45 protein-coding genes and 1 pseudogene (1 of these 46 running past the window's edge) are annotated in these 57,671 nt (G+C 50.7%); 23 read left to right on the forward strand and 23 right to left on the reverse strand.

What is annotated here, in order from left to right; all coding sequences use genetic code 11:
• Positions 1 to 114: 114 nt before the first annotated feature.
• Positions 115 to 1,245, reverse strand: coding sequence for a glutamine-hydrolyzing carbamoyl-phosphate synthase small subunit (gene carA / locus HMPREF2551_RS02010; protein ID WP_070656162.1), 1,131 nt, complete (start codon positions 1,243 to 1,245; stop codon positions 115 to 117).
• Between the two features lie 482 nt (positions 1,246 to 1,727).
• Here carA and pilC point away from each other — a divergent pair, with 482 nt between their 5' ends.
• Positions 1,728 to 5,195 carry a PilC family type IV pilus tip adhesin gene (gene pilC / locus HMPREF2551_RS02015; protein ID WP_070836941.1) on the forward strand — a complete coding sequence of 1,156 codons (3,468 nt, stop codon included), beginning with the start codon at positions 1,728 to 1,730 and terminating at the stop codon, positions 5,193 to 5,195.
• Between the two features lie 272 nt (positions 5,196 to 5,467).
• Here pilC and HMPREF2551_RS02020 read toward each other — a convergent pair whose 3' ends face one another.
• The 3 genes from HMPREF2551_RS02020 to tal all read right to left on the reverse strand — a co-directional run bounded on the left by HMPREF2551_RS02020 (position 5,468) and on the right by tal (position 8,539).
• Positions 5,468 to 6,202, reverse strand: a complete 735-nt coding sequence (locus HMPREF2551_RS02020) for a LytR/AlgR family response regulator transcription factor (protein ID WP_070836942.1) — start codon at positions 6,200 to 6,202, stop codon at positions 5,468 to 5,470.
• Positions 6,203 to 6,441: 239 nt separating this feature from the next.
• The gene (gluQRS, locus tag HMPREF2551_RS02025; RefSeq protein WP_070836943.1) at positions 6,442 to 7,329 is read right to left on the reverse strand and encodes a tRNA glutamyl-Q(34) synthetase GluQRS; all 888 of its coding nucleotides are present in this window, start codon (positions 7,327 to 7,329) and stop codon (positions 6,442 to 6,444) included.
• A 154-nt stretch (positions 7,330 to 7,483) separates the two neighbouring features.
• Positions 7,484 to 8,539, reverse strand: coding sequence for a transaldolase (gene tal, locus HMPREF2551_RS02030; protein WP_070836944.1), 1,056 nt, complete (start codon positions 8,537 to 8,539; stop codon positions 7,484 to 7,486).
• Between the two features lie 134 nt (positions 8,540 to 8,673).
• Between tal and HMPREF2551_RS02035 the strand changes: the two genes are divergently transcribed.
• From HMPREF2551_RS02035 to raiA, 7 genes are all read left to right on the forward strand, one after another.
• Positions 8,674 to 9,648 (forward strand): KpsF/GutQ family sugar-phosphate isomerase, encoded by a 975-nt coding sequence (locus tag HMPREF2551_RS02035; protein ID WP_070836945.1) that lies wholly within the window; start codon positions 8,674 to 8,676, stop codon positions 9,646 to 9,648.
• 66 nt (positions 9,649 to 9,714) lie between these two features.
• The gene (locus HMPREF2551_RS02040; protein WP_070836946.1) at positions 9,715 to 10,251 is read left to right on the forward strand and encodes a KdsC family phosphatase; all 537 of its coding nucleotides are present in this window, start codon (positions 9,715 to 9,717) and stop codon (positions 10,249 to 10,251) included.
• Positions 10,248 to 10,829: an LPS export ABC transporter periplasmic protein LptC gene (gene lptC / locus HMPREF2551_RS02045; protein WP_003748335.1), complete on the forward strand. Its 582-nt coding sequence runs from the start codon at positions 10,248 to 10,250 to the stop codon at positions 10,827 to 10,829. The genes HMPREF2551_RS02040 and lptC overlap by 4 nt, the downstream gene beginning before the upstream one ends.
• Entirely contained in the window at positions 10,810 to 11,340 is a 531-nt protein-coding gene (gene lptA / locus HMPREF2551_RS02050; RefSeq protein WP_049328829.1) for a lipopolysaccharide transport periplasmic protein LptA, read from the forward strand. Before lptC ends, lptA begins: the two co-directional genes overlap by 20 nt.
• 70 nt (positions 11,341 to 11,410) lie before the next feature.
• Complete coding sequence (gene lptB, locus HMPREF2551_RS02055) at positions 11,411 to 12,145, forward strand: LPS export ABC transporter ATP-binding protein (RefSeq protein WP_003679854.1); 735 nt, start codon at positions 11,411 to 11,413, stop codon at positions 12,143 to 12,145.
• Positions 12,146 to 12,310: 165 nt separating this feature from the next.
• Positions 12,311 to 13,666 (forward strand): RNA polymerase factor sigma-54, encoded by a 1,356-nt coding sequence (gene rpoN / locus HMPREF2551_RS02060; protein ID WP_070836947.1) that lies wholly within the window; start codon positions 12,311 to 12,313, stop codon positions 13,664 to 13,666.
• A 49-nt stretch (positions 13,667 to 13,715) separates the two neighbouring features.
• Positions 13,716 to 14,030 carry a ribosome hibernation-promoting factor, HPF/YfiA family gene (raiA, locus tag HMPREF2551_RS02065; RefSeq protein WP_004518850.1) on the forward strand — a complete coding sequence of 105 codons (315 nt, stop codon included), beginning with the start codon at positions 13,716 to 13,718 and terminating at the stop codon, positions 14,028 to 14,030.
• Positions 14,031 to 14,104: 74 nt separating this feature from the next.
• On the opposite strand, the gene HMPREF2551_RS02070 is transcribed toward raiA, so the two are convergent.
• Both HMPREF2551_RS02070 and pgi read right to left on the reverse strand, forming a co-directional pair.
• A complete protein-coding gene (locus HMPREF2551_RS02070) occupies positions 14,105 to 15,382 on the reverse strand; it encodes an AmpG family muropeptide MFS transporter (RefSeq protein WP_283122398.1) in 1,278 nt (425 codons plus the stop codon).
• Between the two features lie 204 nt (positions 15,383 to 15,586).
• Complete coding sequence (gene pgi, locus HMPREF2551_RS02080) at positions 15,587 to 17,227, reverse strand: glucose-6-phosphate isomerase (protein ID WP_070836950.1); 1,641 nt, start codon at positions 17,225 to 17,227, stop codon at positions 15,587 to 15,589.
• 257 nt (positions 17,228 to 17,484) lie between these two features.
• On the opposite strand from pgi, the gene HMPREF2551_RS02085 reads away from it, so the two are divergent.
• From HMPREF2551_RS02085 to HMPREF2551_RS02115, 7 genes are all read left to right on the forward strand, one after another.
• Positions 17,485 to 18,528, forward strand: a complete 1,044-nt coding sequence (locus HMPREF2551_RS02085) for a LacI family DNA-binding transcriptional regulator (RefSeq protein ID WP_070836951.1) — start codon at positions 17,485 to 17,487, stop codon at positions 18,526 to 18,528.
• Positions 18,529 to 18,722: 194 nt separating this feature from the next.
• Positions 18,723 to 20,045, forward strand: a complete 1,323-nt coding sequence (locus HMPREF2551_RS02090; protein WP_049348776.1) for an MFS transporter — start codon at positions 18,723 to 18,725, stop codon at positions 20,043 to 20,045.
• A gap of 208 nt (positions 20,046 to 20,253) precedes the next feature.
• On the forward strand, positions 20,254 to 22,557 hold the full coding sequence (gene parC / locus HMPREF2551_RS02095) for a DNA topoisomerase IV subunit A (RefSeq protein WP_070836952.1): 2,304 nt from the start codon (positions 20,254 to 20,256) through the stop codon (positions 22,555 to 22,557).
• A 70-nt stretch (positions 22,558 to 22,627) separates the two neighbouring features.
• Positions 22,628 to 24,214 (forward strand): two-component system sensor histidine kinase NtrB, encoded by a 1,587-nt coding sequence (locus HMPREF2551_RS02100; RefSeq protein WP_049322539.1) that lies wholly within the window; start codon positions 22,628 to 22,630, stop codon positions 24,212 to 24,214.
• The gene (locus tag HMPREF2551_RS02105; RefSeq protein ID WP_049348773.1) at positions 24,207 to 25,832 is read left to right on the forward strand and encodes a sigma-54-dependent transcriptional regulator; all 1,626 of its coding nucleotides are present in this window, start codon (positions 24,207 to 24,209) and stop codon (positions 25,830 to 25,832) included. The genes HMPREF2551_RS02100 and HMPREF2551_RS02105 overlap by 8 nt, the downstream gene beginning before the upstream one ends.
• Positions 25,833 to 25,880: 48 nt before the next feature.
• Positions 25,881 to 26,633 (forward strand): class I SAM-dependent methyltransferase, encoded by a 753-nt coding sequence (locus tag HMPREF2551_RS02110; protein WP_070836953.1) that lies wholly within the window; start codon positions 25,881 to 25,883, stop codon positions 26,631 to 26,633.
• Positions 26,634 to 26,735: 102 nt separating this feature from the next.
• Complete coding sequence (locus HMPREF2551_RS02115; protein ID WP_070836954.1) at positions 26,736 to 27,419, forward strand: 2,3-diphosphoglycerate-dependent phosphoglycerate mutase; 684 nt, start codon at positions 26,736 to 26,738, stop codon at positions 27,417 to 27,419.
• Positions 27,420 to 27,554: 135 nt separating this feature from the next.
• Here HMPREF2551_RS02115 and HMPREF2551_RS02120 read toward each other — a convergent pair whose 3' ends face one another.
• Complete coding sequence (locus HMPREF2551_RS02120; protein ID WP_070836955.1) at positions 27,555 to 28,346, reverse strand: DsbC family protein; 792 nt, start codon at positions 28,344 to 28,346, stop codon at positions 27,555 to 27,557.
• A gap of 135 nt (positions 28,347 to 28,481) precedes the next feature.
• On the opposite strand from HMPREF2551_RS02120, the gene HMPREF2551_RS02125 reads away from it, so the two are divergent.
• Complete coding sequence (locus HMPREF2551_RS02125; protein WP_070836956.1) at positions 28,482 to 30,671, forward strand: primosomal protein N'; 2,190 nt, start codon at positions 28,482 to 28,484, stop codon at positions 30,669 to 30,671.
• Positions 30,672 to 30,751: 80 nt separating this feature from the next.
• On the opposite strand, the gene HMPREF2551_RS02130 is transcribed toward HMPREF2551_RS02125, so the two are convergent.
• The 3 genes from HMPREF2551_RS02130 to HMPREF2551_RS02140 all read right to left on the reverse strand — a co-directional run bounded on the left by HMPREF2551_RS02130 (position 30,752) and on the right by HMPREF2551_RS02140 (position 32,915).
• A complete protein-coding gene (locus HMPREF2551_RS02130) occupies positions 30,752 to 31,426 on the reverse strand; it encodes a hypothetical protein (protein ID WP_070823750.1) in 675 nt (224 codons plus the stop codon).
• 332 nt (positions 31,427 to 31,758) lie between these two features.
• Entirely contained in the window at positions 31,759 to 32,097 is a 339-nt protein-coding gene (gene erpA, locus HMPREF2551_RS02135; RefSeq protein ID WP_003680162.1) for an iron-sulfur cluster insertion protein ErpA, read from the reverse strand.
• A 131-nt stretch (positions 32,098 to 32,228) separates the two neighbouring features.
• Entirely contained in the window at positions 32,229 to 32,915 is a 687-nt protein-coding gene (locus HMPREF2551_RS02140) for a S24 family peptidase (protein WP_003680158.1), read from the reverse strand.
• A 261-nt stretch (positions 32,916 to 33,176) separates the two neighbouring features.
• Here HMPREF2551_RS02140 and HMPREF2551_RS02145 point away from each other — a divergent pair, with 261 nt between their 5' ends.
• Complete coding sequence (locus HMPREF2551_RS02145) at positions 33,177 to 33,452, forward strand: hypothetical protein (protein ID WP_003748371.1); 276 nt, start codon at positions 33,177 to 33,179, stop codon at positions 33,450 to 33,452.
• A 93-nt stretch (positions 33,453 to 33,545) separates the two neighbouring features.
• On the opposite strand, the gene argC is transcribed toward HMPREF2551_RS02145, so the two are convergent.
• The 4 genes and pseudogenes from argC to HMPREF2551_RS02165 all read right to left on the reverse strand — a co-directional run bounded on the left by argC (position 33,546) and on the right by HMPREF2551_RS02165 (position 41,499).
• A complete protein-coding gene (argC, locus tag HMPREF2551_RS02150) occupies positions 33,546 to 34,592 on the reverse strand; it encodes an N-acetyl-gamma-glutamyl-phosphate reductase (protein WP_070836957.1) in 1,047 nt (348 codons plus the stop codon).
• Between the two features lie 383 nt (positions 34,593 to 34,975).
• Complete coding sequence (locus HMPREF2551_RS02155) at positions 34,976 to 36,679, reverse strand: ABC transporter ATP-binding protein/permease (protein WP_070836958.1); 1,704 nt, start codon at positions 36,677 to 36,679, stop codon at positions 34,976 to 34,978.
• A gap of 129 nt (positions 36,680 to 36,808) precedes the next feature.
• Positions 36,809 to 38,864, reverse strand: a pseudogene (locus HMPREF2551_RS02160) (TonB-dependent siderophore receptor).
• A gap of 430 nt (positions 38,865 to 39,294) precedes the next feature.
• Positions 39,295 to 41,499 carry a TonB-dependent siderophore receptor gene (locus tag HMPREF2551_RS02165; RefSeq protein WP_070836959.1) on the reverse strand — a complete coding sequence of 735 codons (2,205 nt, stop codon included), beginning with the start codon at positions 41,497 to 41,499 and terminating at the stop codon, positions 39,295 to 39,297.
• 318 nt (positions 41,500 to 41,817) lie between these two features.
• On the opposite strand from HMPREF2551_RS02165, the gene serB reads away from it, so the two are divergent.
• Entirely contained in the window at positions 41,818 to 42,648 is an 831-nt protein-coding gene (gene serB / locus HMPREF2551_RS02170; protein WP_070836981.1) for a phosphoserine phosphatase SerB, read from the forward strand.
• Between the two features lie 60 nt (positions 42,649 to 42,708).
• On the opposite strand, the gene lpxH is transcribed toward serB, so the two are convergent.
• From lpxH to rpsT, 6 genes are all read right to left on the reverse strand, one after another.
• Positions 42,709 to 43,416 (reverse strand): UDP-2,3-diacylglucosamine diphosphatase, encoded by a 708-nt coding sequence (gene lpxH, locus HMPREF2551_RS02175; protein ID WP_070836960.1) that lies wholly within the window; start codon positions 43,414 to 43,416, stop codon positions 42,709 to 42,711.
• A gap of 159 nt (positions 43,417 to 43,575) precedes the next feature.
• Positions 43,576 to 44,961, reverse strand: a complete 1,386-nt coding sequence (locus tag HMPREF2551_RS02180) for a PIG-L deacetylase family protein (RefSeq protein ID WP_070836961.1) — start codon at positions 44,959 to 44,961, stop codon at positions 43,576 to 43,578.
• 239 nt (positions 44,962 to 45,200) lie between these two features.
• Positions 45,201 to 47,009, reverse strand: coding sequence for an aspartate--tRNA ligase (gene aspS, locus HMPREF2551_RS02185; RefSeq protein WP_070836962.1), 1,809 nt, complete (start codon positions 47,007 to 47,009; stop codon positions 45,201 to 45,203).
• A gap of 63 nt (positions 47,010 to 47,072) precedes the next feature.
• A complete protein-coding gene (locus HMPREF2551_RS02190) occupies positions 47,073 to 47,774 on the reverse strand; it encodes a DUF502 domain-containing protein (RefSeq protein WP_036492048.1) in 702 nt (233 codons plus the stop codon).
• A 152-nt stretch (positions 47,775 to 47,926) separates the two neighbouring features.
• Entirely contained in the window at positions 47,927 to 49,066 is a 1,140-nt protein-coding gene (locus tag HMPREF2551_RS02195; protein WP_049348761.1) for a phospholipase A, read from the reverse strand.
• Between the two features lie 169 nt (positions 49,067 to 49,235).
• Positions 49,236 to 49,499 (reverse strand): 30S ribosomal protein S20, encoded by a 264-nt coding sequence (rpsT, locus tag HMPREF2551_RS02200; protein WP_002212556.1) that lies wholly within the window; start codon positions 49,497 to 49,499, stop codon positions 49,236 to 49,238.
• Between the two features lie 308 nt (positions 49,500 to 49,807).
• Here rpsT and HMPREF2551_RS02205 point away from each other — a divergent pair, with 308 nt between their 5' ends.
• Complete coding sequence (locus HMPREF2551_RS02205) at positions 49,808 to 50,950, forward strand: extracellular solute-binding protein (RefSeq protein WP_036492029.1); 1,143 nt, start codon at positions 49,808 to 49,810, stop codon at positions 50,948 to 50,950.
• Positions 50,951 to 51,025: 75 nt separating this feature from the next.
• Here the strand turns inward: HMPREF2551_RS02205 and HMPREF2551_RS02210 are convergent, their stop codons facing one another.
• Positions 51,026 to 51,457 (reverse strand): EamA family transporter, encoded by a 432-nt coding sequence (locus tag HMPREF2551_RS02210; protein WP_070825635.1) that lies wholly within the window; start codon positions 51,455 to 51,457, stop codon positions 51,026 to 51,028.
• Positions 51,458 to 51,633: 176 nt separating this feature from the next.
• On the opposite strand from HMPREF2551_RS02210, the gene HMPREF2551_RS02215 reads away from it, so the two are divergent.
• Positions 51,634 to 53,310: a formate--tetrahydrofolate ligase gene (locus HMPREF2551_RS02215; protein WP_036492026.1), complete on the forward strand. Its 1,677-nt coding sequence runs from the start codon at positions 51,634 to 51,636 to the stop codon at positions 53,308 to 53,310.
• 65 nt (positions 53,311 to 53,375) lie between these two features.
• Here the strand turns inward: HMPREF2551_RS02215 and HMPREF2551_RS02220 are convergent, their stop codons facing one another.
• The gene (locus tag HMPREF2551_RS02220; protein WP_003748400.1) at positions 53,376 to 54,305 is read right to left on the reverse strand and encodes a glycosyltransferase family 2 protein; all 930 of its coding nucleotides are present in this window, start codon (positions 54,303 to 54,305) and stop codon (positions 53,376 to 53,378) included.
• 126 nt (positions 54,306 to 54,431) lie between these two features.
• A complete protein-coding gene (gene fba / locus HMPREF2551_RS02225; RefSeq protein ID WP_070836963.1) occupies positions 54,432 to 55,496 on the reverse strand; it encodes a class II fructose-bisphosphate aldolase in 1,065 nt (354 codons plus the stop codon).
• A 150-nt stretch (positions 55,497 to 55,646) separates the two neighbouring features.
• On the opposite strand from fba, the gene HMPREF2551_RS02230 reads away from it, so the two are divergent.
• From HMPREF2551_RS02230 to HMPREF2551_RS02240, 3 genes are all read left to right on the forward strand, one after another.
• Complete coding sequence (locus tag HMPREF2551_RS02230) at positions 55,647 to 56,075, forward strand: acyl-CoA thioesterase (protein WP_070836964.1); 429 nt, start codon at positions 55,647 to 55,649, stop codon at positions 56,073 to 56,075.
• Position 56,076: 1 nt separating this feature from the next.
• Positions 56,077 to 56,973, forward strand: a complete 897-nt coding sequence (locus HMPREF2551_RS02235) for a tyrosine recombinase XerC (protein ID WP_070836965.1) — start codon at positions 56,077 to 56,079, stop codon at positions 56,971 to 56,973.
• A 349-nt stretch (positions 56,974 to 57,322) separates the two neighbouring features.
• On the forward strand, positions 57,323 to 57,671 hold the beginning of the coding sequence (locus tag HMPREF2551_RS02240) for an energy transducer TonB (RefSeq protein WP_070836966.1). It continues 584 nt past the right edge of the window; the window shows 349 of its 933 coding nt (coding positions 1-349); it begins with the start codon at positions 57,323 to 57,325; its stop codon lies off the right edge, out of view.

Genomic DNA, 57,671 nt, shown 5'->3' on the forward strand with positions numbered 1-57,671 from the left:
GATTGGGTTTTCAGGCTGTACAGATGTTGAGAGGGGGCTGAATTTATATTTTTGAAGTTTGGTTTTCAGACGGCCTGTTGTCGAGTTGAGTGTGGCCGTCTGAAAAAATCAGCTTTATTGTTTTGCTGCTTTGATATTGTCAATGAATTTGTCGAATAGATAGCCGACGTCTTGCGGGCCCGGGCTGGCTTCGGGGTGGCCTTGGAAGCAGAATACAGGTTTGTCTGTCAGTTCGATGCCTTGCAAGGTGTTGTCGAACAAGGATTTGTGGGTAATGCGTGCGTTGGTGGGCAGAGTGTCGGCATCGACGGCGAAACCGTGGTTTTGGCTGGTGATGACGACTTTGCCGCTGTCTAAATCTTGTACAGGGTGGTTGGCACCGTGATGGCTGAAGCGCATTTTCAGGGTTTTGGCGCCGATGGCGAGGCTGATCAGTTGGTGTCCTAAGCAAATGCCGAAAATCGGTTTGCCGCTTTCCATCAGTTTTTGTACGGCTTTGATGGCGTAGCCGCAAGGCTCGGGGTCGCCGGGGCCGTTGGATAGGAATACGCCGTCAGGATTGAGTGCCAAGACGTCTTCCGCGCTGGTTTGTGCGGGAACGACGGTCAGGCGGCAGCCGCGTGAGGCGAGCATGCGCAGGATGTTGGTTTTGACACCGAAATCGTAGGCGACGACGTGGTAAGGCTGTTCGGAAGGTGTAACGAAACCTTTGCCCAATTCCCATTCGCCTTCGGTCCATTCGTAAGTTTCTGTGCAGGAAACTTCTTTTGCCAAGTCTTTGCCGACCATGCTGCCGAATGCGGCAATCAGTTCTTGTGCTTTTTCAACCGTAGCGTCCGCACCGGTCAAGATTGCACCGCCTTGCGCGCCTTTTTCACGCAACAGGGTGGTCAGGCGGCGGGTATCGATATCGGCGATGGCGACGGTTTTGTTGCGTACCAAATAGTCGTGCAGGCTTTCGGATGCGCGGAAGTTGCTGTGCAAGAGCGGCAAGTCGCGGATAATCAAACCGGCGACGTAAACGCAGCGGCTTTCTTCATCTTCGGCGTTGGTACCGGTGTTGCCGATGTGTGGATAGGTAAGGGTAACGATTTGTTTGCAGTAGGAAGGGTCGGTCAGGATTTCCTGATAGCCGGTCATGGAAGTGTTGAACACGACTTCGCCGGAAGTCGAACCTTCGTAACCGATTGATGTGCCGTGAAATACGCTGCCGTCAGCGAGAACGAGAAGAGCCGGAGTGGTCATGATGGAATCCTGTTTGCCTGATGATGGTCGGTTCGAAAAAAATAGGTCAGGCCGTCTGAAAAATAAAAATTGTTTACAAAAAAGACAGCCTTCGGAAATCTCGGCTAAAAAAAAACACGCTCCGCAGCTTTGATTTTGCTGTGTAACGTGCTTTTTCAGACATAGCGGTCTATGCCGTAGAAGCAGTGTATTTTAAGTCAAAGTAATAGGAATTTCAAGCGTAGAGCAAATAATCGATAATTTAAAAATGTTTTATCTTTACGGTACAGTCCCTTGCTTTTGGAATGCTTGATGAATAAGGTTGAACTAAATATTCAGTCAGGTCGTCTGAAAGCTGAGCAGGCAGATTGTTTCATTTTTGTTGTGTTTGAAATGCAGGTGTAGGGAAATTCAGCCGAATCAAACATGAAACAGGCTGTTTATGCTAGAATCGTAACCTTATAAAAAATAAAAACAACGTCATTTTTAACTGAGATTATCCGATGAAAAAAGAACACATTATGCAAAACGCTCCATCAGGCCGCCATCGCCTCATTCATGCAAGCGTCGCTTCCGCTTTAGCACTCATCAGTATTTCCGTTCAGGCAAATACGCAGCAATTTGCCCAAACTCCTTTTTACCTGCAAAACAAAACCGACGTCAGCGGCCAGCCTAAAGTCAAACACAATATTATGTTTTTGATTGATGACTCGGGCAGTATGTTGGCTGATGCTAAGGGTGATTATCATGTCCGTGATGAGAATAAAAAAATCAATATTGCAAAATCGGCATTAAAGCAGGTTTTGGCGCAATATAAAGATCAGTTTAACTGGGGCTTGCAGACTTTACACAATAACCCTCGGTATTGGAAATGGGATGAGGAAAAAAGGAAAAAGGATAATGCTATTTACGCATATGAAGAACTGCCTAGACCCGATGATACCAAAGGTGATATGAAGGATTCTGAAGGCTTTACGGATGGTTCTGTCGGTCGAAACTGGGAATATGTCAGTAAAAAAGTAGATGAGATGTTGGCTTACCAAGCTACGCCGACAACGCGCCGTTATTATGAAGTCGTCAAAAATTTCGTCATCCCAAATATCAAATACCGTTGCCAGAAATCCTATGTTGTTGTGGTATCTGATGGTGATGCGAACTTAAGTTGTAGTAATCAGGCTTCTGGTGAGGATCCACGTAACTCTCGTAATACCAGCTTCAACTATGATCGAAATTATTACTATTCAAACTATTACCGTGCCATCGAACATAGCGCGGATACACCTGCATACCAATATTTCGGGCCGTCTGCAGCGAAGGCTTATGACGATAAATATGGAAAAGGTGAATTTTTCAACGATGGTCATGGCTTTAGTGGATACTTTGACCTGCCACTTTATCAATATGATGCCCATATCCCGCCGCATGAAAAAAAAGTGATGTGCCAATATACCGATTATAAATTCGGGTATAGCGATTATTATCGTAGGCGAATGTGGATAGGTAGTGGCGAAATCATTGTTCCTATTTGGGATAGAAACTATGGTAATGAGAAACGCGGTATGCGTTTCTTCAGTCAGACTTTAGCGGAAAAAGATATTAAAACTGCGGCAAAAGATGGTGTAGATGCTGCGGGTAAAAGTTGGGATGGCGATCCAAACGACCCTAAAGGTTTAGATTATAGTAAGCAATTGGTTCAGACTTTTACTGTGGGCTTTGGTGAGGGAATCTCTAAAGTCGGGAGAGAGTATCTGGAAAAGGGTGCCAGTCGCCCAGACTGGTATTTTAATGCCGCAAAACCTGAAAAGTTGCTCGATGCTTTCAAAACCATCGTCGATAATATTGAAAATGACAGCAAGAATACGAAATTTGAAGGCGCTTCTTCAACTGCACCAGCAACGACTAGTACAGGTATTCCCAATATGGCGGCAACGGTTTATTTGAATACCGGCTCTTGGAGCAGTCAGTTGCGGTTTTATAAATTAAACCGCGATGGTACGCCTATCAATACGACTGCGTTTGTTCAGCCATCATTTAATAATCGTCTTACTTTGGTTAATGATGGCAGTAAAACCTATTTCATCGATAGAGTTTCAGATAATGAGGCTTCAAACGCCGATTTTGGCATTTCAGACGGCAGTGCAAAAGATAAGTTGGAATGGAAAAATGCATTGCTGAAATGGACTGGCCGAGAGGGTAGTGATGAAACCACCAAAGCGGATGCGGAGACAAAGGGTTATAGCCAGTCTTATCGAATTCGTCCCACTGATCCTGCTGACGCAAGTAAAGATGAACGTAATTTGGGCGATATTTTAGATGGTTCGGTTGCGGCTATTGGCGATAAGCGCGACAACCGTCAAGAGTTTTTGGTCGCGGCTGCCAATGATGGTATGGTACATATTTTCCGTAATGGTACGTCTAGCAACCCTTATGACTTGAAACTCAGCTATATTCCGGCAGGTATGGAGCGCGAGGACGATCAAGGTCAAACGACAACTTTGGGCAAAGTTCTGAAAGATATTGCACGCGATGGTTACGGCTCCGGCACGCCACACCGTTATATGGTCAATGGTGGCTTTGTTCTTCGTCAAACACCTGATAAGCAAACCTTTATGTTTGGTGCGATGGGTCAGGGCGGACGCGGTGCGTATGCGTTGAATATTGGTGCAGTGGCTAATAGTGATCGTAGTGGTTGGAATACGACTGTGCCTCTGTTTGAAACAGAAAAAGGCTCTGGTAATAAGCTGGGTTATACCATTGGTTCGACGCAAATCGGCCGTGTTTCCATCAAGCGCGATACCACTCCGGTCAATCTCAAATCTGATGTGCGTTATGCGGGTTTCTTGGCCAGCGGCTATCGTACTGAAGATGTGAATAGTGCCGATAATGAAACGGCTTTGTATATCTATGATATGACAGGTAAAGAAGCGGGTACGCAAGATACCGGTAAAAGTGTTTCTAGTGCCGGTAATCTCTTGGCCAAAATTTCCGTACCGAATGGCAAAGGTGGCCTCTCTACTCCGACTTTGGTAGATACCGATTTTGACGGTATTGTCGATATTGCTTATGCCGGAGACCGTTACGGCAATATGTTCCGCTTTGACTTGAGAGGTGAAATACCTTCCAAATGGTCTGCACAGATGATTTTCCAAGGATCTGGTAATCAACCGATTACGTCTGCGCCTGCGGTATCGCGTCGCAGTAAAGATAAGTATGTTGTCATTTTTGGTACGGGTAGTGAGATTTACCATAGCGAGCTGGATGTGGCGACACAGAACAATGCGGTTTACGGCATCTATGACGATACTTCCAAAGAAGCTGTTTTGGCTAAAAGCGATGAGCTGACCGGTCAAACTGTCCAAGCGGACGGCGAATATATTTCTGTTACCAACAATAAGGTCAGCGAAGATCAAAAAGGTTGGAAGCTGGCGTTGGGTTCGGGTGAGCGGGTAACTGTCAAACCGACGATGATTTTGCGTACAGCGGTGGTAACTATTCGTAAATATAAGCAGGAAGTTATACATACAAATTCTTCCAGTACCGATGTTTGTCTGCCCGACAGTACGTCCACACAAACGACTGCGAAAACGATTATTCTGGGCGTCAATGCGGAAAACGGTGGCCGTTTGGGCTTGCGTGATGCGCGTATTTCCGATAAAAACCGCCAATTCATCAAACGTGAAAACAACGGTCAAGTCTATTACGCCAGCGGTATGGTGTTTGACGGCGTGGTCAACTTTACTTATCTGAACGGCTCTAAGGCCGATGATTCTCCGGTAACCGCCGATGGCGATAGCGGCGGCACGGGCACGGATAAAGAGTTGAACGCTACGCCGAGCGTGCCAAACAATAAATGTTTTGCAACCCAAGCCGAGCGCAGTCTGTTGACCAACTCTGATAAGATGCACAGTCTGAAAGTAGAAGGTCGGAAATGCGGACTCAAACGCATCAGCTGGCGTGAATTGTTCTTTTAATCGGTAAGGCTTGAGTATCGAGGCCGTCTGAATGTTTCAGACGGCCTTTTCTGTTGAGTGATAATAATTGAGAGATGTTGGATTGTTGGATAGAAAACCTTGTTTGTGGGTAAAACGGTTTGATTAAATTAAAAGCTTGGATAAGTCCAAACGGTAGGTTTTAGTCGTTTCTTTTTTATGCTTTCTGTTATTGAAATGAGAAGTTAAAAGGCCGTCTGAAAAGATATTTTCAGACGGCCTTTGATTTAAAAAGAGCGAGTCAAAGAGAACATTTAGATACTGTTTTTAATGATTTTCCGCAGGGTGGACAGTTGTCGGCGGCTGACGGGCAACGGGGTCGGAATATCGAGAATTTTTGCGCCCCATGTGGATGCGTATTCGTCGTTTTCGTCATCGTCCAATCGAATCAGGCTGTCGAGGGTGTGGCGGAAGACGAGGGCGTTGCGGTGGATGCGGATGACTTTGTCGCCCAGCAATTCTTCCCAGTAAACCAATGTTTTCGGTAATTCATAGCTTTGGCCGTCGCCGGTAAACAGATAAACGGTTTTGTGTTCCGCCATCAGGTAACGCGCCTGTTGCCAGGGGATTTCAACCATGCGCTCGCGGTTGTACACTTTGAAATGGGTGAAACTGTCTGCTTTTTCGCGGTTTTTCTCGATGATGCGGTCAAGCGCGGTTTGCAGGCGGGTCATTTTGATCGGTTTGAGCAGATAGTCTGCGGCAGCCAGCTCAAACGCGCGCAGGGCGTGTTCTTCGTAGGCTGTGGTGAAGATAATCTCCGGCTGGCGTTTGGCGGTGCGCTTGATGCGTTCGACAAACTCGAGACCGTCGATTTCCGGCATGCCGATGTCGGCAAAGACGATGTCGACTTCGTGGACGCTCAGCCACTCCAATGCTGGCATGGCATGGTGAAAGACGTTGAGCAGTACGACATTGCATTCTTCCAATAATACACGCAAGCGTTCTGCTGCTAATACTTCGTCTTCTACAATAATGGCACTTGGCATAGCGGTATTTCTTTTTGTTGTATCGTGGGAGATCTGCCGCGCTTTGTCATCCTCAATAACGCGCCAGCCGTATGTTGTTGCAATCTTGAAATTATCACTTCGCAACAATTTTAGGAAATTTTTAAAATATACATGATTTTTCGCTTCTTGGGCGTGATTTGGAATGAATCTGAAGATTACTTACATAATTTTATGAAATATTGTAATACCTAGAGTAATTTTGTTGTAATCGTGCTAATTCATTTCGTGATAATGGACGATTTTGAGATTTTGTCTATTTGCCAGTGCGCCACCGCCCAATCGAGTAATTCTTGCGGCCGGTTTACGGCGGGTGCATCGGGTAGGTTGAGGTAGGTCAGGACTTGGCGGAGGAGTTGTTCTTTTTGATTCAAATCCAAAGCCGGGGCAAGGGTTTGTTTCGACCATTTTTGCCCTTGGCTGTTGGTTAGTAGGGGAAGGTGGGCGTAGGCCGGTGTGGGAACGCCGAGGCATTGTTGCAGATAGATTTGGCGCGGCGTGGAAACGAGCAAGTCCTGACCGCGGACAATATGCGTTATGCCTTGATCGGCATCGTCGGCAACCACGGCAAGCTGATAGGCCCAATAGCCGTCGGCACGAAGCAGGACAAAATCGCCGATGTCGTGTGCCAGATTTTGTGCGTATTGTCCGACAATGCCGTCTGAAAAACCGATCACGCGATTGGGCACTTGAATGCGCCATGCCGGCGTTTTGTTTTGCGTATGGGGTCTTTGCTGAGGAACGCGGCAACGGCCGTTATACACAAATCCGTCTGAACCCTGAGTTGCCGCCGCCTGCCAGTCTTTGCGGCTGCAATAGCAGGGATACACCAGCCCGGCTGCTTTGAGGCGGTCGAGGGTGTCTTGATACAGGCCGTAACGGCGGCTTTGATAGGCGACTTCGCCGTCCCACTCAAAACCGAAAGCCTCAAGTGTGCGTAAAATATCGGCAGCGGCGCCGGGCATTTCGCGCGGGGGGTCAAGGTCTTCAATGCGAACCAGCCATTTGCCCTGATGCGCGCGCGCGTCGGCATAGGAGGCGACGGCGGTCAGCAGGGAGCCGATATGAAGCAGGCCGGTAGGGCTGGGGGCAAAACGTCCTATATACATGGCAGGGTGTTTGTGTAGGGCAGGGGCAGTATGCCTGCACAGTATTCAAATCGTGATAGAAAAGGGCGTGCCGTACACGCCCGAATTTGGGTTTCAGACGGCATGAGACTTTTTAAAATGATTTAAGTTTCAATCGGCCGTCTGTTTAATCTGCTTAAGCCAAGGGAGCCAGCAGTTTGGCGAAAGCGTCTTCAAATTGTTTCAAACCGTCTTCCTGCAAACGAGTTGCCAAAGTTTCGACATCAATGCCGAGTTTTGCGGTTTCGGTAAGTTGTGCTTGAGCTTCGTCCACACCTTCGGTCAAAGTGGCTTTGGCGGTGCCGTGGTCGATAAAGGCTTTGAGTGTCGCATCGGGAACTGTGTTGACGGTATGGGCACCAATCAGGCTGTCAACGTACAACGTGTCAGGATAGGCAGGGTTTTTCACGCCGGTAGATGCCCATAAAAGTTGTACGCGGTTGGCACCTTTTTCGGCAAGTGCGGCAAATTCGCTGCTGCCGAAGTATTGCGCCCAATCTTGATAAGCGACTTTGGCCAGTGCAATGGCGACTTTACCTTTGAGGTGGTCGGGCAGGGTGGCGTCCAATGCGGCATCGACACGGGAAATAAAGAAGCTGGCGACAACGTGGATATGGGAAACGTCGTGTCCTGCCTCCAAACGTTTGGCAATGCCGCGCGTGTAGGCCGCATAGGCTTTGAGGGTTTGGGTACGGGAGAAAAGCAGGGTCAGGTTGACGCTGATGCCGTCTGAAACGAGGGTTTCAAGCGCTTCGATGCCTTCGTCGGTTGCCGGTACTTTAATCATGGCATTTTTACGGCCGATGGCGGCGTGCAGGCGGCGCGCTTCTTCAACCGTGCCTTGTGCATCTTTGGATAATTCGGGCGAAACTTCTAGGCTGACGAAGCCGGTTTTGCCGCCGGTGGATTCGTGTTCGGCAAGGCATACGTCGCAGGCGGCTTGTACATCGGCAACCGCCATGGTTTCGTAGCGTTGTTTCGGGGTCAGGTCTTGCTGTTTGAGCGCGGCTACTTCATCGGTGTACAGGGCATCGCCTGCAAAGGCTTTTTGGAAAATGGCGGGATTGGAAGTTACGCCGCACACGCCCTGTTTGAGCATTTCGGCCAATTCGCCGCTTTGTACCAGCGAACGGGAGAGGTTGTCCAACCAGATTTGTTGTCCTAATGCTTTAACGTCCGATAAAATAGTCATCTCTGATTCCTTTTACATAATAGGTTTGTTTGTGAAGTGGCGGTAATGCTACGCCGATTCGATGAATTTGAACAGTTTACAGCCGATTAATTTGGGCAAAACAAACCTAAATTCAAGCATGAAAGGCGGCTTTGATGGTGGAAAACACACTTTATCTCGACTGGGCGCGCGATGTATTGGATACGGAAGCCGAAGGTTTGCGTGAAATTGCGGCGGCTTTGAACCATGATTTTGTCCGTGCGGCGGAAGCGTTGTTGCACTGCAAGGGCAGGGTCGTCATTACCGGCATGGGCAAGTCCGGACATATCGGCCGCAAAATGGCGGCAACCATGGCTTCGACCGGCACGCCTGCGTTTTTTGTCCACCCTGCCGAAGCGGCGCACGGCGATTTGGGCATGATTGTGGACCACGATGTCGTGGTTGCCATTTCTAATTCTGGCGAAAGCGATGAAATTGCGGCGATTATTCCGGCGTTGAAACGTAAAAATATCACTCTTATTTGTATCACTGCCCATCCGACTTCCACAATGGCGCGTCATGCCGATATCCATATTACCGCGGCGGTTTCCAAAGAAGCTTGTCCGCTCGGTCTTGCGCCGACTTCTAGTACGACCGCCGTCATGGCGTTGGGCGATGCGCTGGCGGTTGTATTGCTGCGCGCACGCGCGTTCACGCCCGACGATTTTGCTTTAAGCCATCCGGCCGGCAGCTTGGGCAAACGCCTGCTGTTGCGCGTGGCGGATATTATGCACAAAGACGAAGCCCTGCCAGCCGTTTTGTTAGGAACGCCGTTGAAAGAGGCCATTGTCCGCATGAGTGAAAAAGGTTTGGGCATGTTGGCGGTAATCGATGCCGAAGGCCGTCTGAAAGGCGTATTTACCGATGGCGACTTGCGCCGTCTGTTTCAAGAACGCGACAGCTTTGCCGGTTTGAAAGTGGACGACATCATGCACGCTTCGCCGAAAACCATCTCCGCCGACCGTCTTGCCACCGAAGCTTTGAAAGCCATGCAGAGCGGCCATGTGAACGGTTTGTTGGTGGTCGAAGAAAACGGCATGCTGATTGGCGCGCTGAATATGCACGATTTATTGATGGCACGAATTGTCTGAATCGACGGTAAAAACGTTTTCAGACGGCCTTATGCTAGAATAGGCCGTCTGAAATAAGGAAACCTTATGCAAAACCTCTCTTCCGACCTGCAACAACGCGCTTCAGGCATCAAACTGCTGATACTGGATGTGGACGGCGTTTTGACCGACGGCCGCATTTTTATCCGTGACAACGGCGAAGAAATTAAATCGTTCCACACTTTGGACGGACACGGTTTGAAAATGCTTCAGGCCAGCGGCGTGCAAACGGCGATTATTACCGGCCGCGATGCGCCTTCCGTCGGTATCCGCGTGAAGCAGCTCGGTATCAACTATTACTTCAAAGGCATTCACGACAAACGTGCCGCTTACGCCCAATTGCGCGAACAGGCCGGCGTGGAGGAGCATGAGTGCGCCTTTGTCGGCGACGATGTTGTCGATTTGCCCGTGATGGTGCGTTGCGGATTGACGGTTGCCGTCCCCGAAGCGCATTGGTTTACTTTGCAATACGCCCATTATGTAACCCGACGTTCCGGCGGCGCAGGCGCGGTGCGTGAAGTGTGCGATTTGATTATGCAGGCGCAAGGTACGCTTGAACCTGCTTTGAAAGAGTATGTACGATGAAAATCAGATGGCGTTACGGAATCGCCTTTCCGCTGGTGTTGGCCGTTTCACTCGGCGCACTGGCGGCGTGGCTCGGCCGCATCAGCGAAGTGCAGGTCGAAGAAGTCGTCCTCAATCCGAATGAGCCGCAATATTCGATGAAAGGCATCAACGGCAAACGTTTTGACCAAGAAGGCCGTCTGAAAGAAAACCTGAGCGCGGCCGATGCCGTTCAATATCCCAATAGCGCGGACGTGCATTTGGACAAACCGCATCTTTCGTTTTACCGCGACGGCAGCCTGTTGTACGAAGTCGGCAGCGACAAGGCCGTGTACAATATCCAAAACAAAAAAGTCGTTTTCGAACAAAATGTTGTCTTAAACAAAGCGGCCGATGCCAAGCGTTTGGCCGGCATCGTCAAAACCGAACGTTTGAATGTCGATACCGAGGCGCAATACGCCCATACCGACAGCCCGGTTACTTTCCAATACGGACAGTCCGGCGGTCAGGCAAACGGCATGACTTATGACCACAAAACCGGTTTGCTGAATTTCCCTTCCAAAGTGAAAGCCACAATTTATGATACAAAAAATTTGTAAAACCTTAGCCCTTGTTGCCGTTTTTGCCGCCAGCCCGGCCTTTGCCCTGCAAAGCGACAGCAAGCAGCCGATTCAAATCGAAGCCGACCAAGGCTCGCTTGACCAAAACAACCAAAGTACCACCTTTTCCGGCAACGTCATCATCAAACAAGGCACGCTCAATATCCGTGCCGGCAGCGTGACCGTTTCGCGCAACGACAAAAGCGAGCAGTTGATGAAAGCTACCGGCTCGCCCGTCAAATTCAGCCAAGAGTTGGACGGCGGCAAAGGTGTGGTCAACGGCCAAGCCAATACTGTAACGTATTCTTCCGCAGCCAGTCTGGTTACCCTGACCGGTAATGCCAAAGTACAGCGCGGCGGCGATGTGGCCGAGGGTGCGGTCATCACGTACAACACTAAAACCGAGGTTTACACCATCAACGGCAGCGCCAAATCCGGTGTGAAATCCGCCGCGAAATCCGGCCGCGTCAGCGTGGTCATCCAGCCGTCCAGCACGCAGAAAAACAAATAAGAAAACACACAAAAAGGCCGTCTGAAAAAGGTTCAGACGGCCTGAGGTCAATATCGAAAGTCAACAGAATATGAGCGCAAACAACAGCCGTCTTGTGGTTCAAAACCTGCAAAAAAGTTTCAAAAAACGCCAAGTCGTCAAAAGCTTCTCCCTTGAAATCGAAAGCGGTGAAGTCATCGGCCTGCTCGGCCCCAACGGCGCGGGTAAGACCACCAGCTTTTACATGATAGTCGGCCTGATTGCCGCCGATGCAGGCAGCGTAATGTTGGACGGCCAAGAATTGCGCCACCTGCCCATTCACGAGCGTGCCCGCCTCGGCGTCGGCTATCTGCCGCAGGAAGCCTCGATTTTCCGCAAAATGACCGTGGAACAAAATATCCGCGCCATTTTGGAAATCAGCATGAAGGACAAAAGCCGCATCGATGCCGAACTGGAAAAACTGTTGGCCGATTTGAACATCGAACGCCTGCGCAACAATCCTGCGCCGTCCTTGTCCGGTGGCGAACGCCGCCGTGTCGAAATCGCACGCGTGCTGGCCATGCAGCCGCGTTTCATTTTGTTGGACGAACCTTTTGCAGGCGTTGACCCGATTGCCGTCATCGATATTCAGAAAATCATCGAGTTCCTCAAATCACGCGGTATCGGCGTATTGATTACCGACCACAACGTGCGCGAAACCCTTAGCATCTGTGACCGCGCTTACATCATCAGCGACGGTACGGTATTGGCTTCAGGCAAGCCGGATGATTTGGTCAACAATGAACAAGTCCGTTCGGTTTACTTGGGTGAAAATTTCAAATATTGAATGCATATTTGACGGTATATGAGACCCTCATTTCAATTGAGGGCGGCTATAAATATTGGAATAATCACTAAAAATACAAATATAATACCGATAACCTAATCTTTCAGACGGCCTGCCGTATAAAGGCCGTCTGAAAAACTATCCATACATTTCGAATCAAACACTATGTCTTCACTCGTCCTTAAACTCAAACAGACCCAGCAGCTCAACCAGCGGCTGCAGCAGTCTCTGCGCATCTTGCAGATGTCGGGTCTTGAGCTTGAGCGTGAAGTGGAAGACTGGTTGTCGGACAATCCTCTGCTTGAGCGTCCGGAAACCGATGAGTTTGCCGATAGCGGGCTCAACCGTGCCGTCACCATGCCGCGTGCCGGTCAGCAGTTGGGCGGCGACGATGCCGAAGATATTTGGAGCAACATCGCCGAAGAAGAGGATTTCAAACACTATCTGCATGCCCAAGTGTGCGAGCATCCGCTTTCGCAAGTGGAGGCAGCCTATGTTCATGTCTTGATTGATTTTTTGGACGAGCAAGGCTACCTCACCGACAGCCTCGAAGAAATCATCGACCACACGCCGTTGGAATGGATGCTGGACGAAGAAGCTCTGCAAAATGCGCTGGACGTATTGCAAACCTTTGACCCGCCCGGCGTGGCGGCGGCCGATTTGACCGAGTCGCTCATGCTGCAGCTGATGCGTTTGCCGGCTTCTCCGGTCAGACAAATGGCCGCGCATTTGGTGCAAAGTTCGCTTCAAGATTTGGGCAAAAACCGCAAACAAAACGTTCTGCGTTTCCGCAAACTTTATCCCCAGGCCGACAGCGAAACCATAGAAGCCGCGCTCGATATGATTGCCGGCTTGAATCCTTATCCGGCTTACGGCTTCGCTTCTGCCACCCCTACGCCTTATATCCAGCCTGACGTTTGGGTGAGAGAGGGCAAGGACGGCTGGGAAGTCATCAGCAACGAAGCGGCCTGGCCGAAGCTGCAGCTCAATCAGGAATATTGCGACCTGATGAAATCGGCGGAAGAGGGCGCGCCGGAGTGGAAGGAAAAAATCAGCGAAGCCAAACAGCGCATTGATTCTTTGGAATTGCGCAAAAGCACAGTCCTCCGCCTTGCCGAGTATATTGTCAAAAATCAGGAAGATTTTTTCATCTTCGGCGAAATCGGCCTGTCGCCCATGCTGATGAAAGATGCTGCCGCCGAATTGGGTTTGGCGGAAAGCACCATTTCGCGCGCCGCCAATCAGAAATATTTGTCTTGCCCGCGCGGCCTGTTTGCGTTACGCTATTTCTTCACACAGGCAGTCAATGCCGACAATGAGGGCGAAGGGTTCAGCCAAGGCGCAATCAAAGCTGTCTTGAGCCAGCTGATTGAAAGCGAAGACAGCAGCAAACCTTATTCGGACGAGGCCCTCGTCAAATTATTAAAACAACGCGGCATTGAAATCGCCAGACGTACAGTGGCTAAATATAGAGAATCATTAGATATCCCGCCGGCACACAAACGAAAATTTACCGAGTAGATATATTCCGATCCGTTTTGACGGACTAACCAACCGAAGGAGCTGTATCATGAATCTGAAAATCACCGGTCTGAATTTTGATGTTACCGAAGCCATCAAAAACTACGTTTCCGACAAGTTGGCACGAATCAGCCGCCACGCCGACAACATCATTTCCGTGACCATCACGCTCTCGGTGGAAAAAGTCAGCCAAAAAGCCGAAGCCGATGTCCATCTGGCAGGCAAAGATTTGCACGTTGAAGCGATTGAACAGGATATGTACGCCGCGATTGATGTTTTGATGGACAAACTTGACCGCGCTGTTTTGAAACATAAAGAAAAAAGCGGCGATGTCCGCAGTACTGTCAAACCTGCTGCCGAATAAAGTTTTTGTATGATAAAGGCCGTCTGAACCATTCAGACGGCCTTTTGTTTTGCTAGAAGTTTTAGACTGGCAATCTAGTTACTCACTCTTTGACCATTCCATGGTGCCACTTTAAACAGCAGCAACATGCCCGGTATGCCCAGGGCAAAACACAGCCAGTAGAAATTGAAGTAACCCATCGCTTCAATCAGATAGCCTGCCGTTGCATTCATGAATGTACGCGGTACGGCAGATAGGCTTGTAAAAAGGGCTAATTGTGTGGCCGTAAATGCCGTATTGGCTTGTTGCGCCATATACGAGACAAACGCTGCTGTGCCTAAGCCGACGCCGATTGCTTCAGCCGCAATTACAACCGCTAAAAAGATTCGTTCCGATGCACCGACCTGGTCAAAATGTCCGAAGCTTGCCAGCCATGCAAAGCCTAAAATGGTGACCCACTGTATCAAACCGAATAACCACAGGGCACGATTAACCCCGAGTTTGGTGATCCAAATGCCGCCGATAACACCAAAAATTACAGCCGGCCATAAACCTGCGTTTTTTCCAATCAGACCAATATCGGTTTTAGAGAAGCCCATATCGAGATAAAACGGCTGAGCCAAAGCAGTTGCCATGCTGTCGCCCAGTTTATACAGCAAGATGAACGCCAAAATAGTCAAAGCCTGCTTCACACTTTGGCGGGTAAAGAAATCGTGAAATGGTTCGATAACGGTTTCTTTTAAGCCTTTGGTTTCAAGAGTTGAGTGATCTGGCTCGCGTGCTATGAACAAGGTCGCAAGTAAACCTGGGATCATAAACAGGGAAGTAATGATGAAGACGGTTGACCAAGGCAATCTGTCGGCCAAAATCAGACTTAATGAGGCTGGAATTAATGAAGAAATACGGTAGGCATTCACATACAGCGAGTTGCCTAATACCAATTCTTCATCTGACAGTACTTCGCGTCGGAATGCATCAATCACAATATCTTGGCTGGCGGAGAAGAATGCTGTAGCACAAGCTAAGCCTAAGATGATGGATAAATGCTCTTGCGGTCGGACAAAGGCATAGGAAGCCAAAAGCAATAGGAGTGCTATTTGGGTAATCAGCATCCAACTGCGCCGTAAACCTAAAAATGGCAGACGTACGGTGTCCAAAAGAGGTGACCAGATGAATTTCCAAGTGTAGGGGAAACCAATCAATGCAAATAGGCCGATGGTTTTCAAATCAATGTGTTCGCTACGCAGCCATGCCGGAATCAGGCTGTATAGAAAATAAAGCGGCAGCCCCGAAGTGAAGCCTGTAAAGATACAAATCAGCATACTGCGCGAGAAAATCTTGCGCCAAGTGCCGGATTGGGGTGCGGTTGTCATAGTGAAATCAATAAAAAAGAAAAGGGATATTGTAGCAAAGATGAGGGATATGGCGAATGAACTTCTGTTATCTTTATCGAATAATGAGAGGCCGTCTGAAACTGAATGGATAAAGTTTCAGACGGCCTTTTGTTGGAACAAGCCGATCAGGTTTTGAAATGTCCGTAAGACAGGCAGAGTGTTTGTTTTACGGATATTTTATTTTCAGACGGCCTTCGATGCTGCGTTGCAGTTGCGGTAGAAGGCAATCAGACCGTTGGTGGAGCTGTCGTGTGCCGGCGTGCCGCGTTCGAGTTCGGGTTCGATGGTTTTGGCCAGTTCTTTACCGTATTCCACGCCCCATTGGTCGAAGGGGTTGATACGCCAAATCACGCCCTGAACGAAGGTGCGGTGTTCGTAAGCAGCCATCAGCATGCCGAGGTTGAAAGGCGTCAGGCTGTCGATGAGCAGGCTGTTGCTCGGACGGTTGCCGGGGAACTCTTTTTGCGGTGCAAGGCGGTCGCGTTCGTCTTGGGGTAAGGCGGCCAATTCGATTTGGACTTCGTCCAGGGTCTTGCCTTTCATCAGCGCTTCGGCTTGGGCGAAGGCATTGGCAACGGTAAAGCGGTGTTGGCGGTGGTTGCCGTAGATTGTGGTCATGGGGACGATGAAATCGACGGGAATCAGACGCGTGCCTTGGTGCAGAAGCTGGAAGTAGGCGTGTTGGCAGTTGACGCCTTCGTCGCCGAAGACAATGCCGCCGGTGGTGCAGGAAACGGGTTGGCCGTCTGAAGTACGCTGTTTGCCGAGGCTTTCCATATCGAGCTGGTTGAGCCACGGAGTGAAGAGGCGCATGTTGTGGCTGTATGGGACAACGGTTTGGCCGTCTGAATGTTGGAAATTGTTGTACCAAACATTGATGAGTGCCATCAGGACGGGAATGTTGCGGCGGAATGGGGTCTCGAAGAAATGGGTATCCATCGCGTGCGCACCGGCTAGCATTTTGCGGAACGCTTTTTCGCCGACGGCAACCATCAGCGGCAGGCCGATGGGCGACCAAACGGAATAGCGGCCGCCGACCCAGTCGGACATGGCGAAGACTTTGTCGGGGGAAATGCCGAAGTTTTGGGCAGCGGCCACATCGGCAGAAATGGCGCAGAAGTGGCGGTAGATGCCGGAATCGGGCAAACCTGCATCGCGGTACCAAGTACGCGCGGCGTAGGCATTGAGCAGGGTTTCCGGTGTGCGGAACGATTTGCTGGCAATGCTGAATACGGTGGTCTCGGGGTTGAGGCCGAGAAGGGTTTGGGTCAGGTCGGCATCATCGGAGTTGCTGACAAAGTGGACGCGGATGTTTTGCCAATAGGGTTGCAGCGCCTGTGTGGCCATACGCGGGCCTAAATCGGAGCCGCCGATACCGATGTGAACCAAGTCGGTAATGGGTTTGCCGGTAATGCCTGCGTGGGTGCCGTCTAGGAGTTGGCGTGCGAATTCGAGGGTGCGGTTGAGTTCGTGATGAACTTTGGACACGATGTTTTCGCCGTCGACGTAAATGGGTTGGGCATTGGCCGGCAGGCGCAGGGCGGTGTGGAGGACGGCGCGGTGTTCGCTGGTGTTGATTTTTTCGCCGTTGATCATGGCCTGCATATATTGTGGCAAATCGGCTGCTTCGGACAGTCGGCACAATAAATCAAGGGTATTTTCATCCAGACGGTTTTTGCTGTAATCAAATAACAAACCGTGCAGAATTTCGTGCATATTGTTGAAACGTTCGGTATCTGCAGCGAAACGTTCGCGTAGGGTAACGTGTTGCGTATCGGCATGATGGGCTTCCAAGGCCTGCCATGCGTCTGAGTATGCGGTCATCTCGTTTCCTTAGTATGTAACGGTAAAATAAGCAGGATAGATAGGTATTTCCTGCTTTTTTGTAGTGGCTTGTAGTTTAACAAATTTGAACAGGTTTTGGGAGATGGCGGGGGTGGTTTTGTTTAAGAAATGTATGCAAAATGAAAAAGAAATGATTGATTATCATCAAGTTTCTGTAAAAAAAGGGGTATGACACCGATGTCTGCTGTGTTATCCTATGTAACATTATTGAAATCCTGTCGGGGCGGGTTCGTAAGATGGCTACAATTTATGATGTCGCTGCTTATGCCGGGGTGTCTCCCAAGACGGTCAGCCGGGTGATTAACGGCGATGCGCCGGTCAGCGATAAAACCCGTTCCAAAGTAGAAACAGCGATTGCCGCTTTGGGCTATATCCCGTCTTCTGCGGCGCGGATTATGCGGTCCCACCGTTCCGGCTTGGTCGGCCTGATTACCGGCGCCATTTCGCGGACGGGCGAGAATACGGGCGGACACGGCATTCCGGATATGTTCTTGATTAAGGGCATTCAGCAGCGGATTCGCGCACAAGGCAAGATTTTGATGATTGCCGACATCGACAACAAGCCGGGACAGCCCGGTCAGATGGAGCCGCTGATCCGTACCTTTATGGAACACCGTGCCGAGGGGATTTTATATGTCGCCGGTTTCCATCAGGAAGTATTGTTGCCGGAAGTGCCCAATCGTTGCCCGATGGTGTTGGTCAACTGCTTTGATTTGGCAGGTACGCCGTCGGTTTTGCCGGACGACGAGGCAGGGCAGTATGGCTTGGTGCGCCGGATTATCCAAAGCGGACACAAACGGATTGCTTATGTGACTTTGCAGCCGGGTGTGGAAGCGACGAGATTGAGATTGGCCGGATACCGCCGGGCTTTGGCGGATGCGGATATTGTCTTTGATCCGGATTTGGTGCAGACAGGGTATCCTGATTTCAGTAATGACAGCGGGTCTTTGATTTCGGCTATTTTGAAATTGCTGTCTTTGCCGATTCCGCCGACGGTAATTTGTTGCGGCAACGATGAAATGGCCGTGCGCGTGTACGGGATTTTGAGGACGCGCAGCGTACGGGTTCCCGAGCAAGTCTCCGTTGCCGGCTACGATAATCACAGTGCGATTGCGGAAACGCTGTTTCCGCCGTTGACCAGCACCGAGCTGCCTTATCTGCGCATGGGCGAAATGGCGGCGGATTTGCTGTTCCAATACATCGAACATCCGGCCGGTACGGCTCAGCCCGTCAAGGTCGTTGGGGAAACCATCTGGCGTCAGTCTGTGATGAATAAATAGTTTCAGACGGCCTAAAAATAAGCTTCAAACAACACAAACACACATCAAAACAAGATTATAAAACGGTCAAAATAAAGGCCGTCTGAAAACAGGGTTGCCTCATTAAAGAAGGCGGCCCAATACAATAAGAGCGTCATACCGCTGAAATTGGAGTTTGTTGTTTCCATAGTTTATTATCCAGGAGTAGCCTTCCTATGAAAATCTCCCCACAAGTGGCGATGACACTTCGCCAGATTATGCTGATGAACTTCGGTTTCTTCGGCATTCAATACAGCTTCGGGTTGCAGCAGACTGCGATTAACCCGATTTTCAGCTTCCTTCATGCCGACCCGAGCCAATTGCCGATTTTGAATATGGCAGGCCCGATTACCGGTTTGCTGGTGCAGCCGATGATTGGTGCAATGAGTGACCGCACTTGGGTGCCGGGATTAGGTCGCCGCCGTCCGTATTTCTTGATCGGCGCCATCGGTTGCAGCCTCTGTCTCTTTATTTATCCGCACGTTACCGCCTTGTGGGTGGCCGTATTGCTGCTGTGGCTCTTGGACATCAGCAACAACACGGCAATGGAACCTTTCCGTGCCTTTATTGCCGATACCGTTCCTGAACACCAGCAATCCACCGGTTTCTTGATGCAGTCTGTGTTTACCGGCTTGGGCATTACCCTGGCCAACGTTTCCCTCTACATCTTCCAACAAATCGGCTGGTTGCAACAAACCTCCGAAGCGGGCATTCCGTATTGGGTATTCGGTTCATTTTATATTGGTGCGGTCTGCTCCATCGGTTCGGTTTTGGTTACCGTTTTATCAACGGCCGAGCGCGAGCCTAGTCCTGAAGAAATGGCGGCCATTAAAGCCCAGCCGAGCGGTCCGGCTCATGCTGTTAAAGATATTGTCGTTGCCGTGCGCGAAATGCCGACTGCCCTGTGGCAACTGGCCTTGGTTTATCTCTTTCAATGGTACGCGCTCTTCATCTACTGGCAATATATTTCCCACAGTATCGTCCAATCCGTCTGGGACTCGACCGTTGAGAATACCGAAGCGTATAGCCAAGCGGTTGCATGGACCGGCCTGGTAAACGGTTTCTACAACGTGGTAACCTTTATCTCCGCCTTCGGCTTGATGTGGATGGCGCGCAAATACGCCGCCAAATATGTTCATGCCTTTGCTGTAACCCTTGCCGCGCTGGCCTTGCTCACCATTCCTCATATCGGCAACAAATACCTGATGTTTGCGCCGATGATTGGTTTCGGTGTCGGTTGGGCAAGTATGATGGGCGTGCCGTTTATGATTGTGGTCGGTTCTATTCCGAAAGAACGTTACGGCGTGTACATGGGTATTGTGAACATGATGATTGTGATTCCTATGCTGATTGAAACCGTATCTTTCGGCTGGGTGTACAGAACTTTCTTGGGTTCAAACCCTGCCAACGCGATGACTTTTGCCGGTGTTTCCCTGGCCATCGCCGCCGCGTTGACCTTAACCATTAAAACTGCGGCCAAACCGGCTACTGCAGAATAACGAAGTTTTGATTTAAAACCAAAATGAAAAGGCCGTCTGAAACATGAAAGGGTTTCAGACGGCCTTTTTGGTCGAAACAAATCATATTTGCCGAATTGATTCGGTAAGCCTTATTGCCGCCGAGCTACCGTTCATCACTCAAATTGGCTATGACTGCCGATTTTGCTTTACAATATCCTTCTTTAATTGATTTCGTTTTACCATCCTGATGACAGAACACATTTCCGCTCCAAGTCCATCTCCTGTCGGCGAAGACTACCTGCTGTTAGGTCAGTACGCCGAACGCGCCTATCTCGAATACGCCATGAGCGTGGTCAAAGGCCGTGCGTTACCTGAAGTTTCAGACGGCCAAAAGCCTGTACAACGACGTATTTTGTTTGCCATGCGCGATATGGGTTTGACGGCGGGCGCGAAGCCGGTGAAGTCGGCGCGCGTGGTCGGCGAGATTTTGGGTAAATACCATCCACACGGCGACAGTTCCGCCTATGAGGCGATGGTGCGCATGGCGCAGGATTTTACCTTGCGCTACCCCTTAATCGACGGCATCGGCAACTTCGGTTCGCGCGACGGCGACGGGGCGGCGGCGATGCGTTACACCGAAGCACGGCTGACGCCGATTGCGGAATTGCTGTTGTCCGAAATCAATCAGGGGACGGTGGATTTCGTGCCGAACTACGACGGCGCGTTTGACGAACCGTTGCACCTGCCAGCACGTCTGCCTATGGTCTTGCTCAACGGCGCGTCGGGCATTGCAGTGGGCATGGCGACCGAAATTCCGTCACACAATTTGAACGAAGTCACGCAGGCGGCGATTGCGCTGTTGAAAAAGCCGACGCTGGAAACCGCCGACCTGATGCAGTACATTCCCGCGCCCGATTTTGCCGGCGGCGGTCAAATCATCACGCCGGCGGACGAATTGCGCCGGATTTACGAAACCGGCAAAGGCAGCGTGCGCGTGCGTGCTCGTTACGAAATCGAGAAGCTGGCGCGTGGACAATGGCGCGTGATTGTGACCGAACTGCCGCCTAACGCCAACTCCGCCAAAATCCTTGCCGAAATCGAAGAACAGACCAACCCGAAACCGAAAGCGGGCAAAAAGCAGCTCAACCAAGACCAGCTCAACACCAAAAAGCTGATGCTGGATTTAATCGACCGCGTGCGCGACGAGTCCGACGGCGAACATCCCGTGCGTCTGGTGTTCGAGCCGAAATCCAGCCGCATTGATACCGATACCTTCATCAACACGCTGATGGCGCAAACTTCTCTGGAAGGCAATGTGTCCATGAACTTGGTGATGATGGGTTTGGACAACCGCCCCGCGCAGAAAAACCTGAAAACGATTTTGCAAGAATGGTTGGATTTCCGCGTCGTTACCGTAACACGCCGTTTGAAATTCCGTTTGAACCAAGTGGAAAAACGGCTTCACATCCTTGAAGGCCGTCTGAAAGTCTTTCTGCACATTGACGAAGTGATTAAAGTCATTCGTGAATCAGACGACCCGAAGGCCGATTTGATGGCGGCGTTCGGGCTGACCGAAATCCAAGCCGAAGACATTTTGGAAATCCGCCTGCGCCAGTTGGCGCGTTTGGAAGGGTTCAAACTCGAAAAAGAATTGAATGAATTGCGTGAGGAGCGAGGCCGTCTGAATATCCTTTTGGGCGATGAAAACGAAAAACGCAAGCTGATTATCAAAGAGATGCAGGCGGACATGAAGCAGTTTGGCGACGCGCGCCGCACGCTGGTGGAAGAGGCCGGACGCGCCGTGCTGACGCAAACCACCGCCGACGAACCCATCACGCTGATTCTGTCGGAAAAAGGCTGGATACGCAGCCGTGCCGGACACAACCTCGATTTGAGCCAAACCGCATTCAAAGAAGGCGACCGCCTCAAACAAACCCTCGAAGGCCGTACCGTTTTACCCGTCGTCATTCTCGATTCATTGGGCAGAACCTACACGCTCGATGCCGCCGAAATCCCCGGCGGACGCGGCGACGGCGTGCCGGTTTCATCGTTAATCGAGCTGCAAAACGGCGCCAAACCCGTCGCCATGCTCACCGGCCAGCCCGAACAGCATTACTTGCTTTCAGGCAGCGGTGGCTACGGCTTTATTACCAAGCTGGGCGATATGGTCGGACGTGTGAAAGCGGGCAAAGTGGTGATGACCGTGGATAGCAGTGAAACCGTCCTACCTCCGGTTACCGTCTATGCTTCTTCGCTCATCAATCCCGACAGCAAAATCGTACTGGCCAGCAGCGACCACCGTCTCTTGGCGTTTTCCATCGGCGAACTCAAAGTCATGCCCAAAGGCCGCGGTTTGCAGTTGATGTCGCTGACCGACGGCGCGTCTTTGGAACACGTTATGGTAACGACCTCTCCTGAGTTTACCGTTGTATCGGTCGGCCGGCGCGGCGCCGAGCATCAGGAAAAACTGCGGATTGCCGATATTGACGGCAAGCGCGGTAAAAAAGGCAAAGTATTGGAAATATCAGGCCGTCTGAAAAGTTTGTCTTAAGGCAAAAACCAATATATTCAAATAAATTAAATTTACTACGACATTGCATGAAAATAAAAAAGGTTCACTTATGAACAGAGCCAATCTTCAAGAGCTGGGTAATCTGAGGGAGCGGATTCCCGGCGTCATCAACATCGCCCGAATAGCCATCGTCTTGCCGCTATTGGTTTTGCACGCTTTCGGCAGCTACACGGGTGGCAATTTGATTGGCGTTTCGTTGCCGGCGGTTGAGTTTTATATCTGGATAACGCTGTATTTCTTCCTGATTATGCTTTCCGTGCTCCGCCCGGGCTGGCAGTGGCAATCCTTGGATTTGCCCAATGCCAGCGCCGTGGTCGACATCACCATGATTATGGTTTTGGTGTATATCTCCGGCGGTACGGCTTCAGGTTTCGGGATTTTGGTTTTGCCGTTTGTTGCCACGTCGTGCCTGCTCAGTTATGGCCATTATCCCATGCTGTACGCAGGCTATACGGCAATGCTGTTTATTTTGAACCTGTTTTTAGACGGCAGTATGCGTTTCGATTCGTTTAATTGGGACGCAAAATCAGTGGCGAATTCTTTAATGCTGATCGGCGCCAGCTATCTGGTGGCGATGCTGACCTCGTTTGCCGCCCGTTATCTCGAACAGGCCACAGAGTCCGCCAGCCGCCATCAACTGGCCTACCGCCGTATCAGCGGCCTGAACCATTTGGTTTTGAACCGAGTACAGGAAGCGGTGGTGGTGATTGATGCGACCCAGCGCGTGTGGCTGTTTAACAAACAGGCAAAAATCTATTTTCCCAGCCTGATTATCGATCAGCAGGAAATCGTGTTCGGCGAACTGGTGGCACGCTGGCAGCGCCAACCCGACAAACCTTTTGAAACCGATATTCATATTTTTCAACACGCCATGCACGTCCGAGCCGTTCCATTGATTCAGGAGCAAACCGAGCTTCTGATGCTGTATGTCCGCTCATTGCGTGAAGTGGCTGCGGAAGCCATGTCCACCAAGCTGACTTCGCTTGGACAGTTGACTGCCAACCTTGCCCACGAAATCCGCAACCCGATGTCCGCCATCCGTCATGCCAGCGATTTGTTGCAAGAGGGCGATGAGGCAGATCCGCTCAAGGCCAAGCTCTACAACATCATCGACAGCAATATCCAACGCATCGACAAGATGTTGGAAGACGTATCCCTGCTTAACAAACGAGACAACATCAGCCGCCAGCCGATTAATCTGATGAAATTCTGGTTGGAGTTCAAGCAGGAATTTACCTTGAACAATCCCGATGCCATCGGCTGTCTGCGAATGAATATGGACGGCAACAACCTGACCGTATTGGTTGACCCCATGCATTTGCAGCAAGTGATGTGGAACTTGTGCAACAATGCTTGGCGACACAGCCGTCAGGACGAAAACGCCATTACCGTCCTTATCCGCTCTAGCGGCAGGATGCATATTTCCATCGTAGTGGCGGACAACGGCAAAGGCGTGCCGCCCGATGTACGAAATCATCTGTTCGAGCCGTTTTACACCACCGAAAAACAAGGCACCGGTTTGGGGCTTTACGTCGCACGCGAGTTGGCACACGCCAATATGGGGCAGCTGCATTATCACCCTGAAATGAACGGGTTTGAATTGATTTTACCGAAGGAGCAAGCGCAGGATGAATAAATTGCAAGAGCCGGTTTTGATTGTCGATGATGAGGCAGACATCCGCGACCTGATGGAAATGACCCTGATGAAAATGGGTCTGCGCGTCGATACGGCGGCTGGTGTTGAAGAAGCCAAAGATAAGCTGGACAACAACGATTATTCGCTGGTGTTGACCGATATGCGTATGCCCGACGGCTCCGGCCTCGAGGTGGTTCAATACATTGACGAGTTGATGCTCGACACGCCCGTTGCCGTGATTACGGCTTTCGGCAATGCCGACCAAGCCGTTGAAGCCTTGAAAGCAGGGGCGTTTGACTATCTGCAAAAACCGATTACGCTGTCGCAACTGCGTTCATTGGTGAAATCAGCCGTATCGGTTTCAGACAATACCAACGAACCCACGCCGTCTGAAAAAGTCAAATCTCAGCCTGCGCCTGTTTCTGCCGCCCTGTATAAACCCGAACCCCAGCCGGTCAAGCCTGTTGTTACGCCTCCTAAGAGCGTACAGAGCGAATTTAACCGGCCTTTGACCGTTCCGGAAGGGCTCAATTCCTTAAAAGAGCGGTTTTCAACCGGCAACATTAATCCTGCTTTGCAAGAAGAGCCTATCCTGAAAGGCGACGACGATATGCCGCGCCTGTTGGGTACTTCGCCGCAAATGGTCGAAGTACGCCACCTGATTCGCAGATTGGCACGCAGCCTGGTTCCCGTTTATATTTCCGGCGAATCCGGTACGGGTAAAGAGCAGGCGGCGCGCACGATTCACGAGCTGTCCGACCGCGCTGACAAACCGTTTATTGCCGTTAACTGCGGCGCGATTCCTGAAAACTTGATGGAAAGCGAATTTTTCGGCTACAAAAAAGGCAGCTTTACCGGCGCGGACCAAGACCGTCTTGGCTTTTTCCAACACGCCGACGGCGGCACATTGTTTCTCGACGAAGTTGCCGATTTACCGCTTGCCATGCAGGTCAAACTCCTGCGCGCCATTCAAGAAAAAGCCGTGCGCCGTATCGGCGATGCGCGGGAAACCTTTGTGGACGTACGCATTATTTGTGCAACCCATAAAAACCTCGAAGCCTTGGTTGAAAGCGGCGCATTCCGCCAGGACTTGTATTACCGCCTCAACGTTGTCTCCCTGCACATGCCTCCTTTACGCGAAATGCGCGAAGACTTGGGCGCGCTGATTCTGTATTTGCTGTACAAACACCGCCACGGCAATCAAACCTACAAACTCAGCCCCAAAGCCCAAGAAGCCCTGCTGCATTACAGCTATCCCGGCAACTTCCGCGAGCTGGAGAATATCCTCGAACGCGCCGTTGCACTGACGGTCGGCCAAGTGATACAAGTGGACGACTTGCAGATTCAAAACGCCCCGCAGGCCAAGGCCGATCGCAGCAGCCTCTCCTTTGACGATATTGCCGAACCTGACGCGCGCGAAACCACGCTCAATCACAGCCCCATTCCGCCGTTTGATCCGCGCACCATGCAGATACAGGATTACCTCGACCAAGTGGAACGCAGCATCATCGAACAGGCCTTGCAGCAAACCCGTTACAACCGTACCCAAGCTGCCAAACTTTTGGGCATCAGCTTCCGCTCCATGCGCTACCGCATGGAACGCTTGGACATCAATTAAAACGTTCAGACGGCCCAAGTTTTCAAGGCCGTCTGAAACATAAGCCTTATGTACAAGATTTATTTTGACGAAACCGCATCTGCCGAACTGCGCAGCCTTGCCGTGCCTTTCGGGCTGACCGTTATCGACCGGCAGCCTGAAGCAGGCAGTTTCCTTATTGCTGATGAAAGCGGCATCAGTTTGTGCCGCGCCGGTGAAAAAGGCCGTGTCCGCGTTGATTTTGATGGCGGTGCCGCCCATTATCGGCGCACTAAAGGCGGCGGCGAGCTGATTGCCAAAGCCGTTAACCATACTGCGCAACCGACTGTCTGGGACGCTACCGGCGGACTGGGACGCGACAGCTTCGTGCTTGCCTCGTTGGGTTTGAATGTACACACTTTTGAACAAAATCCTGCGGTTGCCTGTCTACTTTCAGACGGCCTCAACAGAGCAGGGCAAAGTGAAGAGACACGGGAGATTGCCCGGCGAATTACTTTGCACTTTGGCAATGCCGTTGATTTGATGAAGGAATTATCTGCGCAAAATGGCAGGCCCGATGTGGTGTACCTCGACCCGATGTACCCGGAACGCCGCAAAACCGCCGCCGTGAAAAAAGAAATGGCCTATTTCCACGACTTGGTCGGCGCGGCACAAGACGAAGCCGAGTTGTTGGACGCAGCGTTGAATACCGCCAAAAAGCGCATTGTCGTCAAACGCCCGCGCTTGGGAGAGTTTCTCGACGGGCGCAAACCGGCATATCAATACACCGGCAAAAGCACGCGTTTTGACGTTTACCTTCCGACAAGGCCGTCTGAAGACTAGAAGCAAACTTGCAACATATCAAAAGAAGCCGCCGACGTTATCAGCGCGGCGGCAAAGTGTGCTATAAATACCTTTTCCCAAACTTCATTGGAGCAAACAATCATGGAATTAGTATTCATCCGTCACGGACAAAGCGAATGGAACGCGAAAAACCTTTTCACCGGCTGGCGCGACGTCAAGCTGAGCGAGCAAGGTTTGGCAGAAGCCGCCGCAGCAGGTAAAAAGCTGAAAGAAAAAGGCTATGAATTCGACATCGCCTTTACTTCCGTCCTGACCCGTGCCATCAAAACCTGCAACATCGTTTTGGAAGAATCCGACCAACTGTTTGTTCCGCAAATCAAATCATGGCGTTTGAACGAGCGCCACTACGGCCAGCTGCAAGGTTTGGATAAAAAACAAACCGCAGAAAAATACGGTGACGAGCAAGTCCACATCTGGCGCCGCAGCTACGACACCCTGCCTCCGCTGCTCGATCCTAAAGACCCGCATTCCGCCCACAACGACCGCCGCTACGCCAACCTGCCTAGCGATGTTATTCCCAATGGCGAAAACCTCAAAGTTACCCTCGAGCGCGTCCTGCCTTTCTGGGAAGACCAAATCGCTCCGGCCATCCTGAGCGGCAAACGTGTATTGGTTGCGGCACACGGCAACTCCCTGCGCGCGTTGGCCAAACACATCGAAGGCATTTCCGACGAAGACATCATGGGCTTGGAAATCCCGACCGGTCAGCCGCTGGTGTACAAATTGGACGAAAACCTGAAAGTGGTTGAGAAATTCTACCTGTAAGGTAAAGGGAAAAAGGACGTGGTGGACACGTCCTTTTTTGTATTTGTCTGTTTGAGGCCGTCTGAAAGCAATTGATGGCAGGGCGAAATGAAAAAAGGACGCGTAAAGCGTCCTTGATGGAGATTAAACCCGGTATTACTGGTTTTTCTCGATAACTTCTTTGAGGTGGGGCATAGGGCTGTAACCGCTTTGGCTGCGGCCGTTAGGGAAGACCAGGGTCGGCGTGCCGTTGAAGCCGAATTGTTCGCCCAATGAAGTGGTTTCCGCAACAGGGTTTTCGCAGTTTGCTTTGCCGCTTGGGAGTTTGCCTTTGCGCATCCAGTCGATCCATGCCTGAGTCGGATTAGGTTGACACCACAACAGCTCGGCTTTGCGCGCGGCATCAGGGTGCAGGCTCGGAATCGGCATCATGAAGGTGTAAATCGTGATGTCGGTCATTTTTTCAAATTCATGCTCCAAGCGTTTGCAGAACGGGCAGTCCGGATCGGAGAAAACGGCGACTTTCAGTTTGCCGTTGCCGCGCACTTCTTTGATGGCTTTGTCCAAAGGCAGGGAAGCGAAGTCAATTTTGTTCAAATCGGCGGCGTGTTCTTCAGTCAGGCTTTGGCGCGTGTTGACGTTGATGAGGTCGCCGACGAGCATATAGTCGCCTTTGGCATCGGTATAGATGATTTGTTTGCCGCTGACGACAACTTCGTAAATGCCTTTAATCGGTGTTTCACTGACGCTCAAAACTTTCAAATCTTGGGCGGCATAGACTTTTTCCAAACGCGCTTTCAAAGAAGCGGCAACGGATTTGTCGGCAGGCGCTTCCGCTTTGGCAGCCGGCGCAGGCGCGGCGTTGGCGTTGGATACGGCAGGTTGACCGCATGCCAACAAAGGAAGGACGGCAAACGGTGTTAAGATTTTGATTAACTTGGTTTTCATGCGAGAGACTTGCGTGTGTTAAAAGTAACGCATTGTATCAAACCTCTGTCATGCCTGCATTGTATTGAGGCTCAATTTATCGTCTGAAAATAGCTTTCGGCTGTTAAAATACGAAAAAATGATTTGATTGTTTGTATGATTTACCACCGCATCGCTGTGAACGTGCCGCTTTCAGACGGCCTTTTGACTTATTCCCATTCCGAGCCGCTTCCTCCGGGAACGCGGGTGCTTGTGCCTTTCCGCAATAAAACCGTTGTCGGGATTGTGTGGGAAGCGGATATTGCGCCCGATATGGATACGGCGCGGATTTTGAGCGTTCAGACGGCCTTTGTGGAAGAAAAGCCGTTGCCTCAAAGCTGGCGTGATTTGTTGGCATTTACGTCGCGTTATTACCACTATCCGACCGGGCAGTCGGTGTTTACCGCGCTGCCGCAGGGTTTGAAGGAAACGCACGCGGTGGAAATGCCGCAGCCGCCGTTGTTTTACGCGTTGAACGAAGCGGGCAGGGCGCAAACGCCGCCGCCGGCGCGGTTCAACAAAAAAGCGGCTTTGTGGGACGCGCTGCTGTCGGGCGGGATGACGATGGCGGCGTTGAAGCAGGTAAACGCGCAGGCGGCGAAATTGATTGAGGATTGGGCGGAGCAGGGTTGGATTGAAACGACGGAAGCGGCGAAGTCCGTTTTAAGGCCGTACCACGGGCAGGCTTCGCACTCTGAATTTGTATTAAACGCCGACCAGCAGAAGGCTTCCGATGAAATTCAGACGGCCTTTGGCAAATTCCAGCCGTTTTTGCTGTACGGCATTACCGGCAGCGGCAAGACCGAGGTGTATTTCGATGCGATGGCGAAAGTGTTGGCGCAGGGGCGGCAGGTGTTGTTTTTGTTGCCCGAAATCAACCTCACGCCGCAGCTTTTGAAACGGGTGGAAAACCGTTTTGCCGACGTGCCGACCGCCGTGTTGCACAGCCAGATGGCGGCAGGCAAGCGCACGCAGGATTATTTGCGCGCGATGTTGGGGCAGGCGAAGCTGGTCATCGGCACGCGGCTGGCGGTGTTCACGCCTTTGCCTGATGTCGGGCTGATTGTGGTCGATGAGGAACACGACGGCTCGTTCAAACAGGACAACGAATTGCGCTACCATGCCCGAGATTTGGCGGTGTGGCGGGCGAAGCAGAGCGGCTGCCCCGTCGTGTTGGGCAGCGCCACGCCCAGCTTGGAGAGCTGGCACAAGGCGCAAAGCGGCGCATACCGCCTGCTGCAACTGACCGAACGCGCCCATACCGCCGCGCAACTGCCGCAAGTGGACATCCTCAACGTAGGTCGTCTGAAACTCGACAACGGCTTCTCGCCGCAAGCCTTGCAGCTTTTGAAACAGAATTTTGAAGCAGGCGGCATGTCGTTGGTGTACCTCAACCGGCGCGGCTTCGCGCCCGCGCTGTTTTGCGGCGACTGCGGCCATACCTTCGGCTGTCCGAACTGCTCCGCCAAAATGGTGCTGCACCAACGCGCCCGCCAACTGCGCTGCCACCATTGCGACCACCGCGAACCCATCCCGTTCAAATGCCCCGACTGCGGCAACCAAGACCTGACCGCCGTCGGCCACGGCACGCAGCGCGTCGAAGAAACCCTGCGCGCCTTCCTGCCCAAGGCCGCCGTCGTCCGTGTCGACAGGGACAGCACCGCGCACAAAAACGACTGGGCGGATTTATACCGCCGCATCGCCGATAACGAAATCGACATTCTGGTCGGCACGCAGATGCTCGCCAAAGGCCATGATTTCGCGCGGCTCAACCTTGTTATCGTGTTGAACGCCGACGGTAGCCTGTACAGCGCGGACTTTCGCGCGCCGGAAAGGCTGTTCGCCGAGCTGATGCAAGTGTCCGGCAGGGCGGGGCGCGCCGACAAACCCGGCAAGGTGCTGATACAGACCCAACTGCCCGAACATCCCGTCTTCGCCGCCGTCAAAGCGCAGGACTACGCCGTGTTTGCCGAAAACGAATTGAACGAGCGGCAAATGTTTGCCATGCCGCCCTTCGGTTTCCAAACCGCCATCCGCGCCGACGCGCCGCGCGTTGCCGATGCGATGGAATTTCTCAACGCCGCCAAAGAAACCCTCGCCCCACTTTTGCCCGAAAGCGTCTCCCAGTTCGGCGCCGCTCCCATGCTGATGGTGCGACTTGCCGAACGTGAACGCGCGCAAATCTTCCTCGAATCAACATCCCGACAGGATTTGCACCGCGCCGTGAGTTTGTGGGTGCAGGTGTTGCAGCAAAACCACGACGGCAAAATCCGATGGTCGGTGGATGTGGATGTGCAAGAGGCTTGATTGGAATGATTCAATCAATATAAATATAAAAGGCCGTCTGAAAATCTGTTTTTCAGACGGCCTTAAGTTTTGAAATCAGTTTAGAAGAATTTTGCAGCGATATAGCCGAGAGCAAGCAGGCTTAAAACGGCGAATACGATGGCCATTGTAAGCAGAAACTGTGTTTTCTTCCTCGCTGCAAGTGCAGCCAGCTCTGGATTTTGGCCTAATTCTTCGCGTAATTGGGATTCCAACTCAGCGCGGATTTTCTTACGCAGCTTTTTCTCTTCCTGTTCGCGTTCATATTTGAGCTTGTGGGCAATTTCGGTTTGTTTTTTGTGTTCGAAAGAGATTTTTTCCTGCCATTCAATGCGCTTGCGCTGGATGGCCAGCTCATTTTTTTCTGTCAAATCAAAGTGGCAGGTCTTACATTCCTGTGCGTCGAGTTCGTCGATAATCGTCATGCAGACGGGGCATTGGATGGGGTCGGGGATATTGACTGCCGAAACGGGTTCTTCTTCGAGCGCTTCCAATTCCATGGCCTGACGGACAATGACGTCCAAACCCAAATAGCTGAAGTAATGCTGCGCATTTTCGCGCTCGTCTTGCGTGCATTTTTCGGCCACAATGGCTTGCGGACGCTCTGCCAAGGCTTGAATCAGGCTCTCGGCTTCGTTTTCGGGCAGGTTGTCATACAGGCAGGCATGGATGCGCTCCTTATCCGTGTTCGGCGGATAGGAAACATATACGTCGAAAAATTTTTCTTGTTTGCTCATTGATATCCCATGAATATTTCGACTGCGTCAACCAAATGGGTTGGGCCTGAGGTCTTGTTATTGTGTTTGAGCTGTTTTGGCTTGTGATGCAGGCAAAAACAGAGGCCGCAGTCTGAGGCAGACCGGATAGGGGGTGCCTTCGTGTCGTTAATCGGCTGGACAATGATTTTTTATTTATCAATATGCATGTCCAATGTTATGTCTATTGTAGAGTAAATATTCACGCCCGATATTATTATTATAAGATAAATCCAATATTGTTTAAAATAAATTCACACAAAAGGCCGTCTGAAGATACAGACGGCCTGTTTTTTATGGCAAAAACGGATTGTTTATACGGAGAAGGATGAGCCGCAACCGCAAGTTGTCTCTGCATTCGGATTGCGGATGACGAATTGAGAACCTTGCAGGCTTTCGGTGTAGTCGATTTCCGCACCAACCAGATATTGGTAGCTCATCGGGTCGACCAAGAACGTCAGGCCGTTTTTTTGGATTTCGAAATCGTCGTCGTTTTTGATTTCGTCAAAGGTAAAACCGTATTGGAAGCCGGAGCAGCCGCCACCGTTGACGAATACGCGCAATTTCAGGTCGGGATTGTTCTCTTCGGCAATCAGGTCGGCAACTTTGGTGCAGCAGCTGTCAGTAAAGATAATAGGGCTTTCGTCTGACATGATGTGATTCCTTTTATATGAATATTTTTACTATTGTCGCGCAAACCGTTGGCCAAAGCAAGTTTGTGCAGACAGGTCTGCCAGCTTACATGGAGGGTATGGCAGAAATTTCAAGCACCAGTATGTCAGATTTAGATGCTTCTGCCAAACCATTCGACTCGGCCGATGATGGCAACGTCGTCGGTCGGGTTTTTCAGGTCGATTTCAAAAGTAGGGTAGGCTTCGTTGGCGGAAATGACGTTGACGATGCCGCCGGGTATCAGTTGCAGGCGTTTGACCAAAAGGTTTTCGTTGAGGCGCAAAACATAGAGTCCGTCGCGCGGCGTGGTTTGGCCGTGGTTGATGAGGATGGTATCGCCATCATTCAGCACGCCTTCCATCGAGTCGCCTTTAACTGAGATAACAGAAAGGTTTTTGATGTCGCGCGTCACATAATTTTCTATCCAATAGCGTCGGAACGCCATGGCGAACATGGGCTGTTCATCGCCGACGAGCTGGCCGTGTCCGGCCGCTGCTTGGATGTCGTAACGCGGTACGAAGACAAATTCGTCTATATCGACAGGGTTGCCCAGTGTGTCGGTGGCCGTGGCTTTTGGGGCTTCGGAATCGGGGAAGGGGGAGCCTTCGCCGGTCAACAGCCAGTCTATGCTACAGCCTTTAAGTTGTTTGATTTTTTTTAGCGTTTCCGATTTCGGCAGGCCGCCTTCGTTCCAGATACGGCTGAATCCGGCGATGGTCATATCGATGTCGGCGGCGATTTTGGCTTGGCGGGCTTCATCTTTCCATAAGAAAGCCAGGCGGTCTTTAAAGGTATCCATGTTTATGCCTTTATGGAGGTATGTTTTTTATATGGTTTGGACGATTTGAGTGTATTTTACCTTAGTTTTTATAAAATTGTAAGAAAAAAATTACTCAGCCTAAGAAAAAGTATTGCATATTTTATTTTTTCTTAGTATTATTCGTTTTGTCTTAGATAAATCGATATTTCTAATTTTCTATTCGATTTTTCTTAGTTTGGTTTTATTTGGTTTAGTTTTTCTGACTTAAACCTGCTATGTGATTATGATGAGAGGTGTGAAATGACTCGTTCGCGTAAAAATATTTTTTGGGTGCTGCTGGCGTTGGTGCTGGGTTTTTTTGCCCTGCCTTTCGGGTCTTCGGAAGCGCATGAAGCGGATGGTAATTTGACGGCTTCGGAATGCGAACGCTTGGGCAGTTTGAGTCTGGATCAGATGGACGGCAGGCTGCTTGCCTTCGCCAAAGAATGCGATATGGTGGAGGCTACCCACGATTGGGAGCAACAGTACGGTAACTTGAATGAAGAAGAAATGCTTGCCGGCGTGGTGTATGAGTGATGTTTGCGTATGAATTAATAAAGGCCGTCTGAAAACCATTGTTTCAGACGGCCTTATGTTTGTGATGACTTTGTACCTGCAATAAGGATGTCGTTAAGGCATCAAAGGTGCATTGGTCAGGCCGGTGGTTTCGGGCAGGCCGAACATGATGTTCATATTCTGCACGGCTTGACCGGCTGCGCCTTTAACCAAGTTGTCGATGACGGAAAGCACAATCCACACGTCGTCTTGATCAGGCGCTTTTTGAACGCTGATACGGCAAATATTGGCGCCGCGCACGCTGCGGGTTTCGGGTGTTGAGCCTGAAGGCAAAATATCGACAAAAGGACTGTCGCGGTAGTATTCACGCAGTAAGGCTTCAGGATCGGTATGTTCTTGCAGGTGCAGATACAGGGTGGCGTGCATACCGCGTATCATCGGAACTAGGTGTGGCACGAAAATCAGGCCGTCTGAAACCTGGTCTTGCAGTCCGGACAGGGTTTGTCGGATTTCAGGCAGATGGCGGTGGCCGCCGATGCCGTAGGCTTTGAAGTTGTCGCCTGCTTCGCACAACAGGGCATGGGTGCTGGCTTTGCGGCCTGCGCCGGAAACACCGGATTTACAGTCGGCAATCAGCGGCGTATTGGCTTTCAGACGGCCAGCCTGAAGCAGCGGCAGTAGCGGCAGGGAAACGCAGGTGGGGTAGCAGCCCGGATTGGCCACCAGCATAGCTTTGGCGATGTCGTCTTTGTGAAGTTCGCACAAGCCGTACACTGCTTGGGAAACGAGTTGCGGCGCGGCATGGGTCATTTTGTACCATTTTTCCCATGTGGGGATGTCGCGGATGCGGAAGTCGGCAGACAGGTCAATCACGCGTACGCCTTTTTCGACAAGGGCCGGTGCTTCTTTCATGGCCACGCCGTTGGGCGTGGCGAAGAACACGAGGTCGCAACGGTCAAGTCCGGCATCTTCGGGCGTTTGGAATGCAAGGTCGTAAATACCGCGCAGGCTTGGGAAGTAGTCCGCTACTGCAATACCGGCTTCGCTTCGGCTGGTAACGGCGGTAACTTCTGCGTTGGGGTGGCTACTGAGCAGGCGCAACAATTCGACGCCTGTGTATCCGGTTGCACCGACAATACCAATTTTAATTTTTGTGGTCATGGTGTGGCTCCTTTGTAGGGGTAACAATGCGTTTGATTATATAGTAATTAATTACCGTCGGTCAGTGGTGCTTGTGCCAAGCTTTGCAATAGAGGGTTAAACAGGCCGTCTGAAATATGGAATGAATAATATTCGAGAGCGGGTTTCAGATGGCCTGAGCGTTGGGAAAACGCAGTTTGCGGTTTGATTTGTCTGTTGATTTGTGGTGGGTGTTTCGTCTTTATCCTATCCGTACGAACACAAAATAAAAATGTAAAAAAATGCCCCCGGGTTTGAGGACCGGAGGCAAGTATCCAAGGAGTAGCTCTCATCAATAAGAACTAGTTACTTGGTACTATATCCCTTGTTAGGATGGAAAGCAAGCGTTTTGCACATTTTAACGTTTAAATAATTTTTTCATTCAAATTCAGCGAACTATCAAACAAGGCTTGAATCTTGGGTTGGTGGCTGATGCCGATGACCAAAGTGTCGGGCAAATGTTGTTTGAGGGTCTGCATCAACATCAGGGCGGATTCGTCATCAAGCTGGTTGGTGGCTTCGTCGAGGAACAGGATTTGCGGTTTGTGCAGCAGTGCGCGTGCGAGGCTGAGGCGTTGCTGTTCGCCGCCGGAGAGGATGCCGTGCCATTCGTATGGGGTGTCCAAATCGTTGATCAACGTGTGCAGCCTACCCGTGGGGCTGTTTAGGCCGACTTGTTCCAAAACGGTTTGAATCAAATGGTCGTCTTGGCAGGCTGAGTAAGGGTAGATGACGGTTTGACGCAGGGTATCGGTAGGCAGGTAAGGGCGTTGCGGGAAAAACAGGCGGCTGCCTTCGAGTGAAAAACTGCCTTGATAATACGGCCATAAACCGGCCAGCACGCGCAACAGCGTGGATTTGCCGATGCCGCTTTTGCCTTCGAGCAATAGCCATTCTGGGGCATGGGCTTCAAGGTTGATGCCGGAGAGCAGGGGGGTACCGGTTTGGGTGTGGACGGTAAGGTTTTGCAGGACGGCTTTGCCGCGATGATGCGGTAAATCTGCTTGGTGTGGTTGAAGGATGGGGCTTTTGTGTTCTGCTTGTTCCAAGGCCGTCTGAAAACCGGAAAGCCGCTCGATGACTGCCGCCCATTCAATCAGGCGGCGGTAGGAGTCGGTAAACCAGCCGAAGCTGTCTTGGACGCGGGCAAACGATGTGCGCGTCTGCATCATGTCGCCGAAGGTCATGGTTTTGGCGAGGTACATGGGCAGGGTGGCGAGGATGGGGATGAAAATGCTGATGCGCACATAGGTCGCCCAGAAGGTTTCTTGGCGAAATTCGCAGTTGGTCAGTCGCTGCCAGTTGTCGCGGATGCGGAGGTAACGTTGTTTCAGACGGCCTGTTTCCGCTTCGCCGCCGTTGTAAAAGGCGATTTGTTCGGCATGGTCGCGCACGCGCAGGAGGGCGGCGCGGTAGTCGGCTTCACGGTGCTGGCGGTCGATATTGAGGTTTTTCAGTTTGCGGCCGACAAGATGGGCGATGACGGTGCTGAAGATGGAATAAATCAGGGCAACCCAGACAAGATAGCCGTAAATGGTAATGCTGTATCCGCCGATGTTGAAGGTCTGCACGCCGGACAGCGTCCACAATACGGCGACAAACGCGCTGAATTTGGCAATATTATTGATGAAGGAGCGAAAGAGGCCGATGCTTTTGTCGGCAAGCAGGTAGATGTCTTCGGCGATACGCTGGTCGGGGTTGTCGGGTTCGCCCGTTAGGCGCAGGCGGTAGTGTTTGTGGCCTTCGAGCCAGTTTGTTTGGAATTGCTCGGTCAGGTGGGTGCGCCAGCGGAAGATGAGGCGTTTTTGCAACCAGTCGCCGCAAACAATGCAGCCGATAATCATCGCCATGTAGCCGAGGTATTCGACGATGAGTGCGGGCATGGACGCGCCGTCAAATGCGGCCAGTGCGTCGTAGAAACGTTTGTCCCAAGCGGCGATCCAAACGCTGATGGTGATGGAGCAAAGGGTGAAGCCGATGAGGACGGCGAGCATCAGCCATTGGAGGCGGCCGTGCGCCCCCGACCAGAAAGGACGGGCGAGGTAAAAGAATTTTTTGAGTGTTTTCATAATGCTTGCGAATGCGTGCGAATGGCCGTCTGAAAGTGAAATTGTACTTTCAGACGGCCTTTTTATCAGCAATAGTTGGTTTATGCTTTTAAAAAATGAGCGGTCAACCCGTGCTTGCTATGTTGCTATTTACATCTTCCATTTCAGGCTGAATACGGCGTTGCGCGGTTCGCCGTAGAAGTTGCCGTAGTTTTTTGTACGGTTGCTGTTGTTTTCATAGTAGCGTTTGTCAGTCAGGTTGTTGACTGCCAGCCCCAGTTGCAAATTGTCGGTCGGACGGTATTGCAAACCGGCATTCCAAACGGTATAGCCGCCTTGGGGCAGCTTGCTGCCGGTTTTGCTTTGACTGGACAAGCCTATACCGATACTTAACTTACCGCTTGCAAACGGCGGCGTATAGCTGCTGTAAGCGCGGAGAATGTGTTTTGGGGTCCAGTTGGCAAAATCGCCCTCGGTATGGGGATGGTTTTCTGTTTTGCGGATATTGTAGGTATAGCCGGCAAACAGCTTCCAATTTGCGCCGATTGCTCCGGAAATTTCTGCATCTACACCGCGGCTACGTTCTTTTGCGGGAACGTAGTAGAAAGTCTGTTTCCTGTTGCCGCTGGCCGGAACGTTGACACGCACGCCGACGTTGGTGTTATCAGTTTGGAACAGGGAAACGGCCGTATTGAGTTTGCTCTGCATCCATTCGCCTTTCCAACCAAATTCGTAGTTTTTACCGACTTCAGGCGCGAGATAGCTGTTGTCTGCATTTGTTTTCAGAGTCGGTTTGTAGATGGATGTATAGCTTGCATAGAGGCTTTGCCCCGGCATGAAATCGTAAGTGATGCCGATGTATGGAATGAATTTGTTGTTTTTGACCGAATAGGTTTTTGCATCATTGTCCGGAGCACCTGCATAACGGGACCAGTTGTAATCGAAGTCGCGTTTCCAATGGGTATAGCGCCCGCCTGCCAACAGATGCAGTTTTTCCGTAGGATTGATGCGGGTACCTACCGCAAGGGCGTGCGTATAGAAATGGTTGTTGCTGTCCATAATGCTGTATGGTTCGGCAGCCCAGTCCGGCTGAGGGATAACGGCAGAAAATGGATCGTAGCTGCCGGTTGCCTGCATACGGGTATGGTGCAGGGTATTGCGCTCTTTCGAATAATTATGGGTCAGGAAGATGTCGTGGGTTTGACCCAAGGCTTCAAACTTGCCGCGCAGGTTGTTTTGAATATGCAGGTGTTTGCTGTCGTGCTGATAGCGGAAAGCCTGTTGGTCTTCAATACCGATGGATTGATTGGCTTTCAACCCGTTTTCGTCTGCCATTAAGAAAGCATACCTTTGGTCGGAGTGGCTGTTTCGCCAATCGATTTTGCTGTTCCATTTCCAGTTGTCGTTGAAGTAGTGGTCAAATTCTGCAAAAACCCCGTTTTTGATGAACCGCCCATGATTCCAATCCGCACCGAAATAGCTGTTGCGCGGCAGACTGCTTCCGTCTTCCCATAAAGGTAAGCCGTTGAGATTGGGGGTGTTGCGCTGGGCGATACGGTACGCACCGACAGAAACCTTGCTGTTTTCTCCGATGTCTTTTTCTAAAACGCCGTAAAGAAGGCTGTTTTGCCCTTTCACTTTATCCTGAAATGTTTTGTCATGATCAAAACTGCCGACAATACGTCCGCGGAATTGGTTTTCTGAGCTTAAAGTGCCCGAGGCATCCAATTCGATATGCCGTTTGCCGAAACGGTCGGCTAAACCATTCATATTGATTTGTTTTTTAGCCGTCGGTTTTTTGCGTACGGCATTAATCGTACCGCCGGGCGCGCTGTTGGATTGGGTCAGCCCGGCCGCACCGCGCACAACTTCAATGTGGTCCTTGGCGGACGACATTTACGCCGGTCGTTGTTTTCAACGCATCTGCCAGCGTAGTAATACCTTGATCGTTAATTTGATTTTTTGTAATAACGCTGACGGATTGCGGCGTCTCGCGCGGAGTCAATGCCAGTCCTGTGGTAGAACTCATAGCCGAAGTCGTATAGTCATTTCGATTTTCGGTACGCAGGCTGCGGTTTTTGCCGACCACATTGACCTGCTTTAATTCCACCTGTTGCACTTCTTCCGCAGCGTTAACGGCTTGGGGCAGTGCGGCAAGGCAGAGGGCAAGTGTGCTCAGTTTGAATAGTTTCTCAGAATGGTGCATTGGGAGGGGTCCTTGATAAAGAAAGGTCTGTTTGTTTTTAAATATTGGCGGCAATATCCGTTTAAATTGAGCCGTTATTTTTTATAAGCCGTTTTATTTTAAAAATAAATATAAGTCCCCGAATCATTTTATTTGATTCAATTTCGATATTGCCAAACCATCGGGTCAAAAAAAGGTTGCCGCCGGAAAGGGAGCCGTTGGCAACGAATGGAGGTGGTAATGCAATGAAAGCTAGATACAAAGGGTAGTATCAAACTAGCCATAAATAACTATATCGAAACGGTGAAAAAAATCAACAGGAATTTTTTTCGGTTAAGAAAATTTTTTTAGACTGTTTGCTTTATATCAAGATTTAAAAAAAGGTTTGATTGGAAAAGGCCGTCTGAAAACGGAAAGAATCGGTTTCAGACGGCCTTTGAATCAAGCGGGGTTAGAACTTGTAATCGACTTTGAACATGACGTTGCGCGGTTGGCCGTAAATATTGTTAATGCCCATTGTACGAATACGGTGGTTTTCATAGTAGCGGCGGTTGCCCAAATTGCTGCCGATCAAACTGAGGTTGAGATTTTTGGTCGGTGTGTAATGAACATCGGCATTCCAAAGCAGGTAGCCGCCTTGGCCTACATCCCACAAACTGTTGGTTTTGCTTTGCACGGTCATGCCGCCGCCGATGGTCCATTTGCGGTCGGCAAAGGGGATGCGGTAGCTGGTGTACAGGCGGAACATATGTTTGGGCGTATGTTTGCTGAAGTTCGTGCCGATGGGGTAACGCGCCCCTTCGCTTTCTTTATATTTGCTCATATTGAAAGCGTAGTTTGCCGATATTTTCCAATCTTCGGTGAGGTCGCCGGAGAGTTCGGCTTCAAAACCGCGGCTTTGAACTTTGCCGATGGCCTGATATGCCCATTCGCCCATAGCGTTGCGTTTATCTAAATCATACGGACGGTTTTTTTGAATGATTTGGTAGAGGGCAAACGAGCTGTTGAGCCTGCCGTTGCCAAACCAGTCGGATTTGAAGCCGATTTCGGTATTGGTACCGGTAATCGGGTTCAGGAGGTTGTTGTCCATATCTCGGTTGGTCTGCGGTTTTTTGATTTGGGTATAGTTGGCATAGATGCTGTGGTTTTTGTCGACATCGAATGTAATACCTAAGTAAGGGACAAGGCTAGATTTTCGGTATTCGGAAAGTTTGCCTGTTTTGCGGTTATCGAAGTCGTATGCCCAGTGTGTGTAACGCAATGCGCCCAAAATGTGGAGTTTGTGCCAAGGGGTAAAGAGAACGCCTGTCGATACGGCATGGTTGGTGATGGTGCGTTCGGTATCGGTATAGTTGGCGTTGCCGCTTGTCCAATCGGTGCGCGCCACGCTCTTCCAGTCGTAATCGAAAATATTGTATTCGTTAGAGGTACGGGCTTTCCATAGGTTGTAGGAGCTGTTGTTTTCCCGTGAATAAGTGTAGTTGGCAAATGCCTGCTGTTCGTTGCCTAAGGCTTGGAATTTGCCGGATACGCCGGTTTGGAAGGCAAATTGTTTGCCGGTATTGTCGTATTTTTGGATGTTGTCGGTTGCACCGGTAAAGATGCCGTTCTGTCCGATGCCGGCGAACCTGCCGCCTGTATTGGCTGCAGTGGCGAAGTTTTGGGCGGATGAAGAACGGTTGTAGTTGAGCTTGCTGCTCCATTTCCAATTGTCGTTGATTTGGTGGTCGAATTCGGCAAAGACATTGCGTTTGTACAAGCGGATTTGATTCCATTCCGCGCCCAGATAGGTATCTCTCGGAAGATTAAGGTCAAAGCCGTTGCCCATCGGTACGCCGTAAAAATCGGGTGTTTCTTCGGTGCGTTGGTACAGGCCGCCAAGTGTGGCTTTGCTGTCCTCGCCGATATCGGCATCTAAAATCCCGTACAGCATTTGACCTTTGGTTGGGTTTTTGTCTTGGAAAGTTTTATTGCGTGTCAGGCTGGAAACCAAACGGCCGCGGATGCTGTGACTGCTGTTTAAGCTGCCCGATACGTCGCCGATCAGGCCTGCTGCGCCGAAACGGTCGGCCATAAAACTTAAGGTTGCCTGCGTATTGGCGGTCGGACGTTTGCGTACGGCATTGATTGTGCCGCCGGGTTCGCTGTTGGATTGGGTCAGGCCTGTCGGTCCGCGGACAACTTCGATATGGTCGTAGATGGCCAGATTGCTCATGCTTTGAGGGTCGTTGTACGGGTTGCCGGACGAACCTGCAACGGTAGTGGATAAGCCGTCTTCTTCAATTTGATCGATGTAAAAGCCGCGCGACTGATAACGCCAACGGCCGGAATCGGGAATCACGTTGATGCCGGTTGTGGTTTTTAAGGCTTGTTCCATATTGGTCATGCCTTGGTTATCCAGCTGCGTTTTGGTAATCACGCTCACCGACTGCGGCGTTTCTTTCGGGGACAAGGCAAGGCCGGTGGTGGTGCGCATGGCTGAAGTTGTGTAGGAGTCGCGGTTTTCGGTGCGGGTGGAACGGTTTTTGCCGGTTACGTTGACGGTTTGCAGCTCGGCAGTTTGTTCGGGCCGGGGTGTTGCCGTGTTTTCTGCTAAGGCTGCATAAGGCAGGGTGGCAATAATGAGTGCTAATGTTTTAAGGGTTGGGGCGTTCATGAATGTCTTTCTATAATTGAAATTTAATTAAAATAAGAATAATTATATCTTACGATAATTTTGTTGTTTTGTAATTTAAGAACAAGATTTTGAGAGTTTTTAGCGGATTTATGTTGTTTTTATGGTTTTTGAAGGTGTTTTTGAAATTAAACTAGCTAAAGGAATCAAGTGACAGGCCGTCTGAAAATTTTCGGGGTGGTTCGGCTATAATGCTGTTTTGGTTTTTTTAAGGCCTTTGCAAAAATACGGTTTGCGTTGTTTTAAGCTGAATGTGCACCGGATATGTTTGCAAAGGTTTTGGGGCATGAGGAGAAAGAGATGAAGAAAGTTTTGGTGTTGCAACATGGGGATTTGGGCGCGTGCGACTGGTCGGCGTTTGGCGGTTTGGTGTCTGCGCCATCAGGGACGTCGGTGTTGCGTGTGCCGGTTTCGGATGATTTTGAACTGACGGACGGGATGCGTGCGGCGTTGATTGCGCAGCAGATAGATGGCGCGGTGTTGCCGGATGTGGCTTTTGCTGATTTGGGACTGATTGCCAGCGATATGGATTCGACGCTGATTACGATTGAGTGCGTGGATGAGATTGCGGCCGGTGTCGGGCTGAAGGATGAGGTGGCCAAGATTACGGAGCAGTCGATGCGCGGCGAGTTGGACTTTGAGCAGTCTTTGCGCAAGCGTGTGGCCTTGCTGGCCGGTTTGGACGAGCGCGTGTTGGAAGAGGTGTACGAGAATGTGTTGCAGCTGTCGCCGGGCGCGGAATTTTTGTTGGAAGCGTGTAAACGGAATGATGTGAAGTTTATGCTGGTGTCGGGCGGGTTTACGTTTTTTACGGAACGCCTGCAACAGCGTTTGGGCTTGGATTTCCATTTTGCGAATGTATTGGAAGTGGAAAACGGCAAGCTGACAGGCCGTCTGAAAGGGCGGATTATCGATGCGCAGGCTAAGGCGGATTTGTTGCGCGAATACCGTGAGCGTCTGGGTTTGGCTCCGTGGCAGGTGGTGGCGATGGGCGATGGTGCGAACGATATTCCGATGATACGGGAGGCGGGATTCGGCATTGCTTATCGGGCGAAACCGAAAACTGAAGCGAATGCGGATGCGTGTGTGCGCTTTGGTGGTTTGGAGCGGATACGCGGTTGGTTTGCGTAAACTGTTTGAGGTCAGGCCGTCTGAATAATCGGGAAACCGGTTTTCAGACGGCCTGATGTTTTATAAGGAGATAAAACGGTAGCCTTCGGCATCAATCTCGAGAATGGAGGCGTAATTGTCGCGCCAGTCGCCGAGTACGATGCGGGTGTAATCGGCGTTGCGGTGGATGTTTTCGCGGTGGGTATGGCCGTGAATGAGCAGGGGCGTGTGGAAGCGTTGGACGGTTTCGTGGGTAAAGGTTGGATTAACGTCCATGATGTCGGCGGTTTTGTGTTGTTTGTCCTGTTTGCTTTGCTTGCGGATTTTGGCGGCGATGTTCAGCCGGAGTGTGAGCGGCAAAAGCAGGAACAGGCGTTGCAGCCATTTTTGATGGACGGTACGGCGGAATTTTTGATAAGAATGGTCGTCGGTGCAGAGGGTGTCGCCGTGACAGAGCAGGGTGGGCGTGCCGAATAGGTCGATCACGGCGTACTCGGGTAGTAAGGTCATGCCGGTATCGCGGGCGAAGGTTTTGCCGATGAGGAAGTCGCGGTTGCCATGAATAAAATAGCAGGCAATGCCGCGCTCGGTCAGGCCGCGGATGGTTTGCTTGATGGTTTGCACCAAAGGGCTGTTTTCGTCATCGCCGATCCAAAAATCGAAAAGGTCGCCGAGGATGTACACGGCTTGGGCATGGACGGCTTTTTCTTGGATAAATTTTTGGAAGAGAGCGGTCAGTTGGGGATGGGATTCGCTCAGGTGCAAATCGGCGATGAAGTAAATCGGCATGATGATGATGTGGGGCGTATGGGAAGGGTTTTATTATAACTTGGGTTGTCACGTTTGGATTTGGGCTTGGTGCTTTTCGTTTGTAATGCGGTGATTTTGTTGTTTTGATTGGGTGTGATAAAGGCCGTCTGAAACATCTTTTCAGACGGCCTTTGCGGTTTATTGGGCTTTACCCTGATAGGTGATTTTTTTCAGCGTCTCTTCTTGGTACAGGTCGGTAATGGGGACGCTATAGAAAAATTCGTTGCTGCGGACAAAGCGGTTGACCAAGTCTTTGTCGATGTGGAGGACGTGGTGCCGCAGTTTGTTTAGGCCTTTGAATATCATGGTGCTCCAGCGCATATAGCCGTCTGAATTGGGGCGGATGTCGTTCATGGCGTCAAGGGCGAGAAGTTTGCGGTTTTGTTCCTCTTTGTCCAAAGGATGGGAATAGATGCTTTGGAAGTAAAACGGCTGTTCGGCAAGCGGCGGCAGGCTGAGGGAAGAGCCTACTTTGCCGATTGGGAAGTCGTCGCTCAGATAATGGATGGTGTGCAAAAACAGATTGCCGCGGCGGTAATCGATTTTTCTCAGGGCTTCGATGGCGGCCAGCGTTGTGTGTTGGTGGTCGGGATGCGTGTCAATATTGGGGGAAGGCGACACGATAATGTCCGGCTGGAATGTTTCTATCAGGTAGCCGAGATTGTCCACCAAGCTGTTCCAGGTTGAGCCGGGCTTGAGTTGTTGCGCCAATGGGGAAGTATTGGCATGGCGGAAAATATCGACGTCGGTCGTATCGATTTTGGTCGATTTAATCTCTTTTTCCGGATTTTGGCGCATGGCGGTTAATGTGCTGTCGAAGTAGCCCAGTTGCAGGATGTTTTCAGACGGCACGCCGGCCAAAAGGGGGACGGTCAGGCTGTTCCAAACGCGCATCCGGCCTTTTTGCAGATATTGGGCCTGAGTGTCGCAGTCGCATTGGCCGTAAAGGTTGCCATAGTGGAAGCTGCCGCCTTCGCTGGCGGTTAAAGTGCAGATCATTGAATTGGCGGCGTGTTTTTCGTACAAACCGTATGCGCTGAGTTCGGCGTCGTCGGCATGGGGTGCGAGGACAAGAATTTTTTTGCCATCAAGGTTTTCACGCGGATAAACGGAAAGTTCGATTTCTTGATCGGCCAAAGTCAGGTATTTGCCTTCCAAACGGACGGTTTTGTCGCTGTCGGAGAAGGTGTCACTCAGATTGATATAGCGCACGCCTTTTGCGCCGTATTCGAAGTATTGCTTCCATTTGCCTTTGGATGAAATGGTTTCGATAAAAGGCAAGAACAATAGTCCCATCCAGTTGGACTTGATACGGATTTTGGCAATGACGGTATCCCGTCCGCTGACAGTAGCGGGCAAGGTCAGGCTGCCGCCCTTGAGGGTTGCATGCGCGGTAGAGGGGAGGGAGGGATAGTTATAGTCTTGGTGTGTGTTATAGGCAAACTGTTTTTTATGAATAATTGAAGTAATAATAAACAACAAAATAAAAAAAGTCAGTATCAGCCCCGTCAGTATCAGAAACATTGTTGGGTTCCTTTATTGTTGTAACAGTCATGATAGTGCTTGTGGAGCTTATTTGTTTGTTTTTCTTACAAACGGTTGTTTTTTATACTCTAACGTCATTAAAGTGAACGTTTAAAATAAAACAGTTTATAAGTTGATTATATATAAACGACTAGGATACAGAAAGGCCGTCTGAAAAATTTGAAAGAAATTTCAAATTTTTCAGACGGCCTTGATATTTTAAAGGTTAAGCCGATAAATTATGCTTCTTTTGTTTCAACTGCTTTCTGACGCAGACGCAGGCTCAACTCGCGCAGCTGTTTGTCGTCGACCACATTGGGCGCATTGGTCAGCAGACATTGTGCACGTTGTGTTTTCGGGAAGGCAATCACGTCGCGGATGGACTCGGCACCGGTCATCAGGGTAACCAGACGGTCGAGGCCGAATGCAAGGCCGCCGTGAGGAGGCGCACCGAATTTCAGGTTGTCCAAGAGGAAGCCGAATTTCTCTTGTTGTTCTTCAGGGCTGATTTTCAGCGCGGCAAACACTTTCTCTTGTACGTCTGCACGGTGGATACGGATAGAGCCGCCGCCGATTTCCCAGCCGTTCAATACCATGTCGTAGGCACGGGCCAGGCAGTTTGCAGGATCGGAAACCATCAGGTCTTCATGACCTTCTTTAGGTGCGGTAAACGGATGGTGTACGGCAACGTAGCGGTCGGCTTCTTCGTCGTATTCGAACATTGGGAAATCGACAACCCACAAAGGTTTCCATTCGTCTACGAAGTAGCCGTTGTCTTTGCCGTGTTCCAAACCGACTTTGATACGCAGCGCGCCGATGGCTTCGTTCACGACTTTGGCTTTGTCTGCGCCGAAGAAGATGATGTCGCCGTTTTGCGCGCCGGTACGCTCGATGATTTCTTTCAGGGCGTTTTCAGACAGGAATTTGACGATTGGAGATTGCAGGCCGCTGTCTTCGCCGTTGGAGAGGTTGTTCACATCGTTTACTTTGATGTATGCCAGGCCTTTCGCGCCGTAGATGCCGACAAATTTGGTGTATTCGTCGATTTCTTTGCGGCTGAATTTCGCGCCGTTCGGCACGCGCAGTGCAACCACGCGACCGCCTTTCATGTCGGCTGCGCCACGGAAAACTTTAAATTCTTCCGTTTTCATCAGGTCGGTCAGCTCGGTAAATTTCAAGTTGATGCGCATGTCCGGTTTGTCAGAGCCGTAGTAGAACATGGCTTCAGAGTAAGGCATGCGTGGGAAGTCGCCCAAATCCACGCCCAATGCGTCTTTGAAGACTTGTTTGGCCATGCCTTCGGTAATGTCCATGATTTCATCCTCGTTCAAGAACGAGGTTTCCAAGTCGATTTGGGTAAATTCAGGTTGACGGTCGGCACGCAAATCTTCGTCGCGGAAACATTTGGTAATTTGGTAGTAACGGTCGAAACCGGCCACCATCAACAGTTGTTTGAACAATTGTGGAGATTGCGGCAGCGCGAAGAATTCGCCCGGATGAACGCGGCTTGGTACGAGGTAGTCGCGCGCGCCTTCCGGAGTGGAGCGGGTCAGCATCGGCGTTTCGATGTCGATGAAGCCTTGCGCGTCCAGATAACGGCGAACGCCCATGGCCACTTGATAACGCAGGCGCAGGTTGCGTTGCATGGTAGGACGGCGCAGGTCGATAACACGGTTGGTCAGGCGCACGTTTTCGCTGATGTTTTCGTCATCAATTTGGAACGGAGGCGTAGCAGCGGCGTTCAACACTTCGATTTCTTTGGCGAGAATTTCGATTTTGCCGGAAATCATTTTGTCGTTGGTCGTACCTTCGGGACGGTTGCGTACGCGGCCGGTAATGCTCAAAACGTATTCGTTGCGGGAAGAGTCGGCAGCGGCAAATGCTTCCGGAGTGTCAGGGTCAATCACGACTTGAACGATGCCTTCGCGGTCGCGCAGGTCGATAAAAATCACACCGCCGTGGTCGCGTCGGCGGTGTACCCAGCCTTTGACGGTAACGGTTTGGCCTAAGTATTGCTCGCTGATAAGGCCGCAATAGTTGGTACGCATAAAATCACCTTTTTATATTGTTCAATTTGAAAAGAAGGAAAGGCCGTCTGAAAAAAGAAGACCTTAATTGTTGTGTTCGGTATCACCGTCTTTAGACGGTTTTTGGGCGGGCAGGGATTTAACCGGTAAGTCGTCCGGCATCACCATGCCCAGCGAAATCACATATTTCAATGCCTGATCCACGCTCATGTCCAGCTCGCGCACGTCGCTTTTTTTCACCATGATGTAATAGCCGCCGGTCGGGTTGGGCGTGGTTGGGACGTAAACGGAAATATAGTCGTCATCTTGCGGCAGGCTGCCTTTGAGTTTGGCGGGGATATGGCCGGAAACAAAGGCTATCGTCCAAATGCCCGGTTGCGGAAAGGGAACCAGTACGGGGGTTTTGAACGAGCGGCTGCTGTCGGAGAGCAGAGATTCGGAAACTTTTTTAACGCTGGAGTAGATGGATTTGACGACGGGAATACGTCCTAAAAGGCTGTCCCATGCGCCGAGAATCCGTCTGCCCAATACGTTGGCGGCGAATACGCCGGTAACGAACAAGACGACTGTGGCGGCGACGATGCCCAAGCCGGGAATGTTGAACCCCCAGAAATGCTGGGGCTGCCAGCTTTCCGGTAATAGGTTGATCAGTCTGTCGGCGGCGGAGATGATATAGCTCATCGCCCAGATGGTTACGGCAATCGGCAACCAAACCAGCACGCCTGTAATCAGGTATTTCTTTAAAGCCTTGGCGATTTTTCCGCTTTCGGCTGCGGCTTCTGTCATCTTTGTTTCATTCCGGCAAGTTTTGCCCAAACTTTGCATTATACGCGTTTGGACGCTAGGAAACGAGTATTTTAAACGAATGGCTTGTTTTGTCTTATTGTTTCAGACGGCCGCCTTGATTGCAAAGGCCGTCTGAAACAATATGGGGTCATTTAGATGCCGTCCCAGTCGTTGAACATCAGGCCGAAGCCGATGCCGTTTTGTTTGTGGTTGTAGTCAATCAGGCTTTCGCCATAGCCGTGGAAACCGCGGACAACGCCTTTGAGTTTGCCTTTGAGTGGGAAGGTATAAGCAGCTTCAACGGCACCGCGTCCGCTTTTCGGATTGTAACGCAGGACGGAATAAACATTTTGTTTGTCATTGAAGCGGTATTGGACTTTTAAGTCGCCGTAACCCATGTATTTGTTGATGTCCGGATTGTCATCGTCGTCTCCTTTTTGGTCGAAGGCGCGCATCCAAACTCTAGGAATAACGGTCAGCTTGCCCCATTCCATACCGGCCATGGCGTAAACCCGGTTCCATGATCGCGATTCTGGTCGGCTTTGACCGTTGGACTGGTGAACAAAACCTGCGCCAACCATGCGCAGTTTGCCGCCGAAAGGCAGGTCTGCTTTAACGGGTTGGGTAATGAAAATTTCAGGCTCGTAGTCGGTATTGCGGAACGGGGCGGATTTGCGGCCTTGGTTGAAGATTTGCCAGTCGGATTTTTGGGTGTAGCCAAACCATACGTCGGCACGGGTTTTGAATAAATCTTCGGCAATCTTGCTTTTGAAAGAAACCTGCATTTTGGTTTCGAGGCGTTTTTGCTCGCTGAATTTTTCCTGTGTGGTTACGCCGCGGCTGGGGGATTCCGGGTAATAGTTGGGGCTACTGTTGTACCAAACGGGCATGAGGTACATAGGGTTGTGCTCGCGTACGCTCAATAGGCCGCGCGTGTCGTTTTTATCCAAATCGTACATCAGGCTTAGAGGTGTGTAGCTGTCGGCAGTTTCACTTAATACGTCGTCTGAAATATTTGGGTGGGTAGGATTGTCGAATACAATGGCCGCTTCTTTTTTCTCAATGCTCTTGCGCACGCTTTTTTCGAGGTCAACCGGTGTTTTGGCCGTTTCGGTTTGTGCTTGCGGTAGTGGGGATTGAGGGGGGAGTTGCGCCGAGTAGATGTTGTCGTAACACGCCAAACGGGTGGCGTTGTCTTGAATGGTGGTGCAGTGTAGGGCGGTATCGGCGGCAGCCAGCGGGGCGGCGGCAATGAATCCGATACTTAGGGAATGTTTCAACATCTTGTTCATGAGAGTTTCCGTTGTTTTTCAGACGGCCTGATGAAGGGGTAAATAGGTTTATTTGGTCGGTTTGGGCTGTGAATACGGCAATGCCCCTGAAAGGCAGGACCTCAGGGGCATCGTATCAGCTCGATTCATCCTGTTTTGATTGTCAGGATTTCCGGCATCTGCGTCAGTATTAAGCCAAAGCTTTTACTTTAGCAGACAGACGGCTTTTATGACGGGCTGCTTTGTTTTTGTGGAATACGCCTTTGTCAGCGATGCGGTCGATGACTTTAACGGATTCTTGGTAAACTGCTTGAGCAGCAGCTTTGTCACCGGCTTCAACTGCTTTCAACACTTTTTTCACAGCGGTACGGAATGCAGTACGCAGGCTGGCGTTGTGGGCGCGTTGTTTAACCGACTGGCGGGCACGTTTGCGGGCTTGTGCGCTGTTTGCCATATTGAATATCTCCTGAAAAATAAATTCTGTAAACGCGCAATTTTAAAGACAGATTTCCTTGTATGCAAGCTTTTTCTCTATAAACGCGCGCAAATCAGCCGTATTTTGCCCAAAAACGACAGCCGGTGCAACGCTTTTGGTAAAAAGATGGTGTTGCTTTGCCTTATTTCAATAAAAATCAGATGGATATTGCTTTGCGTTTGCTTACGTTTCCATTACAATAGCCTAACTCTGCGCCGGGGTGTTTATGGGGTGCAGGGTTTCTTATTTATTGACATTAACCACTCTTTCATCAGGAATCTGCCCGTATGAAAAAATCTGTATTAGCCGTATTGGCCGCATTGTCTTTGGCCGCGTGCGGCGGTGGCGAGAAAAAAGCCGAGCAACCTCAAGCAGGCAGCGCGCCTGCTGCCAATGCCGAAGCAGCCGCCACCGATACTTTGAATATCTACAACTGGTCAAACTACGTTGACGAAAGTACAGTCGAAGACTTCAAAAAAGCCAACAATTTGAAGCTGACTTACGATTTGTATGAAAACAACGAAACGCTGGAAGCCAAAATGCTGACCGGTAAATCCGGCTATGACTTGGTTGTGCCCGGTATTGCCTTCCTGCCGCGCCAAATTGAGGCAGGTGCATACCAAAAAATCAATAAGGACCTGATTCCGAACTATAAAAACATCGATCCTGAATTGCTGAAGATGTTGGAAACTGCCGATCCGGGCAATCAATACGCCGTCCCATACTTCTCAGGTGTGAATACGATTGCGATTACGGCGAAGGGTAAGGAGCTTTTGGGCGGCAAACTGCCTGAAAACGGCTGGGATTTGCTGTTCAAACCTGAATACACCAACAAGCTGAAATCTTGCGGCATCGCTTTGTGGGATACACCGAGCGAAATGTTCCCAATCTTGTTGAACTACTTGGGTAAAGATCCTAAAGGCTCGAATCCTGAAGATTTGAAAGCGGCGGCGGAAGTGTTGAAGTCTATCCGTCCTGATGTAAAACGTTTCAGCCCTTCCATCATTGACGAACTGGCGCGCGGCGATATCTGCTTGGCGGCAGGTAACGGCGGCGACTTGAACTTGGCCAAAGCGCGTTCCGAAGAAGTGAAAAACAACGTCGGCATCGAAGTGTTGACGCCGAAAGGCATGGGCTTCTGGATTGAATCTTGGCTGATTCCGGCCGATGCGAAAAACATCGCCAATGCCCACAAATACATCAACTACACGCTTGATCCCGAAGTGGCTGCGAAAAACGGTATCGCCGTAACCTTTGCACCGGCCAGCAAACCTGCACGCGAAAAAATGCCTGCCGAGCTGGTGAACACTCGCTCTATTTTCCCGAACGAGCAAGACATGAAAGACGGTTTCGTGATGCCTCAAATGAGCGCAGATGCGAAAAAACTGTCTGTCAACTTGTGGCAAAAAATCAAAGTCGGTTCAAATTAATTGTGAGCTGATTGTTTGAAGTAAAGCAAAGGCCGTCTGAAATTTTTCAGACGGCCTTTTTTGATGTCCCAATCTTTATCGTTTCAAAGCCAAAGTCAATACGCCTGCGGTTACCAGGCCTAAACCTATCCATTCCTGCGTGCTCGGGCGTTCGTCTAAGAATACGACGGCCATCAGGGCGACCAAGACCAGGCTGAATTTGTCGACGGGCGCGACTTGTGAGGCGTTGCCCAATTGCAGGGCTTTGAAGTAGGCGAGCCAGGATGCGCCGGTAGCGAGGCCGGATAGGATGAGGAATGTCCAGTTGTGGCCGGTAAAGCCGTTCACGCCCTGCCATTTGCCGGTGTAGGTTAAAAACAATACCAAAGCGGCGAGGATGACCAAGGTGCGGATAAAGGTGGCAAAATCAGAATCTATTCCTTGTAAACCCATTTTGGCGAAGATGGCGGTCAATGAGGCAAAGCCTGCCGATGCCAATGCCCAAAACAGCCATGCGTTGCTGCTCATGTTTTTTCCTTTTGTTTTGAATTGTTGACAATATGAATCCGCTTATTGATGAAATATCGAAATTTTCACTGCGGTTTATCTTTGGAAAACGTTATAATAGAACGAATATTCTTTTTCTTCCAGCCGTCTCTTGAGATTGTTTCAGACGGCCTTCCCTCACTCAATAAAGGAAAATCATGAGCTTCAAAACCGATGCTGAAATTGCCCAGTCTTCCACCATGCGCCCGATTGGTGAAATTGCCGCCAAGCTGGGTTTGAACGTTGACAACATCGAGCCCTATGGCCATTACAAAGCCAAAATCAATCCTGCCGAAGCATTCAAGCTGCCGCAAAAACAAGGCCGTCTGATTTTGGTTACCGCCATTAATCCGACTCCTGCGGGTGAGGGTAAAACCACCGTGACCATCGGTTTGGCGGATGCATTGCGCCATATCGGCAAAGACTCGGTTATCGCCCTGCGTGAGCCTTCTTTGGGACCGGTGTTCGGCGTTAAAGGCGGCGCGGCGGGCGGCGGCTATGCCCAAGTTTTGCCGATGGAAGACATCAACCTGCACTTCACCGGCGACTTCCACGCCATCGGCGCGGCGAATAACTTACTCGCCGCTATGCTCGACAACCATATCTATCAAGGTAATGAGTTGAACATCGATCCGAAACGCGTGCTGTGGCGTCGCGTGGTCGATATGAACGACCGTCAGTTGCGCAACATCATCGACGGCATGGGCAAACCTGTTGACGGCGTGATGCGTCCTGACGGTTTTGACATTACCGTTGCCTCCGAAGTGATGGCGGTATTCTGTCTTGCCAAAGACATCAGCGATTTGAAAGAGCGTTTGGGCAACATTCTTGTCGCCTACGCCAAAGACGGCAGCCCCGTTTACGCCAAAGATTTGAAAGCGAATGGCGCGATGGCGGCATTGCTCAAAGATGCGATTAAGCCTAACTTGGTACAAACTATCGAAGGTACGCCTGCCTTTGTACACGGCGGCCCGTTTGCCAACATCGCCCACGGCTGCAACTCCGTTACCGCCACCCGCCTGGCGAAACACCTTGCCGATTACGCTGTAACCGAAGCAGGCTTCGGCGCGGATTTGGGTGCGGAAAAATTCTGCGACATCAAATGCCGTCTGGCGGATTTGAAACCTGATGCGGCTGTTGTCGTGGCCACCGTCCGCGCGTTGAAATACAACGGCGGCGTAGAACGTGCCAACCTCGGCGAAGAAAACCTCGACGCTTTGGCAAAAGGCCTGCCTAATCTCTTGAAACACATTTCCAACCTGAAAAACGTATTCGGCCTGCCTGTGGTGGTTGCCATCAACCGCTTCGTGTCCGACTCCGATGCCGAGTTGGCCATGATTGAAAAAGCCTGCGCGGAACACGGTGTCGAAGTTTCCCTGACCGAAGTATGGGGCAAAGGCGGCGCGGGTGGCGCGGATTTGGCGCACAAAGTCGTCAACGCCATTGAAAATCAACCGAATAACTTCGGCTTCGCCTACGATGTTGAGTTGAGTATTAAAGACAAAATCCGTGCGATTGCCCAAAAAGTGTACGGCGCGGAAGATGTTGATTTCAGCGCGGAAGCGTCTGCCGAAATCGCTTCACTGGAAAAACTGGGCTTGGACAAAATGCCGATCTGCATGGCGAAAACCCAATACTCTTTGAGCGACAACGCCAAACTGTTGGGCTGCCCCGAAGGCTTCCGCATTACTGTGCGCGGTATCACGGTTTCCGCTGGCGCAGGCTTCATCGTTGCGTTGTGCGGCAATATGATGAAAATGCCGGGTCTGCCGAAAGTTCCGGCTGCTGAGAAAATCGATGTGGACGCAGACGGCGTGATTCACGGCTTGTTCTGATTTAGATTGATCTTGAAATAGACAAAGGCCGTCTGAAACTTAGGTTTCAGACGGCCTTTTATGATTTAAGTGAATTTTAACTGACTTTTTAAGAAATTGAAGAACTTGTCTATCATGTCGAACATGGTATTGCGGTCTTCGCCAAACAATGAAATGCTGCGATCTTTGCTGATTCTGTCATAGGCGGCAAAAATGGTTTTCAGCTCTTCTGTGGTCAAGCGCAGTTGCTTTTCGTACAAGATGCGGCTTAAGAGCGTTACTTCCGTTGCGTTCAAATCAGGGAAGAGATGACTGATCCACAACTCCATGGTGTATTGGACGGATCTGTTGATTTTGTCTCTTTTTTTGCTTTCTTGAGTTTGGTGTATCCTGTAAAACAACAAAGGTTCGGGCAGATTGGCAAAGGTTTTGCCATGTAGGGCGCATTGCACCCACATATGGAAATCGGGCGCGGTTTCCGTCGCGGTGTAGTTTATCCCGAGGTTTTTAATGCTGTCGTGCCGCCACATGGTGGTGGGGTTGAACATATTTTGAGCGGCCCTGGAGAAAAAGGCTTTAATGTCTTTGTCGAGCAGGGGCAAATCGCTTAAAACGGGTTCTCTTCCGGTTTGGTCGTCGAAAAAGATGGTGGCTTGGCTGCCGACAATATCGATTTCGGGATGGCTGTCTAAAAACTGAATTTGTTTTTCAAAACGATCCAGAGTGCAAATATCGTCCGCGTCCATCCGCGCCACGTATTCAACCTCTATATCTTTGAGCATATCCATGGCAAATTGGCAGACAAACGGCTCGCCCCTGTTTTCCGGAAGGTGGAAAACCTGCAAACGTGAATCTCTGGCTGCGTAAGCCTCGAGGATTTCGCCGGTTTTGTCTTTTGAGGCATCGTTGACGGCGATGACGAAAAAGTTGCGGAATGTTTGATTCAATACCGAATCCAAGCATTCGGGCAAATAAGCTTCGGCACAATAGGCCGGCAAAATAACGGCGAGTTTCATGTTTGCTTTCGATGTGTTTTGATGGGTAGTCGAGGGGGATTTTACTATAAGTTTCCAAAAGTCAAGGCCGTCTGAAACCTTATTGCCAAGTTTTCAGACGGCCTTAGTATCAATCCGATGTACAGATTATTTGATGATTTGGTTCAATTCGCCTTTGGCGTATTTGGTTGCCATTTTTTCCAAAGAAATCGGTTTGATTTTGTCGGCTTGGCCTTCGCAACCGAATGCGAGGTAGCGGTCAAGACAGATTTGTTTCATGGCTTCGATGGTTTTGCTTAGGTATTTGCGTGGGTCGAATTCGGATGGGTTTTCTGCCATGAAGCGGCGGATGGCGCCGGTAGAGGCAAGGCGCAAGTCGGTGTCGATGTTGACTTTGCGCACGCCGTGTTTGATGCCTTCGACGATTTCTTCTACGGGTACGCCGTAGGTTTCACCGATTTTGCCGCCGTATTCGTTGATGACTTTCAGCCATTCTTGCGGAACGGAGCTGGAGCCGTGCATCACGATGTGGGTGTTGGGTAGGGCTTGGTGGATTTCTTTGATGCGGTCGATACGCAATACGTCGCCTGTGGGCGGACGGGTGAATTTGTATGCGCCGTGGCTGGTGCCGACGGCAATAGCCAATGCGTCCACGCCGGTATCTTTAACGAAACGTACGGCATCTTCAACGCTGGTCAGCATTTGGTCGTGGGAAAGTTTGCCCACTGCGCCTACGCCGTCTTCTTCGCCGGCTTCGCCGGTTTCGAGGTTGCCCAATACGCCGATTTCGCCTTCAACGGACACGCCGCAAGCGTGGGAGAAGTTAACCACGGTACGGGTGGCGTTGACGTTGTATTCGTAGGTAGACGGAGTTTTGCCGTCTTCGAGCAGCGAGCCGTCCATCATGACGGAGGAGAAACCCAGTTGGATGGAGCGTTGGCATACATCGGGCGATGCGCCGTGGTCTTGGTGCATCACGACGGGGATGTGCGGGAATTCTTCGACTGCGGCTAAAATCAGATGGCGTAGGAATGGGGCACCTGCGTATTTGCGTGCGCCTGCGGATGCTTGAACGATAACGGGGGCGTTGACTTGGTCGGCCGCCTCCATAATGGCGCGCATTTGTTCGAGGTTGTTAACGTTGAATGCGGGCAGACCGTAGCTGTTTTCGGCGGCATGGTCCAACAGTTGGCGCATGGATACGAGTGCCATGAGAAGCTCCTGAAGTAGTGAAGGGTAAATTTATCCGATAAATTATAATGTTTTTTGCCATGAAAAACTACAAGCCGCTACATTGTTTTTATATATTAACGAGCGGGGTCTCGGTTTATAATGGCAGAGTATTGAAAACGGGTGTGCAAAATGGATAGGATTTCGGTGGCCGAATGTGATAAACCTTTGTTTCAGACGGCCTTGACGGTGCAGGTGGGCGATGTGAACTATGGTGGCCATTTGGCGAACGATGCAGTGTTGCGTTTGTGCCATGAAGTGAGGATGCGTTGGCTGGCGACGCTGGGTTGGAGTGAAATGGATGCCGGCGGGGCTGGCCTGATTATGGCGGATGCGGCGGTGCAGTATTTGGCGCAAGGTCATTATGGTGATGAGCTGTCGGTGGAGATGGGGGCGGCAGGCGTGGCCGGTGTGGGTTTTTCTTTGCTGTACCGTATCCGCAGGATTTCAGACGGCCTTGTGTTGGCGAAAGTACAGACAGGCATGGTGTGTTTCGACTATGGCAAACAACGCGTCTGCCGTCTGCCTTTGGCCTTGAAAGCAGCATTGGAGGCCGTCTGAAATGGCGGAATCAAATAATTTTGCGCTTCATCTTGAGCGCTATCTGAAAACCTTGTCGCAACAAGGCAAGTCGCAGCATACCGTTTCCGCTTATCGGCGCGATTTGAGTGAATTGATGCGTCTGTTGCCCGATAATCTGGAAAACGGCCTGCCTACGCGCCGTGATTTTGTGGCGGCATTGAAAAAGCTGTCGCAAAAGGGTTTAAGCGAAAGCAGCTTGGCGCGGAAATTGTCGGCGTGGCGGCAGTATTGCAGTTGGCTGGTGCAGATAGAAGTCATGGAAAGCGACCCGACGTTTAATATGAAAGCGCCGCGCCTGCCCGAACGACTGCCCAAAGCGTTGCCGCAGGAACCTTTAAACCATATCCTTGATCAAGCGCCGGTTGATGACGAGTTGGATGTACGCGATAAGGCCATGTTTGAATTGATGTATGGCAGCGGTTTGCGCCTGAGCGAGATACAAGGGTTGAATCTGGACGGTATCGTCTTGGACGAAGGCTGGGTCAGTGTAAATGGTAAAGGCGGTAAGCAGCGGCAAGTGCCTTTGGTGGGCAAAAGCATTGCGGCATTACGCGATTATCTGGCGGTGCGTATTGCCAAAGAGGGCGAGCAGGCCTTGTTCACCAATAAAAACGGCGGCAGGCTGGGGCAGCGTCAAATCCAAAAACGCCTACAGGCGTGGGCAGTGCGTGTGGGCAGTGCCAGCCATATCTCGCCGCACATGATGCGCCACAGCTACGCCACCCATCTTTTGCAGGCATCGGGCGATATCCGCGCCGTGCAGGAATTGTTGGGACACAGTAATCTTTCCGCCACGCAAGTTTATACCAAGCTGGATTTCGACCATTTGGCACGCGTTTATGATGAGGCGCACCCAAGGGCGAAACGGAAAAAATGATTTTGTTTGAATCAGGCCGTCTGAAGAGCGTTTTCAGACGGCCTGATGTTTTATGGATAAAAAATACAGATAATTTGAAACCATTTGAATTTTTATCGGTCTGACGAGGTTTCGATATTGGCTTAATGTGCGGATAGCATAAACGCTAGAAGAATAGGCTGTTTTGTTTTACCGCTTATCTTTTAAAACGACCTTTTGTTTGATAATATTAGTAATGAGAGCTAATATCATATTATGATATGCGACCTTTAAAAAGCAGGTCTATAAACTTTTTATATAAGCATTGCTGCTTATTTTGACTGTAAAACGACTTGCAAACGGGAATTGTTGCTATTAACATAACGGAATTATGGATAAAAAACGAATTTTAACTCCAGCCGTCGTGACTTCCGTTGCGTTGATCCACGTCGGCTTGGTTGCACTTTTATGGCACGCGCACAAACCGCCTCCTGTCGAAATGGCGAATATTGAATTTGTCGATTTGGGCGATTTCGGCGGAGGCGACGGCAGCCCTGAGGGCGAAGGCGCGCCTGCTGCACCGGAGCCTACCCCCGAACAGCCGAAACCTAAACCCAAACCCAAACCTAAGCCTGTCGAGCCGCCCAAGCCTGTTATCAAACCTGTGGTAACGAAAAAAGAAAAAGCGGATATCGTACAGCAAAAGGAAAAACCGAAACCTATCGAGAAACCTAAGCCCG

Origin of the sequence: Neisseria sp. HMSC066H01 (assembly GCF_001837375.1) — a bacterium.
Taxonomy (GTDB): Bacteria; Pseudomonadota; Gammaproteobacteria; order Burkholderiales; family Neisseriaceae; genus Neisseria.

Coding starts and splice junctions, on each gene's coding strand:
- HMPREF2551_RS02040 (WP_070836946.1), top strand. CDS start 9,715: ATGCAAAACCTCTCTTCCGACCTGCAACAACGCGCTTCAGGCATCAAA.
- tal (WP_070836944.1), bottom strand. CDS start 8,539: ATGACTATTTTATCGGACGTTAAAGCATTAGGACAACAAATCTGGTTG.
- parC (WP_070836952.1), top strand. CDS start 20,254: ATGACAGAACACATTTCCGCTCCAAGTCCATCTCCTGTCGGCGAAGAC.
- raiA (WP_004518850.1), top strand. CDS start 13,716: ATGAATCTGAAAATCACCGGTCTGAATTTTGATGTTACCGAAGCCATC.
- HMPREF2551_RS02130 (WP_070823750.1), bottom strand. CDS start 31,426: ATGAGCAAACAAGAAAAATTTTTCGACGTATATGTTTCCTATCCGCCG.
- HMPREF2551_RS02220 (WP_003748400.1), bottom strand. CDS start 54,305: ATGAAACTCGCCGTTATTTTGCCGGCCTATTGTGCCGAAGCTTATTTG.
- HMPREF2551_RS02105 (WP_049348773.1), top strand. CDS start 24,207: ATGAATAAATTGCAAGAGCCGGTTTTGATTGTCGATGATGAGGCAGAC.
- HMPREF2551_RS02165 (WP_070836959.1), bottom strand. CDS start 41,499: ATGAACGCCCCAACCCTTAAAACATTAGCACTCATTATTGCCACCCTG.
- HMPREF2551_RS02110 (WP_070836953.1), top strand. CDS start 25,881: ATGTACAAGATTTATTTTGACGAAACCGCATCTGCCGAACTGCGCAGC.
- lptB (WP_003679854.1), top strand. CDS start 11,411: ATGAGCGCAAACAACAGCCGTCTTGTGGTTCAAAACCTGCAAAAAAGT.
- gluQRS (WP_070836943.1), bottom strand. CDS start 7,329: ATGTATATAGGACGTTTTGCCCCCAGCCCTACCGGCCTGCTTCATATC.
- argC (WP_070836957.1), bottom strand. CDS start 34,592: ATGACCACAAAAATTAAAATTGGTATTGTCGGTGCAACCGGATACACA.
- HMPREF2551_RS02215 (WP_036492026.1), top strand. CDS start 51,634: ATGAGCTTCAAAACCGATGCTGAAATTGCCCAGTCTTCCACCATGCGC.
- serB (WP_070836981.1), top strand. CDS start 41,818: ATGAAGAAAGTTTTGGTGTTGCAACATGGGGATTTGGGCGCGTGCGAC.
- fba (WP_070836963.1), bottom strand. CDS start 55,496: ATGGCACTCGTATCCATGCGCCAACTGTTGGACCATGCCGCCGAAAAC.
- HMPREF2551_RS02155 (WP_070836958.1), bottom strand. CDS start 36,679: ATGAAAACACTCAAAAAATTCTTTTACCTCGCCCGTCCTTTCTGGTCG.
- HMPREF2551_RS02085 (WP_070836951.1), top strand. CDS start 17,485: ATGGCTACAATTTATGATGTCGCTGCTTATGCCGGGGTGTCTCCCAAG.
- HMPREF2551_RS02205 (WP_036492029.1), top strand. CDS start 49,808: ATGAAAAAATCTGTATTAGCCGTATTGGCCGCATTGTCTTTGGCCGCG.
- HMPREF2551_RS02145 (WP_003748371.1), top strand. CDS start 33,177: ATGACTCGTTCGCGTAAAAATATTTTTTGGGTGCTGCTGGCGTTGGTG.
- HMPREF2551_RS02190 (WP_036492048.1), bottom strand. CDS start 47,774: ATGACAGAAGCCGCAGCCGAAAGCGGAAAAATCGCCAAGGCTTTAAAG.
- HMPREF2551_RS02235 (WP_070836965.1), top strand. CDS start 56,077: ATGGCGGAATCAAATAATTTTGCGCTTCATCTTGAGCGCTATCTGAAA.
- HMPREF2551_RS02195 (WP_049348761.1), bottom strand. CDS start 49,066: ATGAACAAGATGTTGAAACATTCCCTAAGTATCGGATTCATTGCCGCC.
- carA (WP_070656162.1), bottom strand. CDS start 1,245: ATGACCACTCCGGCTCTTCTCGTTCTCGCTGACGGCAGCGTATTTCAC.
- HMPREF2551_RS02090 (WP_049348776.1), top strand. CDS start 18,723: ATGAAAATCTCCCCACAAGTGGCGATGACACTTCGCCAGATTATGCTG.
- HMPREF2551_RS02140 (WP_003680158.1), bottom strand. CDS start 32,915: ATGGATACCTTTAAAGACCGCCTGGCTTTCTTATGGAAAGATGAAGCC.
- lptC (WP_003748335.1), top strand. CDS start 10,248: ATGAAAATCAGATGGCGTTACGGAATCGCCTTTCCGCTGGTGTTGGCC.
- erpA (WP_003680162.1), bottom strand. CDS start 32,097: ATGTCAGACGAAAGCCCTATTATCTTTACTGACAGCTGCTGCACCAAA.
- HMPREF2551_RS02070 (WP_283122398.1), bottom strand. CDS start 15,382: ATGACAACCGCACCCCAATCCGGCACTTGGCGCAAGATTTTCTCGCGC.
- HMPREF2551_RS02180 (WP_070836961.1), bottom strand. CDS start 44,961: ATGTTTCTGATACTGACGGGGCTGATACTGACTTTTTTTATTTTGTTG.
- HMPREF2551_RS02100 (WP_049322539.1), top strand. CDS start 22,628: ATGAACAGAGCCAATCTTCAAGAGCTGGGTAATCTGAGGGAGCGGATT.
- rpoN (WP_070836947.1), top strand. CDS start 12,311: ATGTCTTCACTCGTCCTTAAACTCAAACAGACCCAGCAGCTCAACCAG.
- pgi (WP_070836950.1), bottom strand. CDS start 17,227: ATGACCGCATACTCAGACGCATGGCAGGCCTTGGAAGCCCATCATGCC.
- HMPREF2551_RS02230 (WP_070836964.1), top strand. CDS start 55,647: ATGGATAGGATTTCGGTGGCCGAATGTGATAAACCTTTGTTTCAGACG.
- HMPREF2551_RS02210 (WP_070825635.1), bottom strand. CDS start 51,457: ATGAGCAGCAACGCATGGCTGTTTTGGGCATTGGCATCGGCAGGCTTT.
- aspS (WP_070836962.1), bottom strand. CDS start 47,009: ATGCGTACCAACTATTGCGGCCTTATCAGCGAGCAATACTTAGGCCAA.
- pilC (WP_070836941.1), top strand. CDS start 1,728: ATGAAAAAAGAACACATTATGCAAAACGCTCCATCAGGCCGCCATCGC.
- lptA (WP_049328829.1), top strand. CDS start 10,810: ATGATACAAAAAATTTGTAAAACCTTAGCCCTTGTTGCCGTTTTTGCC.
- HMPREF2551_RS02120 (WP_070836955.1), bottom strand. CDS start 28,346: ATGAAAACCAAGTTAATCAAAATCTTAACACCGTTTGCCGTCCTTCCT.
- HMPREF2551_RS02035 (WP_070836945.1), top strand. CDS start 8,674: ATGGTGGAAAACACACTTTATCTCGACTGGGCGCGCGATGTATTGGAT.
- HMPREF2551_RS02115 (WP_070836954.1), top strand. CDS start 26,736: ATGGAATTAGTATTCATCCGTCACGGACAAAGCGAATGGAACGCGAAA.
- HMPREF2551_RS02125 (WP_070836956.1), top strand. CDS start 28,482: ATGATTTACCACCGCATCGCTGTGAACGTGCCGCTTTCAGACGGCCTT.
- HMPREF2551_RS02020 (WP_070836942.1), bottom strand. CDS start 6,202: ATGCCAAGTGCCATTATTGTAGAAGACGAAGTATTAGCAGCAGAACGC.
- lpxH (WP_070836960.1), bottom strand. CDS start 43,416: ATGCCGATTTACTTCATCGCCGATTTGCACCTGAGCGAATCCCATCCC.
- rpsT (WP_002212556.1), bottom strand. CDS start 49,499: ATGGCAAACAGCGCACAAGCCCGCAAACGTGCCCGCCAGTCGGTTAAA.